This is a genomic window from Kaistella treverensis (genome assembly GCF_900114045.1).
Classification (GTDB): domain Bacteria; phylum Bacteroidota; class Bacteroidia; order Flavobacteriales; family Weeksellaceae; genus Kaistella; species Kaistella treverensis.
In genome coordinates this window covers 173014-228708 of the sequence record NZ_FORQ01000004.1, presented here as the reverse complement: position 1 = coordinate 228708, position 55695 = coordinate 173014, and the positions used below count along the sequence as shown (strand labels likewise).

50 protein-coding genes, 1 tRNA gene and 1 pseudogene (1 of these 52 only partly in view) are annotated in these 55695 nt (G+C 36.9%); 17 read left to right on the top strand and 35 right to left on the bottom strand.

Translation table 11 applies throughout. The features are described 5' to 3' along the window. Window positions 1–250 precede the first annotated feature (250 nt). The 16 genes from BMZ55_RS10740 to BMZ55_RS10660 form a co-directional block, all read right to left on the bottom strand. A complete protein-coding gene (locus tag BMZ55_RS10740; RefSeq protein ID WP_089820340.1) occupies window positions 251–721 on the bottom strand; it encodes a hypothetical protein in 471 nt (156 codons plus the stop codon). Between the two features lie 123 nt (window positions 722–844). Next, window positions 845–3385, bottom strand: coding sequence for a cation-translocating P-type ATPase (locus BMZ55_RS10735; RefSeq protein WP_089820339.1), 2541 nt, complete (start codon window positions 3383–3385; stop codon window positions 845–847). A 46-nt stretch (window positions 3386–3431) separates the two neighbouring features. Further along, window positions 3432–3923, bottom strand: a complete 492-nt coding sequence (locus tag BMZ55_RS10730; protein WP_089820338.1) for a hypothetical protein — start codon at window positions 3921–3923, stop codon at window positions 3432–3434. Between the two features lie 240 nt (window positions 3924–4163). Then, entirely contained in the window at window positions 4164–4700 is a 537-nt protein-coding gene (locus tag BMZ55_RS10725) for a hypothetical protein (protein ID WP_089820337.1), read from the bottom strand. Between the two features lie 276 nt (window positions 4701–4976). Then, entirely contained in the window at window positions 4977–5198 is a 222-nt protein-coding gene (locus BMZ55_RS10720; protein WP_089820336.1) for a helix-turn-helix domain-containing protein, read from the bottom strand. Window positions 5199–5201: 3 nt separating this feature from the next. Next, on the bottom strand, window positions 5202–5738 hold the full coding sequence (locus BMZ55_RS10715) for a DUF2975 domain-containing protein (protein WP_089820335.1): 537 nt from the start codon (window positions 5736–5738) through the stop codon (window positions 5202–5204). 307 nt (window positions 5739–6045) lie between these two features. Beyond that, complete coding sequence (locus BMZ55_RS10710; RefSeq protein ID WP_143068776.1) at window positions 6046–6606, bottom strand: SRPBCC family protein; 561 nt, start codon at window positions 6604–6606, stop codon at window positions 6046–6048. Between the two features lie 213 nt (window positions 6607–6819). Further along, window positions 6820–7362 (bottom strand): hypothetical protein, encoded by a 543-nt coding sequence (locus BMZ55_RS10705; RefSeq protein ID WP_089820333.1) that lies wholly within the window; start codon window positions 7360–7362, stop codon window positions 6820–6822. A 167-nt stretch (window positions 7363–7529) separates the two neighbouring features. Beyond that, on the bottom strand, window positions 7530–8195 hold the full coding sequence (locus tag BMZ55_RS10700) for a hypothetical protein (protein ID WP_089820332.1): 666 nt from the start codon (window positions 8193–8195) through the stop codon (window positions 7530–7532). A 1-nt stretch (window position 8196) separates the two neighbouring features. Beyond that, on the bottom strand, window positions 8197–8709 hold the full coding sequence (locus BMZ55_RS10695) for an RNA polymerase sigma factor (protein WP_233701942.1): 513 nt from the start codon (window positions 8707–8709) through the stop codon (window positions 8197–8199). Continuing rightward, on the bottom strand, window positions 8693–8884 hold the full coding sequence (locus tag BMZ55_RS11285; RefSeq protein WP_143068775.1) for a hypothetical protein: 192 nt from the start codon (window positions 8882–8884) through the stop codon (window positions 8693–8695). Before BMZ55_RS11285 ends, BMZ55_RS10695 begins: the two co-directional genes overlap by 17 nt. Before the next feature lie 315 nt (window positions 8885–9199). Beyond that, complete coding sequence (locus tag BMZ55_RS10690; protein ID WP_041252616.1) at window positions 9200–9745, bottom strand: hypothetical protein; 546 nt, start codon at window positions 9743–9745, stop codon at window positions 9200–9202. 688 nt (window positions 9746–10433) lie between these two features. Next, a complete protein-coding gene (locus BMZ55_RS10680) occupies window positions 10434–11189 on the bottom strand; it encodes an abortive infection family protein (protein ID WP_089820330.1) in 756 nt (251 codons plus the stop codon). Between the two features lie 725 nt (window positions 11190–11914). Next, on the bottom strand, window positions 11915–12409 hold the full coding sequence (locus BMZ55_RS10670; protein WP_089820328.1) for a hypothetical protein: 495 nt from the start codon (window positions 12407–12409) through the stop codon (window positions 11915–11917). Between the two features lie 162 nt (window positions 12410–12571). Then, window positions 12572–13132, bottom strand: coding sequence for an STM3941 family protein (locus tag BMZ55_RS10665; protein WP_143068774.1), 561 nt, complete (start codon window positions 13130–13132; stop codon window positions 12572–12574). Window positions 13133–13400: 268 nt separating this feature from the next. Next, the gene (locus BMZ55_RS10660; protein WP_089820326.1) at window positions 13401–13673 is read right to left on the bottom strand and encodes a hypothetical protein; all 273 of its coding nucleotides are present in this window, start codon (window positions 13671–13673) and stop codon (window positions 13401–13403) included. A 1116-nt stretch (window positions 13674–14789) separates the two neighbouring features. On the opposite strand from BMZ55_RS10660, the gene BMZ55_RS10655 reads away from it, so the two are divergent. After that, on the top strand, window positions 14790–15416 hold the full coding sequence (locus BMZ55_RS10655; protein ID WP_089820325.1) for a recombinase family protein: 627 nt from the start codon (window positions 14790–14792) through the stop codon (window positions 15414–15416). Between the two features lie 263 nt (window positions 15417–15679). Here the strand turns inward: BMZ55_RS10655 and BMZ55_RS10650 are convergent, their stop codons facing one another. The 4 genes from BMZ55_RS10650 to BMZ55_RS10630 form a co-directional block, all read right to left on the bottom strand. Continuing rightward, complete coding sequence (locus tag BMZ55_RS10650) at window positions 15680–18097, bottom strand: hypothetical protein (protein WP_089820324.1); 2418 nt, start codon at window positions 18095–18097, stop codon at window positions 15680–15682. 190 nt (window positions 18098–18287) lie between these two features. After that, window positions 18288–19385 carry a tyrosine-type recombinase/integrase gene (locus tag BMZ55_RS10645; RefSeq protein WP_177179810.1) on the bottom strand — a complete coding sequence of 366 codons (1098 nt, stop codon included), beginning with the start codon at window positions 19383–19385 and terminating at the stop codon, window positions 18288–18290. A 477-nt stretch (window positions 19386–19862) separates the two neighbouring features. Further along, window positions 19863–20294: a hypothetical protein gene (locus BMZ55_RS10635; RefSeq protein WP_143068773.1), complete on the bottom strand. Its 432-nt coding sequence runs from the start codon at window positions 20292–20294 to the stop codon at window positions 19863–19865. Between the two features lie 96 nt (window positions 20295–20390). Further along, entirely contained in the window at window positions 20391–21071 is a 681-nt protein-coding gene (locus BMZ55_RS10630; protein ID WP_143068772.1) for a hypothetical protein, read from the bottom strand. A gap of 271 nt (window positions 21072–21342) precedes the next feature. On the opposite strand from BMZ55_RS10630, the gene BMZ55_RS10625 reads away from it, so the two are divergent. Then, on the top strand, window positions 21343–21738 hold the full coding sequence (locus BMZ55_RS10625; protein WP_177179809.1) for a hypothetical protein: 396 nt from the start codon (window positions 21343–21345) through the stop codon (window positions 21736–21738). Window positions 21739–21978: 240 nt separating this feature from the next. Here the strand turns inward: BMZ55_RS10625 and BMZ55_RS10620 are convergent. The 3 genes from BMZ55_RS10620 to BMZ55_RS10610 all read right to left on the bottom strand — a co-directional run bounded on the left by BMZ55_RS10620 (window position 21979) and on the right by BMZ55_RS10610 (window position 25220). Further along, window positions 21979–22051, bottom strand: a tRNA-Phe gene (locus BMZ55_RS10620). Between the two features lie 85 nt (window positions 22052–22136). Further along, window positions 22137–23975, bottom strand: coding sequence for a lysophospholipid acyltransferase family protein (locus BMZ55_RS10615; protein WP_089820319.1), 1839 nt, complete (start codon window positions 23973–23975; stop codon window positions 22137–22139). A 6-nt stretch (window positions 23976–23981) separates the two neighbouring features. After that, window positions 23982–25220: an aspartate kinase gene (locus BMZ55_RS10610; RefSeq protein WP_089820318.1), complete on the bottom strand. Its 1239-nt coding sequence runs from the start codon at window positions 25218–25220 to the stop codon at window positions 23982–23984. 229 nt (window positions 25221–25449) lie between these two features. On the opposite strand from BMZ55_RS10610, the gene fbp reads away from it, so the two are divergent. Then, window positions 25450–26466 (top strand): class 1 fructose-bisphosphatase, encoded by a 1017-nt coding sequence (gene fbp / locus BMZ55_RS10605; protein WP_089820317.1) that lies wholly within the window; start codon window positions 25450–25452, stop codon window positions 26464–26466. Between the two features lie 48 nt (window positions 26467–26514). Further along, the gene (gene menC / locus BMZ55_RS10600) at window positions 26515–27519 is read left to right on the top strand and encodes an o-succinylbenzoate synthase (RefSeq protein WP_089820316.1); all 1005 of its coding nucleotides are present in this window, start codon (window positions 26515–26517) and stop codon (window positions 27517–27519) included. Between the two features lie 3 nt (window positions 27520–27522). Here menC and BMZ55_RS10595 read toward each other — a convergent pair whose 3' ends face one another. Together BMZ55_RS10595 and BMZ55_RS10590 are read right to left on the bottom strand one after the other, a co-directional pair. Beyond that, window positions 27523–28488 (bottom strand): YpdA family putative bacillithiol disulfide reductase, encoded by a 966-nt coding sequence (locus BMZ55_RS10595; RefSeq protein ID WP_089820315.1) that lies wholly within the window; start codon window positions 28486–28488, stop codon window positions 27523–27525. 67 nt (window positions 28489–28555) lie between these two features. Further along, the gene (locus tag BMZ55_RS10590) at window positions 28556–32797 is read right to left on the bottom strand and encodes a T9SS type B sorting domain-containing protein (RefSeq protein ID WP_089820314.1); all 4242 of its coding nucleotides are present in this window, start codon (window positions 32795–32797) and stop codon (window positions 28556–28558) included. Window positions 32798–33141: 344 nt separating this feature from the next. Between BMZ55_RS10590 and BMZ55_RS10585 the strand changes: the two genes are divergently transcribed. The 11 genes and pseudogenes from BMZ55_RS10585 to BMZ55_RS10535 all read left to right on the top strand — a co-directional run bounded on the left by BMZ55_RS10585 (window position 33142) and on the right by BMZ55_RS10535 (window position 42752). Then, window positions 33142–34815, top strand: coding sequence for a glutamine--tRNA ligase/YqeY domain fusion protein (locus BMZ55_RS10585; protein WP_089820313.1), 1674 nt, complete (start codon window positions 33142–33144; stop codon window positions 34813–34815). Between the two features lie 256 nt (window positions 34816–35071). Further along, window positions 35072–36244, top strand: a complete 1173-nt coding sequence (locus tag BMZ55_RS10580; RefSeq protein ID WP_089820312.1) for a thioredoxin family protein — start codon at window positions 35072–35074, stop codon at window positions 36242–36244. A gap of 7 nt (window positions 36245–36251) precedes the next feature. Then, complete coding sequence (locus BMZ55_RS10575; RefSeq protein WP_233701941.1) at window positions 36252–36884, top strand: DUF3575 domain-containing protein; 633 nt, start codon at window positions 36252–36254, stop codon at window positions 36882–36884. Continuing rightward, window positions 36881–37084, top strand: a complete 204-nt coding sequence (locus BMZ55_RS10570) for a hypothetical protein (protein ID WP_039343342.1) — start codon at window positions 36881–36883, stop codon at window positions 37082–37084. The genes BMZ55_RS10575 and BMZ55_RS10570 overlap by 4 nt, the downstream gene beginning before the upstream one ends. A gap of 92 nt (window positions 37085–37176) precedes the next feature. After that, complete coding sequence (gene dusB, locus BMZ55_RS10565; protein ID WP_089820311.1) at window positions 37177–38172, top strand: tRNA dihydrouridine synthase DusB; 996 nt, start codon at window positions 37177–37179, stop codon at window positions 38170–38172. 230 nt (window positions 38173–38402) lie between these two features. Further along, a complete protein-coding gene (locus BMZ55_RS10560) occupies window positions 38403–38729 on the top strand; it encodes an ArsR/SmtB family transcription factor (protein ID WP_039343335.1) in 327 nt (108 codons plus the stop codon). A 58-nt stretch (window positions 38730–38787) separates the two neighbouring features. Beyond that, window positions 38788–38871: pseudogene (locus BMZ55_RS11550) on the top strand (DUF6428 family protein); the annotation flags it as partial. A gap of 78 nt (window positions 38872–38949) precedes the next feature. Next, on the top strand, window positions 38950–39984 hold the full coding sequence (gene arsB / locus BMZ55_RS10550) for an ACR3 family arsenite efflux transporter (protein WP_089820310.1): 1035 nt from the start codon (window positions 38950–38952) through the stop codon (window positions 39982–39984). Then, window positions 39981–40397 carry an arsenate reductase ArsC gene (locus BMZ55_RS10545; protein WP_089820309.1) on the top strand — a complete coding sequence of 139 codons (417 nt, stop codon included), beginning with the start codon at window positions 39981–39983 and terminating at the stop codon, window positions 40395–40397. The genes arsB and BMZ55_RS10545 overlap by 4 nt, the downstream gene beginning before the upstream one ends. Window positions 40398–40484: 87 nt before the next feature. After that, window positions 40485–41414 carry an ABC transporter ATP-binding protein gene (locus BMZ55_RS10540; RefSeq protein ID WP_089820308.1) on the top strand — a complete coding sequence of 310 codons (930 nt, stop codon included), beginning with the start codon at window positions 40485–40487 and terminating at the stop codon, window positions 41412–41414. Between the two features lie 21 nt (window positions 41415–41435). After that, entirely contained in the window at window positions 41436–42752 is a 1317-nt protein-coding gene (locus BMZ55_RS10535; protein ID WP_089820307.1) for an ABC transporter permease, read from the top strand. Window positions 42753–43198: 446 nt separating this feature from the next. Here BMZ55_RS10535 and BMZ55_RS10530 read toward each other — a convergent pair whose 3' ends face one another. The 8 genes from BMZ55_RS10530 to BMZ55_RS10495 all read right to left on the bottom strand — a co-directional run bounded on the left by BMZ55_RS10530 (window position 43199) and on the right by BMZ55_RS10495 (window position 51096). After that, a complete protein-coding gene (locus BMZ55_RS10530) occupies window positions 43199–43873 on the bottom strand; it encodes a porin family protein (protein ID WP_089820306.1) in 675 nt (224 codons plus the stop codon). Window positions 43874–43894: 21 nt separating this feature from the next. Further along, window positions 43895–44767, bottom strand: a complete 873-nt coding sequence (sucD, locus tag BMZ55_RS10525; protein ID WP_089820305.1) for a succinate--CoA ligase subunit alpha — start codon at window positions 44765–44767, stop codon at window positions 43895–43897. Window positions 44768–44848: 81 nt separating this feature from the next. After that, on the bottom strand, window positions 44849–45751 hold the full coding sequence (locus BMZ55_RS10520) for a UDP-3-O-(3-hydroxymyristoyl)glucosamine N-acyltransferase (protein ID WP_089820304.1): 903 nt from the start codon (window positions 45749–45751) through the stop codon (window positions 44849–44851). A gap of 126 nt (window positions 45752–45877) precedes the next feature. Beyond that, the gene (gene efp / locus BMZ55_RS10515) at window positions 45878–46441 is read right to left on the bottom strand and encodes an elongation factor P (RefSeq protein WP_039343313.1); all 564 of its coding nucleotides are present in this window, start codon (window positions 46439–46441) and stop codon (window positions 45878–45880) included. 63 nt (window positions 46442–46504) lie between these two features. Continuing rightward, on the bottom strand, window positions 46505–47293 hold the full coding sequence (lpxA, locus tag BMZ55_RS10510; protein ID WP_039343311.1) for an acyl-ACP--UDP-N-acetylglucosamine O-acyltransferase: 789 nt from the start codon (window positions 47291–47293) through the stop codon (window positions 46505–46507). Continuing rightward, window positions 47294–48691 carry a bifunctional UDP-3-O-[3-hydroxymyristoyl] N-acetylglucosamine deacetylase/3-hydroxyacyl-ACP dehydratase gene (locus tag BMZ55_RS10505; protein ID WP_039343306.1) on the bottom strand — a complete coding sequence of 466 codons (1398 nt, stop codon included), beginning with the start codon at window positions 48689–48691 and terminating at the stop codon, window positions 47294–47296. Further along, complete coding sequence (gene lpxD, locus BMZ55_RS10500) at window positions 48684–49715, bottom strand: UDP-3-O-(3-hydroxymyristoyl)glucosamine N-acyltransferase (protein ID WP_089820303.1); 1032 nt, start codon at window positions 49713–49715, stop codon at window positions 48684–48686. The genes BMZ55_RS10505 and lpxD overlap by 8 nt, the downstream gene beginning before the upstream one ends. A 169-nt stretch (window positions 49716–49884) precedes the next feature. After that, entirely contained in the window at window positions 49885–51096 is a 1212-nt protein-coding gene (locus BMZ55_RS10495; RefSeq protein ID WP_089820354.1) for an HD domain-containing protein, read from the bottom strand. A gap of 288 nt (window positions 51097–51384) precedes the next feature. Here BMZ55_RS10495 and porX point away from each other — a divergent pair, with 288 nt between their 5' ends. Next, window positions 51385–52926, top strand: a complete 1542-nt coding sequence (porX, locus tag BMZ55_RS10490; RefSeq protein WP_089820302.1) for a T9SS response regulator signal transducer PorX — start codon at window positions 51385–51387, stop codon at window positions 52924–52926. Window positions 52927–53057: 131 nt separating this feature from the next. Beyond that, window positions 53058–53819 carry an exodeoxyribonuclease III gene (locus BMZ55_RS10485; RefSeq protein ID WP_089820301.1) on the top strand — a complete coding sequence of 254 codons (762 nt, stop codon included), beginning with the start codon at window positions 53058–53060 and terminating at the stop codon, window positions 53817–53819. 248 nt (window positions 53820–54067) lie between these two features. Here the strand turns inward: BMZ55_RS10485 and BMZ55_RS10480 are convergent, their stop codons facing one another. Continuing rightward, a complete protein-coding gene (locus BMZ55_RS10480; protein ID WP_039343294.1) occupies window positions 54068–54448 on the bottom strand; it encodes a septal ring lytic transglycosylase RlpA family protein in 381 nt (126 codons plus the stop codon). A 344-nt stretch (window positions 54449–54792) separates the two neighbouring features. Then, window positions 54793–55695, bottom strand: partial view of a 30S ribosomal protein S12 methylthiotransferase RimO gene (gene rimO, locus BMZ55_RS10475; RefSeq protein WP_089820300.1) — the 3' portion only. 399 nt of this gene lie beyond the right edge of the window; 903 of the gene's 1302 nt are visible here — the last part of the coding sequence; its start codon lies beyond the right edge, outside the window; the stop codon is at window positions 54793–54795.

The following is a 55695-nucleotide window of genomic DNA, read 5'->3' as shown; positions in this document are numbered from 1 at the left end:
ACTTGCAACAGCATATGCCATTAGGAAATTAATTTTACGTTCAATTGTCATTTTGTTAAATTTATTTTATGTTAATGATTGATATTCGGTCTGGTAGAAATATGACGCACAACGTTTCGGGGCTTGGCGATGGCGGGCATTTCGAAGCCGAAACTTTCAACTAAAATACAATTTTCTATCGAAGCAAAAATCTACAATTGAAAACTTCCCGCCCGCTATTGCCAAACCTTTGTTAGCAGAAGTACTTTTTTCAGTAAATTTTATAATTGCCATATTTTTGTTTGTAATCTTTATTGAGATTCAGATAAATTAAAGAATCTTTCTTAATGATAAATTTCTCATTACTAAATTCAGTGAACATTCTAACATTTGGTTCAGGAAAGCAATTATTTATTGTTGTTACCATTGACTCAAAAGTTTCTTCATTATTTAAAGAAAAGTCGTCAACATATAAACACTTATTTGGTCGAAAGGAATTTACCACTAAAGTATCGCCTTTTTTATTCCAAATTCCTTCCGAGTATAATTCACTGATGTGACCAGTTTCCTCATACTTAAATTCGTTATTTTTAAGTAATGTTAGTGTCGCATTTGAGTAAGGATATCTTACAACTTTCCAATCTCTAATAAAACTTTCTGTTTTTTCAGAATTATTGTTCTCAACTTTTGAACATGCGAATGCTAGAAACATAAAAATTACTGATATAATAATGCTGCGCATAATTGGGAAGTATTTCTGCTAACGTTTTGCGTGTATGAGAAGTAGCGGATTAAAAGGTATTCACTTTCAATTTTGCACTAAGTTTCAAAGAAGGCACTGACCTTCGGTTTAGCACTTCACCCGCTATTTTTCATACACGCTGTTATAAGCTGGCCTTTCTATTATACTTACTTTTGCTCGCTTTATTATTTTTATTATTTCATACCAAATAACGGAAATAAAACCGATTATTATACTGGTTAAAAGTTGATTCAAATTCAACCCTTCAAATTCAAAAAATACAGTCAAAGGATTTACATAAAGTATTAACCCCACTAGAGCGATTGTAATAAAGATAATAAATAAAACCATATTATTCTTATACTTCAAGGTCGTTAAAATAGAATAATAAAATGAACGGTTGATTAATGTAAGAAAAATATTGGCCGTTATTAAAACGGTGAAAACCATTGTTCGCGTAATCGCTTCATTGTAACCACTTGCCACCGCTAACTGATAAACAGACAATGTTCCAATTGTAATGACGAATCCCTGCATAATACTAATAGAAAGCTCTTTTAGATTGAAGAAGGTAGTGGATAGTGGTTTCGGTTTTTGCGACATTGTGTTCGGTTCCATCGGTTCATTTTCGTAGATTATGGAGCAAGTGGGTCCCATAATTAACTCTAAAAAAATGATGTGTATCGGAGAAAAAATATTCGGATAAATCCAGCCGAGGGCTAATGGAATGAATACCGTGAGAATGATTGGGATATGTATAGAAATGATGTATTGAATGGCTTTTTTTAGATTGGTATATATTTTTCTTCCCATTGCCACGGCTTCCACCATTTTGGATAAGTCATCTTCCAATAAAATTAAGGAAGCTGCCTGCTTGGCAATCTCAGTTCCTTTTTGTCCCATTGCAATGCCAATATGTGCCGCTTTTAAAGCAGGGCCATCATTTACGCCATCACCAGTCATTGCTACTATTTGATTGTTGGATTTTAAAGCATTGATTATTTTCAGCTTGGCTTCGGGAAACATTCGAGTGAAAATGGCCGTGTCCATCACCCGAGTCTTCAATTCATTCTCCGATAGTTCCATCAGCTCATCTCCCGAAATGGTTTTATCATAATCTTTAAAACCAATTTGCTTTGCAATGGAAGCTGTTGTAGCTGCATTATCACCCGTAATAATTTTCACTTGTATGCCTGCGGTATAAAAATCTTCCATTACTCGCTGAATATTCTTTTTTGGCGGGTCATAAAAGGCAACTATCCCCTTAAATTCAAAAGGTAAATCTTGTTGTTGTGAAGGATAATCTTCACCTTCAAAATTTGAAACACCTACACCTAAAACCCTGTATCCTTCAGTTGCTAAAACCTCGATAGCATAATGGATTTGTTGTATTTCCGTTTCGTTTAGATTAGATACATTGATTAATGCTTCGGGCGCGCCTTTGGCGGCAATAATTTTGCGACCATTACTATCCGAAAAAATGTGCGTCATCATTGGAGGTTTGCCGCCTAAAGGATATTCGTGAACGAGTGTGAAATTAGGTCGTTCATCAGTTTGTATCAGGTTTTTATATGCTTGATGCAATGCCACTTCCATAGGGTCGAACGGAATGGGTTCACTTGCCCACATAGATAATTCTATAAGCTCTTTATCGCTGTCGTTTAATTCTTCTTGAGGGCTTACAATTTTATTATTTTTCAAAACAAACAGTTTGGCCAAACTCATTTTGTTTTCAGTAATCGTTCCCGTTTTGTCTGTACAGATTACCGTAGCACTTCCAAGGGTTTCTACGGTTTTGGTTTGTTTTACTACAATTCCCAACTTCATTAATCGCCACGCCCCGAGTGCCATAAAGGTGGTAAAAGCCACAGGAATTTCTTCGGGTAAAATGCTCATTGCCAAAGTAAGCGATTGAAGTAAACTGTTTAAAATATGTTTTGATTGCCAATAATTGATGACCCAAACAAGCACAAAAACGATAGCCCCTACGATAGCCATCCATTTGACAAAATTGGATACCTGAATTTCTAAAGGTGTTTTTTCTTCGCTGATGCTCTCTAAACTCTTTCCAATTTTACCCAGTTTGGTTTCGTTGCCAATAGCTGTAATTTCAGCAATGGCCAATCCACTAGATACAATGGTTCCGCTATAAATATATCTGTCTTCTTTGTCTTTATCCTTAAAAACGGCAAGCGATTCGCCTGTAAGGATTGATTCATTGACAGAGAAATCGTTCGATTGTACTATGGTTCCGTCTGCGGTGATTGAGGTCCCTTCTTCTACCAAGAGAAAATCACCAACCACCAATTCTTCACTTTTTATTTCAATAAGGGCTCCGTTCCGAATGACTTTGCAATGGGGTTGGGACAGATCCTTTAATTTTTCAAGGGCGTTTTTACTTCGCGAATCCTGATATAATGAAATGGAAGCGATAAAAAGGATAGCAACGACCATAAAAATGCCATTACCTGTTTCACCACTAATAAAATAGATAGTAGAGGCCACCAACAATAAAATGGTCATAGGTTCTTTAACTATCCGAAGTAAAACATCTAAAAAGGTGTTTTCTTTTTTATAGTCAAGCTTATTGCGCCCAAATTTTTCTCTTGAAAAGTTAACTTGTTCGCTATCTAATCCTTTTATGTTAAATTGATTCACAGGCATTTTAAGCTAACTTTTATTGCATACAAAAAAGATTTTGTTAGCTCTATTAGTCATCATCATCTTCTTGGTTTTCAATATTTTTAAGTGGAATAGTTAGGTCTTTCACAATTTCTGAATGTCTTATTTGTCCACCTAAAAAGCCTGTTCTTGCAACAAGTCCGAAACTAACTAATGAAATAAGAAAAATTACAAATGCAAATGTTCTTGTGGCAGGCGATTTTCTCAAAGTCAAGTATACTCCTAAGATGGAAGCCAATCCTAAAATGATTAGGGAAACCAAAGCGTAGATTGCAAAATCTTCGTGTCTTTCGATTGTTACTTCAAAAATCCCTGGTAAATGTTCTACACTTTCTTCTGCAGGTTCGCCTGTTATGTATGCAATGCCTGCACCAATTGAAGAAAGAAAAAATAGACCATAAGCGGCAACTTTCGTCTCATTGCTTTTTGTCCAAAGACCATAAGCAAGAACAAGTCCACCCAAAATTGAACCGAATATCGGCAGATGGGTGATGACTAAGTGAATGTGTGTTTGATCCATTGTATTAATTTTTCTTAAAGGTCATCTTTATTTTTCAATAGAAATATGATGTATGTCACTTTTAAAAATGATTCTTAGATTGATGTGTTGTTTAGGCTTGCTTATAACGTTTCGGGGCTTGCCGAAGGCGGGGATTTTTAGTACAAAAGTTCAATAGAATTACTACTGTTGAGCCTTGCACAAATGCTCAATCGAAGAACTTCAGCCCCGCTTTTGGCAAACCCTTGTTATCTGCAGGCTTTATTCTTCAGTTAAGTTTTTGATATATTTTAATACACTTTCTTTAATTTCTATTGGTAAACATTCTGTACTTCCTCTAAATGGTTTAAATGGTTTGTAAGAAATTCTAGAATACTTTGTTTTTATTTTTGCTTCCATCTCCATAGCTTCTTCACCAATTTTAATTTTCTTAGCAAAAAGTAATTTATAGGAATATGGTAACTCACCTTTCAAAGTACGAGTTTCAATATCAGTAATTGTTACTCCAAATTTTAAAAATTTCTCTCCATTTCCATAGCATTCAATTAAATACAAATATTTGCTTTTATCATACCAGATACTTTTGTGAAACCCACTTTTTTGACTATTGTCACATTGCGGACACCCTCTGTTTTCCGCATAATGTGCTCTAGGTCTTAAGTCAAATTCACCGTGCTCTCTACATACTATTATAACCCTAGCTTCGGTAGTAGTATATCTTACCTTTGAATAGTCATATTTGTCACCGTGAGTTTCTTTAGATCTTCTTAAAAAATCTTCTAATGTTGTTCTTGCCATATTTTTGATAAGCTTGCAGATAACTCTCAAATATACGCAATACCTACGTAATAAAATAGTGTTTAATTATGCGGCAATTGATTGAAAAACAATAATATAGGCATATGTAAACATTTGTAAGCGTTTGACATAACTTTTAAAAAAAATATGGTGTTCAGTTCAGGAAGTTTTGCTATCAAAGTCATTTCGTCTTGATTTTTGATATTGTCCTTCTTACTAATTTGTAGTTACTGTGAATGTCAAAATGTGTCACTGTGTTTTACTTTTTGTTTAAAGTTACGTGCTTTTCTTCTGTTCACTTACATATTCCAAAATATCAGCAGGCTGGCAGTGTAAAGCCTTACAAATAGCTTCTAAAGTGCTAAAACGTATTGCTTTTGCTTTTCCCGTTTTTAATATAGAAAGATTTGAAAGAGTCAACTCAACATTTTCTGACAGCTCATTAAGCGACATCTTTCGCTTTGCCATCATTACATCTAAATTTACAATGATTGGCATAGTTTATACAGTTAAATCGTTTTCGTTTTGAATATGTACTCCTTTTTTGAAAATAGTTGCAATAATATATACAACTGCTCCCATTAGAATAAATGCTTGACTGTCTTCCCAAAACGGGTTTAATATGTTGCTAGCTAAACCGTGATGCATCAAATTTTTAGTAACCTCTTTGGCTATGTAACTTAACAACCCAATTGAAAGGGTGTAATAACTAATGAGTAAAATTTGTCTCGCAACAAAAGTGTTGAAGGGTTTTGTCAAATCCATTTTGTGCATGAGTCTAATAACTATGTAAAACATAACGGCTTTTAAAACTGAAATGGTTAGGATAAAGCTATAAACACCGAAAAATGCCATTCTGCTTTCTCTATACAATTCAGTTAAGTCGAGCTTTTGATAAAGATTTGGGAGAAACTCTGGCTTAAACAGACTAAAAATGAAATTTACTATTAAGCCGCCCGCTTCAATAGATAAACCTACAAAAATGAGCCAAGCTACCGTATATAAGCCCCAAAAAACGAATTTGTTTGTTTTTGACATTGTGATATAAATTTGTAATGAGGTAGCAAAAGTAATAAATATTTATTGATAAACAATAAATATTTTTTGAAAAAGAAAAAAAATGATTGTCTTACTTGAAAAGTCAGGTAGACGACAATATCGTGTGTATCGGTTTACGTGAAGTGTAGTCTTTAAGCTGCCGCATAACGGTTGGCGGCTTGGCTTAATGACCGATTTGGAGCACTATACTAATCAACCACGCACAAATGTTTATGAGAATTACTACACTTCAATTTACCACTGAACTCGCAATTAAGCCAAAACGCTGTTAACGTTTGTTCTTCTGTCATTGCTGTGAATTTTTATTGTAATTATTTAGTAGTTCTTGGTATGTCCATTCGTTGCCTTTCACAAAAAAATCATAGGTTTTGTCCCAGTCAGTTCCTGTTCCCCAACCTATCATAGATGAAACTATTTTTGTGTGCTTGTCGTCAACCTTTCTAAATTGAATAATTTCTTGAAGATTTCCATCACTCTCTCTTACGCTTTTTACAAAATTATCATTGAGGATAACTTTCAATACAAGTATTTCGTTGTCAATAAAGCTTGTAATCGGTAATTTAATTGAACTGCTGTCTGACAGACTTTTTGATTTGTCATAGTTTGTGATAATAAAGCCACCCGCTTTCAATTCTATATGGGCTAATGGTGCTATCCATTTTTTTAATTTTTCGTCAGTTGTGAAAAGTTCCCACGCATCATTTAAGCTAACTGGCAGAACACATTCAAGACGTAAGACCTTTTCACCTGATTGATTTTTGTATGAAGTATTTTTTAATGTCTGACTATGAACTGTCAAAGTCGCAAAAAAAAAGAGGAAAATATAAGTACATTTATGTGTATTCATAATAATGTTAATTTATTTAAAGGTCCTATTTATTTGTCTGTATATTTATGGTGTTTGAATTACTGCTGACGTTTTGGCGCTTGGCGAAGAAGCGGATTTCGAAGCACTAAACTGTCAGCCAGCACTGAATTTGATACGAAGCACAAAGCTTCATTAAGCACTGAACCCGCTTTTTTGCCAAACGCCTGTTATAGGTAGCCTTTCTTTCCATTGTCAATTGAAATGTCGTCTAAATTCCTTTGCGATTACATAATTGTCGCCAATGAATATTAGTTTAAAGTTGTCTTGCTTTAATTCATTTCCAAATGTTTTAGTCGCAACATTATGTTTGTCACAAACCTTAATTGCTTTTTGTGCAATTGAAAAAGGAGCTTCCATTAGTTTTCCTGTTCCGCTTTTTACATTGCTTAAAAAAGTGTCTACCGTAAAGTTTATATTTCTGTCCGAAACATAATTTGTCCAGTTACGCCAACCTTCGGTTATTTCGTTTATTGCATTTTCAAAGTCAGCCACAAAATTGTCAAAATTGTCTGGCTTTGAGTTTATGTAGGTCGTTACAATATTTTCATTATAGTCAATAAGTAATGGATGTGTTTCATAAGTACTAAACTGTCCAAGTGTTCCCTTTTTTAAGTGGAATTCCTTTTTGTCAATAAGGTCAAAACGAAATAACTGGTCGTCAATTTTAAGCGTCAAAAATGTCGCTTGGTAATTGTCAACCTGAACAGTCTTATTTTGAATGTCTAAAATGTTCACAATTGTCGTCTTTTAAGGTTACCTATAACGGTTAGTATATGAAAAGTAGCGGATTTTAAGAACTAACTTTTCGGAAAACAAGATACTTAATTAAAGATAAAAACGGTTCAGGTTAGCACCTAAACCGCTATTTTTTATATACTTTGTTATGTGTTGGCTTTTTTTATTCAACCATTTTCCTTTTCAAATTCTTCTATTTCTCTGTAGAATTCAATGGCTTTTTCAACGGATTTTCCTCCTGAACCTGCTATTAAATTTCTAAACCATTTTTTATTTAGATTTTCGGGTTTGTGATTTTTATACAACCAAAAGGAAAAGTAAATAAAACTACCTGTTAGGATTATTTGAAAGATAATATAAGGTAATCCTACGTTTTGTGGAAACCAATTGTCACTCAAATAAAATGTTGTAAAAAAGGGAAATTGTAAACACATAATTTTAGCGTGGTCAATTATGGAAAGTTGAAGTTTTGATAATTGTTTCTGAATTTCAATTATGCTACCATCGTAATTTATATTTTTTGTCCAAGCAAGATGTTTAATATAGTCTGCAAACCCTTTTATATTTATCAAAGCGATTGCTGAAACTGAAACAATAAAATAATTACTTGCCGAAGAATAATTTGAAATAGCATAAAACAAGGCGTAGCCTAAGATGAGAAGATAAAATACAAAAGCTACTATTCCTGCCGTTTTTAATTTAACCAAGCCGTTTAAAGTAGATTCTGCCTTTCTGCCAATAGTCTCTTTTAAAAGTAATTTATTAATTGTCAATGTTTTTTCTATTTTGACATTTTGCTCTTTCCAAATATTTATGAGTTCTATATTTTCCATTTTATTGAATTTTAAGTTGATTGAATTCCTTTTTTAGTATGCTTTTAATTCTGCCAATTTTTGTTGCAACATTGGTTTCTGTAATTCCGATGATTTCTGAAATTTCCTTGTAACTTTTTTCTTCGAGGTATAGCAAAATTAGGGCTTTGTTCAAATCATTTAATTCTGAAATTAGATGATTCAATATTCCCAAGTCGGTTTCTTTTTCATCAGATATTTCTTTGTCGGAAAAATCAAAAATATCTGTCGTAATCGGGTTTGAAATCCGTTTTCTACTGTTCTCTTTCCTGTAGAACGAAATAGCTACATTCAAGGAAATTCGGTATATCCAAGTTGAATATTTAAATTTTTCGTTGTAGTTGTCAAATGATTTCCACAATTGCAAAATAATTTCTTGAACGAGGTCTTTTTTGTCTTCAATATTCCGACAATATGAGTTTGCGACTTTAAATAGAATACCTTTATTGTTCTCAACAATAACAAGAAAATTGGCTGTTCTATTTTTGTCCATCATTCGGTTTGTGCGTTTGAGAACCTAACTGTAAAACATAGGTTGTGCTGTCTGTTTTTATTGGTGTTTTTGGTTTTTCACTATAATAATTTCTAGTTATCGAAATGCTACAACCTGTTGTGAGTATTGTAAATGCTGTAACAACAACAATAATTAATCTGATGTTTTTGTATTCCATTTTAGTTCGATTTTATTAAGAAGTATTCGTCTTTTCTTAATTATTCGCACAATGGTTGCAAAAATCACACTTTTTTGAAGAAAATTTTTTCAGTCAAGAATTCAGCTCAAACTTTTAGTGAAGTTCGGAGAAGAAGTTTGATGTTATTCCTGAAGTTTTTCTTCCGCTTGCACATAACGGTTGGGTATTTCTGTTGGCGGGGATTATTATAATTGGTTTTTGTAAATATAACAAAATGAACAACTAGCGAAAATCTTTATGATGTAAACTTCAACCCCGCTAATAGAAATACTTTGTTATGTGCAGCCGTGGCTCTCAATAACTTAATATGTTCGTATTTAAACCCCTTTCTTTATTAATATTTGCTTTGAGATATTTTAAGGTAGTTTCTTTATTATTTAAATCAACTAAAACGCTTCCACACCAAAAGTTTGTAACTTTTTTCTCATTGAATTCAAAAATCAGAATTATGGTTGATTTTCCTATTCCTCCCTTAAAATAATTCATTAACGCTATATTTTTTCCACTGCCAAAATACTGTAATTTTCTTCTTGGCAGTTTTTTGTCGAGAATAACGTCAGTAGGATTCCAATTTTCGTGTGGATTTGCTATAGGTTTATCTTCTAATATTGCATTTAGGAAGTTTAATATAACCTTTGGAATTTTGTTAATATCGGTTTCTTCCGTCAATTCTGTGTTTTCAAGTTTAGTAATTAAGCCAGCAAGATTTTTGTTTTCAAGAATTTCTTTTGCATTAATTAGGATTTTTTCATCGTCTTCTTTAATGGTTTTACTTTCCTTGGAACAACCTAACAGAATTGTGATAAATGCAAATAAAATTGTTATCGGAATTGTTTTCATACGGTTGCACATAACGGTTGGGTATTTCTGTTGGCGGGGATTATTATAACTGCTTTTGTAAATAATAAGGTACGAACAATTAGCGAAAATCTTTATAATGTACAATTCAACCCCGCTAATAGAAATACTTTGTTACCTGCAGGTTATTTATGTGTCTTTTTTAATTTTCGATAAATTATAAACGATACGATTAAACGACAAATTTCTAAGATTGTAGCAAAAATGAAAAATTGAGGAGCGATATCCTTTGCGCCCTTGAATAAGCTTGATATAAACCAAAAAGAATATATAGCAAAATACACTCGAAACGGAAATTGAATAAAATTAAGTAATATTCCGAATTTTGTTTTCCAGAGTAATAAAATTGCAGACGCAATAAGTGAAATGAATAATAAAAGAAATAAAATATGAAGGAAATCAAACACAAACATTTCAAGAAGAAAATCCATATAAAAACACGTTGCTAAATCTAAAATTGCAAGAAAGTAAATCAGATATTTCATATTTAGTCAATTTCTTTTAAGCGCGGTTCTCTTAACTTGCAGGTAACGTTTTGCAGCTTGGCGAAGTGGCGGATTTAGAAGCACTTACTTTCATTTTAGTACTAATGTTTATTTGAAAACCAAATGTTCAATTTAGCACTGAACCCGCCATTTTGCCAAACTGCTGTTACCTGCTGGCGTATTTGTTATTGTTTAAATTTTCTGTTTAAATAGTTTAAAACTGTTTGTGCCGAATTTACAACAAACATCGCTTCATCTTCCCCCAATAACTCTTCATTTGGATGTGATAAACTTGCTTTATTTCTAATTGGATTTAGTTTGTCAAGAGTATTACTAAATGAACTTATTATTTGGTCAATTTCACCTTGTCTATGTCCACCTTGTTGCAGTTTTGGATGATTTGCTTTTAGTTTCTTAAATACTTGTGTTAAATTTTCATCATCTGTTAATGCAATTCCTGCTTGTTTACAAACTTCTTTAAGATAACCGTGTAATGCTGTATGAATTCTGTCCACACCACTTGTTGCACCATTTTTTTCTATTAATATTTTGGCGTCTTGAATTGCCCTTTCAACAGTCTCGTTAGTTATTGTCAATTGTTCAGATGCAACTGCTTGTCCGCTTTCAAGTCGTCTTATTAGTTCGCCAATTTCATTTGCCATTCTTTGTTTAGCTTCTCTTACTTCCTCTGGGAAAAAGTCAACTGGATATTTTTTAATTACTCCTTTTAGTATTTTGGCTTGTGTTGGTGTGTCTGAATTTTCAAGAATTGTTAAAAATTTTTGTCTTGTTGTGCCATCATAAGCTGCTGGTGAAATATTTAGGTCGCAGAAATAAGGATAAAATTCTTCGTGTGTTCTGTATGAAAAATCTCCAAGATAACCTCCACTTACTCCGATATAGGAATTTGTTATCATAAAAATTTCAGGTCTTGTCAGCATAAATTTGTCTATTTGTTATGTTCGGAACGCTTGCAGGTAACGAAAAGTATTTGCGAAGAACGGGCTACTGCAAACCAAACTGATAAGTGAAACCGCCTTGAGCAAAATGCTTTTTCAGATTTCTAAATTAGTGAAAATTGAAATATGAAAAGCATTTTTGCGAATATAAAGACTAAATTTTCAAAGGTAAAATTCAACCCCGCTTTTTGCAAATACACTGTTACCAGCAGCAATATTTGAACTTCTCATTTCAAGAGTTCGCAGAGAGCTTTCGAAACTCATTTTTACCTTTTCGTCATTTTCCAAAAATTGCACGTTTTAGCTCGATATTTTTTGGCTGCTTTAACGTCAAAACTTTATATTTTACAATTCAGAAATTCCGTGATAATTTTTTGTTCCAGCTTGAAAATATTCGCTTGCTTTTGCCCAGTTTTTTTCATTTTAAATTCCGCGAAAAATGCTGGAAGTCCGCATTACTCTTTCCAAAAATCCGTGCTTTTAGCGGCATATTTTCTAAATACAAATTGTAAATTTTGGCCGTTTAATTTCCAATTTTTTCTTATGCGCAAACTTGATTTTGTTGCAGGTAACGTTTCGGGGCTTGGCGATGGCGGGCAAACCGAAGCCGAAACTTTCAACTAAAATACAAATTTCAATCGAAGGACAAAACGTGAACTTTTGACTTTCCGCCCGCTATTGCCAAACCCTTGTTGTACGCAGGTTTTTTAGTTTATTTTTATTCCAAGTCGTTTCTGAATCAGAATTATTAAAAAAATCAAAATTATTCCACCAATTAGTATTAAAGGAATTTTAGTTTTATCCTCTTTAATTTGTTTATTTACACAATTTAGATTTATATATTCTTTTGAATTTACTCGAATTGAAACGACACTTTTAATATTGTTAAAAAGAAATTTTGCATTTTTATCAATTTTTATTTCGATATTTTGGTTAGGTTTTACGTCTGAAATAAACTGTTCATAATTAAAACATTTAGTGTACTCAGGAATTATTTTTAGAATTTTTGGGTTGTTTTCAATTTCCAAATTATAAGAAACACTTCCTTTTCTTTTAGGTTTGTTTCTATGAATCGATTTGTAAGTACCTGTTATTATTTCAGTTTTATCTAATTTTATATTACTTTTTGTTAATGAGTTGTAAAGAACAAAACTCAAAGCTAAAAATACTAAAATATAAAAAAAGGTGTTGAATATTTTCACTAAAATTCTTTTTAGAACGGTTTTTTTTCAAAATTGCGGACAACGTTTTGCGGCTTTGCGATGGTGCGGTCTAAAATGATAAATCTTTCTATTATAAATTAAACTTCGAAATATCTAAAATCTTTAAACTTGCGAAAAACCCGCACTATTGCAAAACCGCTGTTAGCGGTAGTTTTTTAATTTTAAGATTTTATTTTTAATAATTTCAGGACTTTCGCCATAAAATGACATGTTTATTAATAATGGTGTTCCAAATCTTCTATAATTTGATTTTAGAATGTATTTCTGAATTGATTTATTTTTTGAATTTATATATTTTTCAGGGTTAGTTAGATAAATTCTAATATATTTTTCATTTGCATTGTAATCCAAAACATTTATATCTTTCACTTCATCAAAAGAAATTATTAATTTTTTGTCAATATAAAGTTGATTTTTCAAATTCCTTAGCACTACTTTTCTCTTTTGTAACTTTTTGATTGTTATGATTAACCCATAGGAAAATAATAGAAAAACCATTGAATTAAAAAATTTTAAGAGCATAGGTTTTTCATAGAATAAATATCCTACCCATCTATAAATAAAAATCCCGTTCGGTTTTTTTTGGGTTAAGGTATCTACGTTGGCAAAAGTCCATAAAATTAAAAGCAAACAAAATAATGAAACTGCTAATAAGAAAAATAGCCTTGTTTTATTATAATAAACTTCAAATTCTTCGTTCACTTTCTATAAATATTGTTTGTTTTAAAATTACCGCTAACTCTCAAATATACGCAATACCTACATAATATAATAGTATTTTAATTATGCGGCAACTGATTGAAAAACAATGATATAGGCATGTATAAACATTTGTAAGCGTTTGCCGTAACTTTAAAAAAATATAGGTGTATTAATTCTTTAATATTTTTAGTAAGGAATTAAAGAAACAATAAAACCGAACTCCGTAAAAATTGTCGGAATAGTATAAAACATTCTAACATCCAGACAGTTATTTATATTCTTTTCTCATCATATCCGATACTTCAATAGCCATTTCAGTATAAAGCTGCGTATCATAGGTTTTAGCCCCTTGAAGGTCTTTCATCACCACGCTTCTAAATTTAACATCTAACAACAGTTCATCATATTTTCTAATTTTTTTTAGATATGGTGAAGAGATGAATATTTGAAATTCCTGATGGCTTTTGTCTGACTTAAATTTCACGATGACGAAATCGTTCGTAGGCTGGACTATTTCCTGGACTATTGCTATAAGTTTCATAGGGCAAAGATGTGAAATTCCATAACAAATTTAGATGTGTTTCTTGTCATAAATGGTGACAATAATCTATCAAGTTAATTCGGTGTTTTTTTATTCACAGTTTTTTAGTTTTATTTTTTTACGTATTTGATTTAAGCTTATAATTTCCAAGCCTTAAAAGTGCTACCAATAGCAATAACATTGTTCCAGAACAATAGTTTCTTGTTGTGAAAACTGTGAGCAATATTATTTTTTAATTCATTCCGTCAGATAAGTATAAAAACTTAAAATAAGCAATATCGTCTGTTGGGATTAGTGCTTTTAATTTTTCATTGTCTAAAAGTTTGTCAAATGAAATTTGCTCTTCTGGGCCATGAGTGTGGTTATATGCATTTCTCGAATGAAAATTACACAATTTAGTTTACTGCAATAAGTGAACAACAGAATTACATCCGCTACTACGTTAAACAAATTATTCCGTGAAATTATAACGTTTTAATAATCTCGATTAACCATTAACAAATTCTCCAGCCGTAAATGAATCATTAATTATAGTGTTATAAAATAATTGAGGGTTGTTTACACCTCGGTTAACCCTTAAAAAATTGGCCAAAATTTTTTTCTCTCAAATCCCTCTAATACCAAATTTTTAGAATTTTACGGGGGAAATTTTTTTATTTCATTCACGGAAGCATCCCCCTGTTAAAGGTTTTTTGGGGAGGGGCTCTATCGCAGGGCGGATACGAGGAAGGTAGTACAGTGGGGGAGGTATAGGCAGTAGTTTCACTGTAATTTTTGAAAAATTGTAGATGACATTGAATATTATAACAGTTACGAAATTTTTTCACCATAAATGTTCTTTATTAGCGACCCGAGGAATTGGTGGGTACTGAAGTAAATTATTTGTTTGGCTCGTAAATGATGTTGAACGTTAAACCTGATAAAAATTTAGTAAGCACATCATTATTAAAAAATTCTCCAGCGTAAATAACGTCTGCATCTCTTGAATATATTGTTTGGCTAATGCGCTGTTTTTGTTTTAGTTAACACATAAATAGTAGCCAAATTTCCCAGCGAAAGCTTAGGCCAATAGTGCTGGAAGCTGTAAATTTAATGTTAGATTAAAAACGAAACATTATGGAGAAATTGAGAGTAAAGTATAACCGCGTAAGCACAATACAACAGACAGGAAATCGATTTGATGCAGATAGGGAGAAATACGATCGAGTATTTTTCGATAAGATCTCTGGTTCGGTAAAATTTAAGGACAGACCCAAAGCACAAGAGATGATGAAACTTATTGAAGAGGGAAAAATATCAGAGATCGTACTTGAGAGTCTTGATCGCTGCGGCAGGTCCACAAGTGACGTCATAAGTACGTTGGAATGGTTTGAGGTAAAAAAAATTAATGTTCATGTAAGAAATATTGGTTTACAATCCAGACCTAACGGAAACCCAAACCAAATTTGGAAACTCATCACCTCCATTCTTTCCTCGATAAGCGAGCTCGAATTGAGTGCTATCAGGGAGAGAACGCGTGTCGGCCGCGAAGTTTATATTCAGAACGGAGGTTACATTGGAAGACCTGCAAATTCTAAAGAATCAGAATCCAAATTTCTAAATAAACCTAAAACTCAGAAGTGTTTGGAATTACTGAAAAAAGGGAGAACCATCCGTGAGATCTGTAAAATTTTATCGATGTCTTCTTCAACGGTACAGAAAGTGAAAAATGTTGCCGTAAAAAGAGGATTAATTTTACACTAAGGAAGCAAAACTTCCATTTTTTGCAAAAAGCCAAACAACATAAATTACGGTCCCAGGAAAACAGCCAAAAAACCTTCTTATTACACGTTCAGATCGATGTTCTTTCGGCCAAACAAATTTCCCATCTCATAATGTTCCTTTCATAACCCTTATTATTAAACATTTGTTTAATTTTCAATGGAGTGTGATGGTATGATTTTCGGAATCGACCTTTACGACAAAAAAGACACCCGAATGGTGTCTTAAATTTAAGCGTAATGTGGTTAAATAGGCTTTTTTATGTGGAATTCTGTTGTAACATCCAAGGGGAAATTCGAATACAATTCCACTATACAATTTTCACGTAAACTTCGTGCTCTTCCAACAGCCTGGATTAGATCTGATTCAATTAATGAAAGTTGAATCTTTTGAAGATCTTTATTTTCAAAAGAGTTGAACATAAACTCGTAGTCATTGTATCTGACTTTCTGGAAACTCATAGGAGAATTCATTATATCAAAATCCACATTCATCAATTTTGCAAGAAGAAAGTACACAATATTTGATCGGTGTGGTGTACCAACAACAACAACGTTCTTACCTCTGAGATGATTATAACCTGAGCAATTACCAAAATATGCTTGTTCATCCGCGTTTATAAATTTGTCTTTATATCCTTTAAATGTAATAGTTATTTTGTCACCGATCTCCTTACTGATTTCATCCCCATATTTCTCCAGACCACTTCTTGAACATGATCTACCCGTATACTGTATTACCTTTCCTACCTGCTCCACGTTACTGATATTAAAAATTTCAAAGTTTAATTCAGGGTATAACTTCTCATAAATGTATGGTGAAAGAGTTGCAGATAATATAATATTTTTCTTTCCCGTGGGAAGTCCTCTTTTTACAATATAATGGATCTGCTCATTTTCCAATATGAAAAAGCTACACCTAAAAAAATCTATTACATTGGATTGTATACCAGTCATGGAATCACCATTATCCGCTAAATCATCAATGTCTATTATATAAGAAGATCGACAATAAATACCGTTACCAACCTGTTTGAGATGCTCAACTACGCTTTTAATGGGATCATGCAGCTGGATTAACGATGAAAGATCTCTAATTGAAGTCTTCTGAATCTCCACCAAATTTGTTAACGGGTCTTCATCAAATATTACTGTTGAATGATTAAAATCGGAATTTACTATACGCTTATGGGTAGTAAGTAGCGAAACATTAATATTATTACTCTTATCTAATTGATATAAATATACAGCCGCAGATATTTTATCACCAGCATCTGCTTGATGCTTCCCCTCTGCCACAAGATGTATCAACTTCATAGCTTTAGTAGCCAAACCCTTTTTGTAGTAGTCCTTCAATTTCTTCTGCAAATTTTGTCCTTCAAATTCCATTGAATCAGGACTGAATGTAAAATCTGTTTTAATTCTTTCCTTAAGTTCATTTTTCAAATCATGCGTTGGGAGTGCAATAACTGACTTTTCAACGTTAGTAATATATTCCGTCTTTCCCATAGCAGTTGGAACTAATATCAAATGTGTTTTATTAATCTCCTCCTCCATTATTACGTCATCAAACTTTTCTTTAAATTTTTCTGAAGCATCTTGTAATGTTATTTTATTCTTTTGTTTAAGTACTGTTATATGTCCCCTTTTGTTGGTAAGAGCCGATATAAAGTCGTAATGGTCTGCATCTTCTGGATATGGGGAAAATTTATGTATAGGAACGGGATAATATCTTCGCTTCTTGACGTACGGTAGTATTGCAAAATTATTTTCTGTATAACTTGTTTTTCCGATACTATTAAAATGTTCCATTGTATTTTTCATCATCTTAAAACCTCCTTCTATATATTGTAAGTTAGTTGCTAAGGGAAAAAGTTGATCATGATACAACCATTCACCATTGAGAAACTCATCCCAAATCTTAACTTTATCTCTTCCTGCTTCCAAATCGATTTTTGTCCTCCCCACTAATGAAGTAGAAGAGGATGGATTACCTTCAACATCAATTTGTGCTAAAAAAGGGTAGTCCTTATTATAATAGAATAGGGACTGTGGTAAATTAGCAGTATTTGGACTATATCCAATAATAGAACGAGTATTGTTATTGTCTCGGGCCGTAATATTAATATTTAAAAAATCTATAAATTGTTGGAGAGGGATAGGTTTGGGATTTGTTATAGTAACACCATCCCCACCATAGAAGACCCGAGCAGGATCCTTACAATTCGTATCAATTTTTAAAATTTTTTCAGTTGAATTCATAATCTTGCCATAAATTTTAATATCATTAATCATTTCATCAAAGAATAAAACTATTCTGAACTTTCTAAGACCAGGAGTATCACTAAAAGTAAAGTAATACAAAGTAGGTGTAATACCGAACTCCTTGAATATTTCATATATCTCCTCAATAGTTTGCTCTCCAGTATCGAAATCCAAGCCGATCATGTTTGAACCTAACCAATTTTCATTGCTTGGCCAATTATCCTTGAATACTCCTCCACTCCATACATGAGGATTTGGTCTCTCAATTAATTTGCTAAACTCCTTTATTGAAGATTCGGTGTTAGATATCGCTTTCTTAATCCTTCCGAATCGTTTTTTTTCCAATTTTTCATTAAATGGTAATGTGGTAATTGAATACCTGTATTTTCTTTCTTCCATAATTTTACGGTTTGTTTAGATTTTTTGCATAACGAATGCGTTCACATGTTTTTGTGAATTAAAATTTTCGTTAAATTGTCTGTTAGTATTGCACCTGAAACGGTGACTTTTTTAGCATTTACAAAATGCAGTTTATCCACTGCCTTAGAGACTCATCCCAAGCAATATATTGGGAATATTACGTCCTATGTCAAATTAAATTTTTATTAACGTCAAATACAGTTTCCATGTCAATGGAAGCCAAATAATGTTTTGTTACGGTGGTACTTGAGTGGGCCAACATTTCTGAGATCACATCAGTTGAAACTCCACTCCTTTTTAGCACAGTAGCATAACAATCCCTTGCAGATGCTGTATTCATTACAATTGGTAAGTTTAGTCGGTTTGAAATTAATTTCAAGTTTTTATTAATTTTTCCCCGATATTTATGGAGTTTGTTTTCATACTGCTGTTCCGTATAACCTTCCTTTAACTTACCCAACACATACGGACTCTTTGGATCACTAACTTTATCCAATAATTTCTGCAACCGATCCGTAATAGGAACCACGATTTCCTGTTTGTGATTTTTCCTTGTATTTTCAGTCTTCTTTCGAAAAAAAACAAAGCAATTACCTTTTTTCTGATCCCAACGCAGACGGAACAGATCCGCGAAATTAATTCCGTTGCACAAGTAAAGCAGTACCCAAATATTATGCGCATACTCCTCATTTAAATTTTGAAGATAAGGATCATTAATAAAACGTTTAATATCATCTGAACCGAGAACCTCCTTCTTAGGAAAATGGTCGCAAATCTTATAGCCATCATGTGCAAATGGGTATTTATATGAGCTTGGAATCAATTTAACAGTTTTAGTATAGTAATTTATGCTCGATCTGAGATCTCGAAATATTCCATTTATATAAGAAATTTTTCTTCCCTCTCTCAATTTTTCGCGTTCAAAGGATTCCAAGAAAGCTTTGTCAACTTCATCTACCATTATTTCCTTATTCTCCCGAATTAGCGCATTCTTCGACTGCCTCATTTTAGCAATTGTTCTAATAGATAATTGCGGTTTAGCTTTGATATATCCTTCGAACATATCTTCAATCTTCAAAGATTTATTTGTTTCGGCAATCTTTTCTTTATAAAATAACTCGCGGAGCTTCGGACGGTCGAAAACCACCATGTCTTTCATAATTTGTTCCGCTCGGTACACGTAGTCCTGACATTTTTTCCTGAATTCGATAAATTCCAATTTAGATGACTTCTTAGTAAAAATAATATGGTATTTATCTAAGGTCATTTTACTCAGGTTCAGAAAACATTTGTGTTTTCCTGAGTTCACTACAACAGAGAGATAATATTTTCCGTTTTTATCTATCGACCGTTTGTCGAGTACAAGTCTGCATGTTGCCATATTAAAAATTTAAAAATTTGGGGACATTATCTAATTGTTGCTTGCTATTACCGTTTTTAACCCACTCATCAATCTGCAACCGATCAAATACTAATTTTTTTGTCCCCAGTTTACTGTAGGGGATCATATCTCTCCGTACCATACTGTATATGGCAGATTTGGTTAGCGGAATGTATTCCGATAGGGATGTAATATCCATGTATCTGTTTTCTTTCATATTACTTTTTTTAATTAGAAATTATTGAAAACAAAGCTGCATAGCTATTTTACAGCTTTGTTTATGTTTGGCCAAAGGATCCAACTTATTTTTTGAATTGAGACAAAGTTTATCCTATCACGGAAAAACCTTAATCCAAATTTGTGTTAGCGAGTACATGGGTCAATATTGTGAAAGCGGTGATCGTAATACCGAAACGCTCGTGGCTCATGCTTATACAAGTACCAAGTTCCTTCTATTAAAAAGTCAAATTCCGCAAGAAATTTGTCTTCATGAAAAACAATCGGAGCAAAGTCCAATTTTTCCTCTGCGACATCTGTTAGGAATTTGAGATAAACATCCCAAGTTTTCAGTACAAGATACTCTTCGCGCATATCACCTGTTGCAACTTCAACTGAATACTTCTCCCTCGTCACTGTTCTGAAATAGTTTAAAAGATCATCTTCTTTATAGACGCCTACTCTTTCGTCCGTAATCCCAATTATAAAGGCGTTAAATTTCGGGTCTAAGAGATTAGCACCTTTAAATTCGCTCCTCGATTTTTCGGAGAAATTCATTCTTAAAAATTTTTCTGACATAATATGATATTTAAATTGTTTTCAGTTAGGACTATTATTTTGGGTAACTGCATTCTTTGTTAAAAAAAATGGGGTAATCCCCAATAACTTATTGTTTTAGATTTTATATTCTTTCTTGTAAATCTCCCACAGATCAAAACGCACCATGTCTTTTATAAACTCCACTTTGGGCCGTCTTTTAACCTCAAAAACCCAATCCTCGTGATTTATTTCAACCGTCACATCAAATTTGTAAGTTTTGTTATCTATTACTATTTTATCTTCCTTTACATGTCGTAGCTTTTCATTCTCAATCAAGAATTTAATAACACTTGGTATAAAACTTTCCTCACCTGTGTGACCGTAAGATCGGGTAATATTTTTGTGCTTAACCCAATTATTATCTATCCAGACGATCTTAACCTTGTCATATTTTATTTTACTGTCCTTCTTTTCATATATGGAATGGTAGTAAGTTGGCTCAAAAATCATTTTTAATTTAGTCATTCGCAATGTGTAATCCTGAATCTTGGAAAACAATTCTTCCACCGACAGACCGATATTACATTTGCCAAAATAATACTCGTTAAACTCACCAAGTAAGGATTTTTGTTCATCCTTAAGTTGTTCTATCCAATCATTGGAGCTTTTAAATTCGTTAAATTCAAGATTTTGAAATTTCTTAATCAAAACCACATCTTTCATTAGCGTTTTCTTTCGTGCACCTGCAAAAAAGGGTATATTATCAATTTCCAAGTTCGCTAACTCTTCAGAGGTCTTCAATGGATCAAATTTCATTTCTTTCATTTAATGGTACAAAGCTATAAATATATTTTTATAATTACCCACTATTTTTGTCCTAATTTTAATTATTATTTATATGTTACTGATTATCAGTATTAAATAATTAAAAGATTGAATAACGATTCATAAACAATAAGCATCTATTAACTTTCTTGCACACCGCAAGCGAATTTCTTACTTTTAGATTTCTAAATTAAAACATGTTCCAAAAAACCATAATTAAGAAATATGTAAAAACGCCCGACTCTAAAGTATTAGAAGAAAAATGGGTTCACTTCCAAAACCACTTTCACAATCCACTGATGCAGGAAAACATCAGGAATTCAAAAGAAGAGCAGTATCAGGAAGGTTTTTTGAGAGATTTATTCGTCAGTATTTTGGATATACTTTGAATCCAACAGTAGGTTTCAATCTTACTACCGAATTACGGAACATTAAAGACACCAAAAAAGCGGATGGTGGGATCATCATCGATGAAAATGTAGTTGGAGTGATTGAACTTAAAGGAACCAACACCACCGATCTTGGAAAAGTAGAAAAACAATCATTTAATTACAAAAACAACCAAACAGGTTGTATCTACGTTATCACCTCGAATTTCGAGAAACTTAGAATGTCCAACAATAAATTTCAAGAGGTAGAAAACTTCTGTAAAGTCTGATTCCTATCCGTTGTAAACAATGGTGCGATACGAGAGTCGGAAATTTTAGTGGAAGAAATATTTTTGAAGCTACAATAGATACAGGCTTACGCCTGAAAATCTGCAAATTAATAAACCTTTACTTAGAAATGTTCTGCCTAAAAATCACTAAAATGAGTGAAAATTTTTCAATAACGTGCAAGGAACGTGCAAAGACATAAAAAAAATCACCTACATAATTGTAAGTGACTGATTTATAAGTGGTCTCTCCAGGAATCGAACCAGGGACACATGGATTTTCAATCCATTGCTCTACCAACTGAGCTAAGAGACCTTCCGTTAATTGAGTGGTGCAAAAATAGCATCTTTATACATACTACACAAATGATTTTTGCATATTTTTCTCGGAAACACCAAGTTTATTGATTATCAGGATCTTTATTTTCCTCGCGGCGGATATGTTCACTCATTTCTTCCAAAACCGGCTTGATTGTACTTTCCGGCAATTCACTGATGCGGATGTACATCAGGCCGTCAATAGCGTCGTTAAAGCTCGGGTCAACATTAAACGAAATAACTTTTGCATTTTGCTTGATATATTTCTTAATAAGCACCGGCAAACGCATTTCCGGCTCCAAATCATCGATAATACGGTCGAGCTTATTCAAATCTGACTCAACTTCATCGAAAAAAAGATGCTTATCTCGCTCCTTTAAATGAACTTTAAATTCGTGTTTCGGGTGAATATATTGCGCTACGGCAGAATCGTAATAATTCGAGCGCATAAATTCAATCATCAATGATTTTGAAAATTCTGAAAATTTATCAGAAATACTTACACCGCCCATCAGAAACTTATGATCCGGATTCCGCAAACAAACGTGCACAATACCGCGCCACAAAAGGAAAAGAGGCAAAGGTTTCTGTTGATATTCCGCGGAAATATACGCTCTTCCCATTTCGATAACTTTCCGGAAAAACGGCTGCAATTCGGGATCGAATTCGAAAAGTGAACTGGTATAAAAACCATCTAAACCGAATTTTTTCATCACCTCAGCACCCAGTGCCATCCGATAAGCGCCGACTAATTTTTCTGCCGCGCTGTCCCAAAGGAAAAGATGGTGATAATGTTCATCATATTCATCCAAATCGAAAGGCAAATTGCTGCCCTCGCCTATTTGTCGGAAAGTAAGTTCTCGCTGGCGGCCGATTTCCCGCATAATCGACGGAATTTCACCATACTGCGCGAAAAACACCTCATAATTTCCGTTACGGAAAAGCATTTTTTCTGCCTTTTGAAGGGCTTTTATTTCCTCTAAAATATTTTCCGGCGGTGTTTCATCAATGATATTCTGCACTATATTCCCTTCTTTATGAATAGGAAAATTGAGTTTTAAATTGGGAATATTCAAACGTTCGGCAAGTGATTTCCGTTTTTCGTAATAGGATTTCAGCATATAAATTTTCTTCTGCAGAAATTCGCCCATTTCTTCCACGGAATCGTGGTCCATTAAAAGTTTTACCGAAACCAGTTTTCCGAAGCGAATGCGGATGGGTTTTTCGCGCTTATTCATCATTTCAGCCGGAAGCAAAAGTGTCTGCAAATCCGGATGAAGTTTCGCCAATCGGTAAAAAAGGCGGCTATTTTTGGCATGGAAATACATCGGAACTACGGGAACTTTCGCTATTTTAATCAGCTTTAACGCGGGCAATTCCCACTTTTTATCCCGGATTTCGTTGAATTTGTTGTTTTTGTTGGAAACCTCGCCGGCCGGAAAAATTCCGATACAGCCACCGTTTTCCAGATGTTTCAGCGTTTCGCGCATTCCGGTGGAACTGTTGCGAAGCTCTTTGCGATTTTCGAACGGATTTACCGGAATAACGTACGGTTTCATCGGTTCGATTTTTTCCAGAAGGAAGTTGCCCATGATTTTAAAATCCGGCCGGATTTCGCTTAAAATTTTAGTCATCAAAATTCCATCAATGCCGCCAAGCGGATGGTTTGAAACTAAAATAAACGGTCCGGTTTTCGGGATTTTTGCCAGATCTTCTTCAAAAACGATGTATTTCAGTTCCCGATAGCGTACGAAAGAATCAAAAAAATCTTTTCCTTTTTTGTCTTTCAAAAAGTCGTACATGCGGTTAACTTCGTCGATTTTGGCTACTCGCATCACGGCAGACGCGATGGGACTGCTTAAAATTCCGAGCTTTGTAAGGCCGGAAGCTTTGATTAAATCTGTTATCGAAATAAGACTCATAAAAGGTTAGTTAATGACGACCTGCAAAATTTTCTGCGAAACCTGCTCCAACAAGATATTTTTGTTCGGGTAAAGTTTCGGCGCTTCTTCTATTTTAGCATTTCGAATGGTGTATAATGAAACGTTGCGCACCAGTTCAGTTTGAAAACCTTCGGTCAGGTCGTTCACCAAAAGATCGATCATGTGATAGGTATCTTCAAGGCAAAGATCCAGAGAAATTGCCGAATTCTGCATGAGAGAAATCTTGATTTTATGCTTCGCAAGCAGGGAAAAAATCAGACTTAAATGTTCTTCAGCAATAAATGAAAAATCACGGGTCGCGATGCGCAGCAAATGCTGATTTTCCTTTAGAATAAAGGATTCCTGATTGTTTTTTTCCAGATTTGCGCCGACTTTTGTACCTTTTTTTGTGGGCTCTAAAAAAGATTTGACATAAAACGGAATATTTTTCTGTTTCAGCGGCTGCAAAGTTTTCGGGTGAATTACCGATGCGCCGTAATATGCCATTTCAATCGCTTCTTCGTAGGAAATATTTTCAAGCAACGAAACATTCTGAAATTTCCGCGGATCACCTGTCATCACTCCCGGAACGTCTTTCCAAATCGTTAAAGCTTCTGCGTTCAAACAATAAGCGAAAATTGCCGCCGAATAATCCGAGCCTTCTCGGCCAAGAGTTACTGTAAAACTGTTTTCATCGGAACCGATAAAACCTTGAGTCACATAACATTCTTCGGTGCTTAAAGTTTTAATCCGTTTTTCGGTTTCCTCCCAGTTTATCGTTCCTTCACGGTAATTACTGTCGGTTTTTAAATATTCGCGCGCATCACACCAGAAATTCGGGAAACCTATTTCCTGCAAATATTCGCTTAAAATAACCGATGAAACCATTTCGCCACAGCTCACCACCTGATCGTATACAAAGTTGTAATGAGGAGATTTGTTTCGCTGTAGGAAAGAAGTTGCTTCGTCGAAAAATTCATTAATTCTGTTAAAAACCTGATGATTTGGGGCAAAAAGAGCTGTTGCGATCTGAAGATGGTTTTGCTTTATTTCTTCCAGCTTATTTTGGTAATCCTGTTTCGCGAAATAATCTTCTACCACTTTTTCAAGCGCGTTTGTGGTTTTGCCCATCGCCGAAACGACAACCAGACATTTTTGAAAACCCTGAGTTCCCAAGACCACCGCCACATTTTTTACTCCTTCAGCATCTTTTACCGAAGCGCCACCAAACTTAAATATTTTCATCCAGAACCTTAAATTTCAATTAGTTAGTATAATTTTTAACCTGCTGAAAAGCGCAGATTTCAGCTGTCAAAATTATCAATTTAGAACGAATAAAAAAAACGGCGATTTTCACCAATTTTATTTAATTTAAAACAGAATTTTTGCTGCTTTTAGCCGGTAATTTCGCAAAAGTTTTAGGCGAAAATCCAAAGAATTTTCCGAGATTTGTAAAAACCCAAAAAGTAAAAAAATGTCAGAACAGTCGTTCCAAACCCTTGGTGAGTTTATCATCGACAAGCAAGAAGATTTCATGTATTCTACGGGCGAACTTTCCCGCCTGCTCAGTGCGATCCGGTTGGCATCGAAAGTGGTGAACCGCGAAGTGAACAAAGCCGGTATCGCCAATATTATTGGAAAAGTTGGCAGTGAAAATATTCAGGGTGAAGAACAGCAAAAATTAGACGTATTAGCTAATGAAATTTTCATCGAAGCTCTATCGCAGCGGGAAGTGGTTTGTGGAATTGCCTCGGAGGAGAACGACGATTATATTGAAGTAAAATGCGGTTCCAACGCGCATTTGAGCAAATATGTGGTTTTAATCGATCCGCTGGATGGCTCTTCAAATATTGATGTGAATGTTTCCGTAGGAACTATTTTTTCAATTTACCGCCGCGTTACCGAACCCGGAACACCAGTCGGCATCGAGGATTTTTTACAGAAAGGGGTAAACCAGGCGGCCGCAGGTTATGTGGTTTACGGTTCGTCTACAATGATCGTTTATACCACCGGAAACGGCGTAAACGGGTTTACTTTAGACCCAAGCTTGGGAACTTACTACCTTTCTCATGCAAACATGGAATTTCCGAAGACCGGAAAAATTTACTCCATTAATGAAGGAAATTATATCAAATTCCCGCAAGGGGTAAAAAATTATATTAAATATTGCCAGCGTGAGGAAGATGACCGGCCGTACACTTCGAGATATATCGGAAGCCTGGTTTCGGATTTTCACCGCAATATGATAAAAGGTGGAATTTATATTTATCCGTCAACTTCACAGTCGCCAAACGGAAAACTGCGTCTGTTGTACGAATGCAATCCGATGGCTTTTCTGGCGGAACAGGCAGGCGGAAAATGCACCAACGGTTTCGAAAGAATTATGGAAATTGAGCCGACCGAACTGCATCAGCGTGTACCTTTTTTCTGTGGCAATCGCGAAATGGTAGAAAAAGCCGAAGAATTTATGGCTGCAGCTGCGGAGAATTAAATATCAAAATTAACTAAAACCCGGTCAGAGCGTGCTCTGACTTTTTTTATGAAAACAGCGACCTACAAACCTTATACGTTAGATCTTAAACAGGCGAGCGGAACTTCGCGCGGAATTTTAACGGCTAAAGAGACCTTTTTTTTCGAAATTTCTGAAGATGGCAAAACCGGAATCGGTGAATGCGCCATCTTCCGTGGTTTGAGCTACGAAGATATTCCGGAATATGAGGAAATGCTGCAATGGCTGTGTGAAAACATTAATGAAAATAAAAAAATCCTTCGCAAAGAACTTTTACATTTTCCATCAATTTGGTTTGGTTATGAACAGGCGATGCTGAATTTAAAAAACGGTGAAGACATTTATTTTCCGAGCGATTTTTCCGAAGGTTATGATTCCATAAAAATCAACGGTTTGATTTGGATGGGCGACACCGATTTCATGAAAAAGCAAATCGAAGAAAAACTTGAAGATGGGTTTACTTGCCTTAAACTGAAAATCGGAACTGACTGGAATGAAGAAAAGAAAATTTTAAAAGAATTACGGCAAAAATTTTCGATCGACGACTTGGAATTACGCGTTGATGCGAACGGAGGTTTTACTTTTGATGAAGCCAAAACTGTGCTTCGTGAACTTCGTGATTTGGATATTCATTCCATAGAACAACCTATAAAAGCAGGGCAAATTGATAATATGGCCGAACTCTGCCGAAATACGCCGACGCCAATTGCGCTGGATGAAGAACTCATCGGTGTTCTGGATTTTGAGAAAAAAAGGGAGCTTTTGCAGCAAATAAAACCGCAATATATCATTTTGAAACCTTCGCTAGTGGGCGGATTTTCCGGAACGGATGAATGGATTTCATTCGCGGAAAATTTGAGAATCGGCTGGTGGATAACTTCGGCGCTCGAAAGTAATATTGGTTTGAATGCTATTGCGCAGTACACTTTTACTAAAAAACCGAAGATTCCGCAAGGTCTGGGAACCGGTGGCCTATTCACCAATAATCTGGAAACCCGTTTGGTTCTTCACGGTGATGAACTGATGATGCGTTAAGATTTAAGAATTTTTTGCCAGAATATCTTTCACGATTATTTCGGCGTGAATGCGCGAATTTTCGATGAACCACAAATGTGTGTCTTTTCCGCCGCACACCACGCCGGCGAGATATAAACCGGGAACATTTGATTCCATGGTGGTTTCATCGTAAAGCGGTTTCAGGCATTCGTCCTGAAGCTCAATTCCGGAATCTTTCAGAAATTCAAAATTTGGTAAATAGCCGGTCATTGCCAAAACAAAATCATTTTCAATCTCATGAATTTGCTGGTTTTCGTCTTTAAAAATGATGGTTTGCGGCGTAATTTCCAGCACTTCAGCATTAAAAAATACTTTGATGCTTCCTTCGGTAATGCGGTTAATTATGTCTGGTTTCACCCAGTATTTAACGCTTTTTGAAATTTCTGCATGCCGGATAATCATGGTAACCTCAGCACCTTTTCTATAGGTTTCCAGCGCGGCATCAACAGCGGAATTGCTGGAACCGATAACCGCCACTTTCTGGTTTGCGTAGGGATAAGGTTCAGAGTAATAATGCCGCACTTTGGGCAAATTTTCGCCTTTTACCTCCATTAAATTGGGAATGTCATAAAAGCCGGTGGCAATAATAACGTTTTTAGCCAAATAGGAATTTTTGGTCGTTTTAACGGCAAATTTTTCTGTTTTTCTGATTTCTAAAACTTCTTCGTAGAGGTTGATATTGATTTTCCGTTGGCGCGCAATTCCCTGATAATATTCCAGTGCTTCTCTTCTGCCGGGCTTTGGCGCAGTAGAAATAAAGGGAATATCCGCAATTTCCAGTTTATCTACCGTCGAAAAAAAAGTCATGTACAGCGGATAATTATAAAGCGAATTGACGATAGTTCCTTTTTCAAGAATGAGATAAGAAAGTTCTGCCTTTTCAGCCTCGAGAGCGCAGTTTAAACCAATTGGTCCACCACCAATAATTACAATATCATAAGTTATCATGCTGCAAAGATATTGAAACTCAAATTTTGGGTGCTAAATGGGCAATTTTTTTAAAATTAACAGGTAATTAATCTCTGTTTTTCAGCAAGACCCACCCGGTGTAAACTGTTCCATCAGGTAAAGTGAGCACATACCAATAAGAATCTGTCGCTAAGACGCGTGATAAATTTCTACCGTCCCATTCCAGACGCGTGGAGCTTTCTTGCTCGTAAATTTTCTCCTGATATCTGTTATACACTTTGAGGTTTAAATTTTCACCGTTGAAAAGATTAAGTTCATCGATGATCCAGGTGTCATTAATTCCGTCTGAATTTGGTGTGAAAGCATTTTGAAGTTTCAAACCATTTTTCGGCTCGCCAAGACACGCAGAATTTTCAAATTTCACATAAAAAGTGTTTACGCCAAAAGGTAAATTATCAGCATTGAAAACATTGCTTGTTTGAAACTTAATGCCGTCTGTTGAATATAGAATCGGTTTGTCCCCTGACGCATTGACGGTAAAAATTTTACCATTCAGAATAACACTGTTGATCACCGGCACAACATAAGATTTTACATTAAATTCCGTAGAATAAGTACAACCATTGATCGAAGTGACATTAATTTTGTACAGGCCGCCGGTTTTTACATTTAAAAGTCTGTCACCAGTTCCGACAACTTTTCCAGAAGGATCGAACCACTCAAATTTTGTGATATTTAAACCAGAAAAATTAGGTTGGATATTTGCCGGTTCCTGGAGGCAGAAATATTGATCTGGAATTGTAAACATGGGCGTTTTTTTCAGATTAACTGTAATTTCTGTTTTCTCTGCACAATAACCTGAAGCGTTCACCTTTACGAAGATTTTTTTAGCATTACCACTTAATGAATAAGCTGCTGGTGTGGAAATTTTGTTTCCAGCATATAAATCTGCCAAGCTTTCGAAATATTCGAAAGTTGCTGTCTGTCCGTAAATAGCATTTTGCAGCTGAGTTAAATCGACAACTTCATTGTTGTCGTTATTAGCGTCACAAACATTAATGGCCGATTGCCCGGACTTCAACGGAACTTTCTTACCGTATTTTAGCTCTACTGGTACCACGTCAAAACAACCCGGCGCATTTTCTACACGAACCCAAAGTCGGGTAAGTGTGGAAGGAAAAGAGTAAGAAGCGGGATTTGCAATGGGCGCACTCGCTAAATTATTAGCCTCGTTTTCAGTTTTAAAAAATTTGAAAGTGTATTGCTGCAAATTCACGCTGTTACCCAAAATCATTTGACTTGTGTACTGTGTTAAATCCGCTTCAAATAAACCATCTAGATTATTATCACATAAACCTGTAATTTCAATGCTTTGTGCCTTTGGAGGATAAGCAATCAACAAATTAATCGGTGCGACCGAATAGCAAGATTGTGAGTTGGAGGTGAATCTTGCCCATAGCGTTATTGTTCCATTCGCACTGGTATTATAGGTGGACGGAATTGGATTTATCCCGGCTTCTGCATTAGCTTTGGTTTTATAGTATCTTACAGTAAGATCATTGAGGGAATATGTATTTTTTGCCGCTTCAAATAACTGTGGTATGGCATCTTTTAGCTCGAAGGTTTCATTTGCATCGTTTTGAAAGTCGCATTTTTGTAGTGGAGCAATTTTTTGATTTAAAACAATTACTGGTTTGAAGGCAATATTAAGATTTAAGGTGCTCACTGAAAAACATTCGCCGGCATTTATGACTTTGGCGTACACTATCGTACTGCCTTTTACAGGAAAAGCTTTTGGATCGGCAATATATCCTGAAAGGGTGTTCGTTGCGGAGTTATAAGCCGTATAATACTGAAATTTTACCGTTTCCGTACCGGTAAAGATTGAACGTTCAAATTGGGTGATATCAAAGGGTTCTTTTCCGTCATTATTATTGTCGCAAATATCAGCAATTGTCGGCGCTACGCTGGAAACAACTACGGGCGTTTCACCCAAAGTAATATTTATTGCCTGAATTTGGGTAGCACACGCAGACTCCACCCTTAACCATATTTTTTCACCACCACTGCTTACGAGCAGTGCTGTTTGCGGGTTAGTTTTATTTTGTGCATCTGTTTCATTAAGATAGTATGTGACTTCATTGACCTTTTGTGACCCGATAATTTGTGGCTCTAAATTGGTCAAAATCACGGTTTCCTGGCCGTCAAGTCCAACATCACACACCACCGCTTCGAGTTTCACCACTATTTTAATAAGATTCAGTTCTAATGTTTTCAAAGCATAACAACCGGTCTGGTCCGTGAAACGAACGTAAAAAATTTTAGTTTCAAAACTTCCGTTAATGGTTACATTTTGCAAAGCGGGAATTGCATTGATATTGTTTACAGCATCAGCGAACTTCACAAAATATGCAGTGGTGATACCTGGCTGATCTGGCGCCAGCATCTTTTTACTTTCTACATCTAAATCTACAGGAACAACCATTGAAGTTCCATTAAAACACACATCAATCGCAGCATTTTCCGCTAAGACTTTGTTAAAAGTTACATCCATATTCACCACTGCAATACTGAAACAAATGTCGCCTGCATTTTGTACCCGCACGTAAATGGGATATTGACCTTCATGAATGGTTTTCAAATTAGATGGCAAACCGGCGTAAGCATCGTTTTGGTTTTCATAAAAAGTTAAGGTTGCACCGGCAGTGGCTCCGCCGGCTCTTATTAATGGTCCCAAATTCGACAGAAAATTGAAAGGTTCGCCACCATCACTGAGCTCATCACAAATAGTAATTGGCGGATAACTCACCGGAGCCGGAATTGGCGGTGATTGTAAAAAATTTACCCTTATAGGCCCGAAAATATTTGAGCAAGTTGAACTTTCGTACTTTACAAAGAGTTGCGTGCTATTGTTTAAAGTAGTTTTGGTGACTTGGTTGGTATTATTTTCCGCGTCGGTTCTGGAGAGAAAATAGCGCAGTGTGCCGTCGATTGGCAAAGTGAAAAGCTGCTGATCTAAAATGCTAAGATCCACATTGTTTTCCACTCCGTCATTATTAATATCACATAACGAAACAGTTTCGGTAAGAATACTGGTGGCTATAAGTGATAGACTTAAAACAGCAGTCTGAAAACAACTTGCGTCATCTTTATTTTCAGCGCGCACATATACGGGAGAATTGCCCACCGTGTAGGTTTTCGCCAAAGAATTAGTGCCATTTTGTGCATCCAGCAGTGTCGGATGAAAACTAAATTTAAATTTAGTTGGATCTTGTGTGGTAAGATCTTTAGCATAATCATCTAAGTTCACAACCTGAGAAGCTGCGCCGCAAAAAACGTTGGTGTAATCTTTTAAAACCGGAAAATTTGCGGCAAAAGTTACAGGAAATTCATCCTGTAATATATTGGCAATGGTGCCGCAAACGGGATATTCAATTTTTACGGTATAAATCTCATTTTTATCCGGGCAAACCGATATTTTTTCGCCATTTCCAATTTTCTCGTTGGCGGAATTGTACCAGGAAAGTGTCGGCACCACCGGTGATCCAGCAGGAGTAAATTTCCATGCTTCCTTTTGTGCACTCCATATGCCCGTATTTCTATTCGCCGGAGAATAACCAAGAGACCCATCGGAATTAATGATTCCCAACAGTGAATTTTTAAATTTCGCCCCGTTACAAGGTGCAGGCTTATTTTCTACAAAAATTTCAACTGTATTTGTTCCTTCAGAAAGTACAATTTGAGTAGTTGAAGTGTAACCTTCGCAGCCCCAAATTGTTCCGCGATAAAAACTTACTATAAATTTCCTGGCTGGTGCTGAACCTATAGTTTGGTAATAAATTTCGGAATCTTCATTTTTAGAAAAGATAAGATCCTGATAAATGCCAAAAATACTATTCTGAGGTAACGTTTTACTTGGGTTACTATTAACAACATTCGGATAATTTTGGCTGCCAACTGGTACTGCATCGAAACTTACTACCCCATTGTTACCAACCACCACCTGATTATAACTGTTTCCGAAATAACAGAAACCAAAAGGTAAAGAAATTTGATCGGTAAACCTATCATCAGCCACCTGACCAGCATTTAGTTTTGTGCCGGAATTATACGGGGCGGGCGGTGAATATGGAATCGTGGAAACAGTATAGGATGTAGTCTCGGATAACACCGGAACATCTTTCACCTGAAGCTCAAGGCAATTGCCCGTCAGCGGATAATTACAATCGATTTTCGCCTCTTGATTTCCGCGGGAATCGGTAATCTTGGGTGCGGTATTAGTTTGTTGTGCCGAAACCTGAAAGGTGAAAAGCAATATGGTATATAAAAAAAATACTTTCTTCGCCATCTTGTACAGTAATTTTTCTGTTCGTTAACCTCCTCTTCATCTGTGTTTTTTTTACCGTAGGATTTTACTCCTACCTTTATTTTTTTTCGGGGGCAAATTACGTTTTTTATTTTTTTTTTAGCTTTTTTAAAGCATTTTTTTTTCAAGAAAAAAAACAAAATGCTTAATTCGTATCCATTAGGAAATTAACATTTCTCTAAGGAAAAATAACCATATATAGCATATGCATGCACTTTCGGTAAAAATAAAAAATTATCAATGATTGCTACCTGCATGTATTTGGCAGACCTCAAACCTTTTTTCTATTCCGCTCTTTTAACTAAATTTGCGTCATGAACAATCCTATGGACGACGAAAAAAAATCCCTCAATTTTATTGAACAAATTATAGAAGATGACTTAGCCGCAGGTTTACCACAGGATAAGCTGCGCTTCCGTTTTCCGCCGGAACCTAATGGTTACCTTCACGTTGGTCACACCAAAGCGATTTGCATCAACTTTGGTCTGGGCGAAAAATACGGCGCACCCGTCAATCTTCGTTTTGATGACACCAACCCTGAAAAAGAAGAACAGGAATTTGTAGATTCTATTAAAGCGGATATTGAATGGTTAGGTTTTAAATATGACCAGGAATTGTATGCTTCAGATTATTTCGACCAGCTATACGATTGGGCTGTTCAAATGATTAAAGACGGAAAAGCGTATGTGGATGAACAACCTTCGGAAGTGATTACTGAACAGCGGAAAAATCCATTCGAAGACGGAATAGAATCTCCATTCCGAAACCGTCCTGTTGAAGAAAGTTTAGCACTTTTCGAAAAGATGAAAAATGGTGAGTTCGAAGAAGGCGCCATGTCACTTCGTGCCAAAATCGACATGACCTCACCCAACATGAATATGCGTGATCCGGTGATGTACCGAATTTTGAAGCGACCACATCACCGCACCGGCGACAAATGGAAAATTTATCCAATGTACGACTGGGCGCATGGCGAATCTGATTATATTGAGCAAATTTCACATTCATTGTGCTCGCTGGAATTTGAAAATCACCGTCCTTTATACAACTGGTACCTCGACCAGGTTTACGAAGAAAATACCACGCGAAATAAGCAACGCGAATTCGCGCGGATGAATGTTTCATACATGATTACTTCAAAAAGAAAATTACAGCGTTTGGTGGCAGAAAAAGCCGTTACCGGCTGGGACGATCCGCGAATGCCGACCATTTCCGGAATGCGCAGAATAGGTTTTACGCCCACTTCCATTAAAAATTTTATTGAAAGAGTTGGCGTTGCAAAACGCGAAAATCTGATAGACATTCAGCTTTTGGAATTCTTCGTACGCGAAGATTTAAATAAAGTTGCAACGCGCGTCATGGCAGTTGTAGATCCTGTGAAATTGGTGATTACCAACTATCCGGAAAATGAAGAAGAATGGTTACAAACCGAAAACAATCCGGAAGATGAAAATGCGGGAAGCAGAAAAGTCCCGTTTTCACGGGAAATTTTTATCGAAAGAGAAGATTTTAAAGAAGAAGGCAATAAAAAATTCTTCCGTTTGAAACTGGGTGGCGAAGTGCGCCTGAAATCAGCTTATATCATCAAAGCTGAAAGTGTGGACAAAGATGAAAATGGTGAAATCCAAACAATATACGCAACTTACGATCCGAAAAGTAAATCAGGCTCGGGCACCGAAGAAAGTTTAAGAAAAGTAAAAGGTACTCTTCACTGGGTTTCTGCGGCGCATGCGTTGCCGATCGAAGTCAGAATTTATGACCGCTTATTTACCACGCCACAACCGGACGCGGAAAAAGAAAGCGACTTTATGGAGTTTATTAATTCCGACAGCTTAAAAATAGTGCAAGGTTTCGCGGAACCAAGCTTAGCAGATGCTGAAATCGGTCATCCGTATCAGTTCCAGAGAATTGGATATTTCACTAAAGACCGCGATTCCACGCCGGAAAAGCCGGTTTTCAATCGCACGGTAACTTTAAAAGACGGCTACAAACCGGAATAAATTTAAAATCCTTTTCTGCACTCCGGAAAAGGATTTTTTCTGAGGTAAAACGGCATTTTTTTGCGATTTAACTCAACACCAAAATTCCGGTCAATTTCTACTTTGCCGAAGGTTTTTTTTGGGGTAAAAACGGCATTTTTTCTCGTTTTAACAAAAAGCAAAAAATCAGGTCAAAAAGCACCGAATTTTTCGGTTTAAATTTTTACCGGAAAAACCACCTTTTTATTTTAATTATCTTTGCACCGAATTTTAGGTTATGAAAAAAATATTTTCGACGCTCTTTTTACTGTCCTTTTTATTTACGTTTTCGCAGCAGTCAATCGCTTTTGAAAGCGGTTCTTTCAAAGAAATTTTAGCAAAAGCTAAAAAAGAAAAAAAACTGGTTTTTTTAGATGCGTACGCTTCATGGTGCGGGCCGTGTAAATTAATGGAGAAAAATATTTTCACGCTTCCGGCGGTGAAAACTTATTACGACGCGAATTTCATCAACGCGCGTATTGACATGGAAAAAGGTGAAGGTCGCGACATCGCCGCAAAATATTCCGTGCGCTCCTACCCGTCTTTTCTGTTTTTAAATGGTGATGGTGAATTGGTGATGCAGAATTTCGGTTATATGGGCGAAGAAGATTTTTTAACCATCGCGAAAGAAGCTAACAATCCGAAACTCACCGATTCTTCGATGAAAGAGCTTTTTATAAAAGGTGAAAAAGACCCGGATTTTTTGTTGAATTTTATGAAACGCTACGCGGAAAGCGATTATGAACTCGCGAAAAAAGGTTCTGAAAGATATTTTGCAAATAAAAAATCTGAGGAATTTACGCGCGACGAAGTTGGTTTGCTTCTGTACTTTTTAAAATCTCCAGCAGATCCGAATTACCAGATTTTTAGGGCTAAAAAAGACCAAATTTCCAAAATTCTATCGGAAGAAATTTATAAGCAGTTCGATGCGAATATTAAGATTTCAAAAGTCATGGAAAATTCATTGAACCAAAAAACAGGTCTCATCGACGATGCTTATTTTTACAAAAACGCCGTGCCGCTCATTGGACAAAAAGATGCGGAAACTGCTTTGGCCAGAATGAAAGTCATTTATTACGAAAACGTCGGAAATTTCCCGGAATACGAAAAAGCGGCTCTCACTTATTATAAAAATTCTGAAGATTTTGATCCGCAGGAATTGTTACAGCCTGCGTGGAATTTCGCCCAGCACGTGGAAAATAAAGATTCGCTGAAAAAAGCTCAGGAATGGGCAGAAAAATCGGTGATGAAAGGTGAAACGCCGGAAAACACTTATATTCTCGCAAGAATTTACGCAAAAAACGGCAAAAAAACGGAAGCAAAAACTTACGCCGAACTTTCAAAGAATCTTTCTGAAAGCCAGGGTAAAGACGCACGCATGGCAACTGAACTTTTACAAAGCTTAAAATAATCCTGCTTTGAAAATTTTCACTTTCGTCTTCGCTGTGTTCATTTCTTTCGTTTCTAAAGCTCAAATTTCAGATTCCACGCGCTTACCGCAAATTTATTTTAAAGCAAATGCGCTTTTTCTGCCAGTCGGAATTATTAATGCCGGCGCGGAATATCAGTTAAACAATAAAATCACCGTTCAGGCGGATATTTTTATTTCACCCTGGAAATCTTTCAACGGAAGACCCATGCAGATTTATATTGCGGGATTAGATGCGCGATACTATTTTAAAGAAGCTTTTAAAAACTGGTATCTCGGCGCCAATATTGCCGCTTCGCGCTATATCATGCAAAAATGGAATTACTGGAGCGACGGCCCTTATCAGTACACACCCGAATCGCCGGTTTATATTGCTTCCGATCTTTACCAAGTTGGTTTTTCCACGATGTTCGGCGCGACGGCGGGCTACCAGTTTCAGCTGAGTGACCGCTGGAATATGGATTTGTTTTTGGGCGGCGGAAATGTGCAGAGTTTCTACAAAGGTATGCACAAAAAACTGGGAATCCGGTACGATACAGATCCGACGAGAGATTACAACCGTAGCGGCGAATGGCTGATCTACCGCGGCGGTGTAATGATCGCCTATAAATTAAAATCATGAATATAAAATCTAAAAAATTTGCTGTCATTGCGGCAATCACTTTCATTATCTTATTTCTATTTAATTACATCGGAAACGATCAGCCAGACAAACTGGAGCGCGCCCTGATGACAGCGGTTGCCGGCGTTATCGGACTGACCATCGGAATGTGGTTTGTCTACAAAAATTCAAAAGACGACACGCACCACGATTTTGATTAAAAGCTAAATCGAAAAAATTACCTGCTTTAACGGCAAATTTTTTGGGCCAATTTCTGCTTTTTCATTTTTACTTTTTCCAGTACCTTTGCACCATGATAAAAATCGGCAATATAGAACTGCCTGAATTTCCGTTGTTGCTTGCGCCAATGGAAGACGTTTCGGATCCGCCTTTCCGTAAACTGTGCAAAATGCACGGCGCAGATATGATGTATTCGGAATTTATTTCTTCGGAAGGTTTAATTCGCGACGCGATGAAAAGCCGTAAAAAACTCGAAATTTTTGATTACGAAAGACCAGTCGGAATTCAGATTTTCGGTGGTGATGAAGAAGCCATGGCACTTTCGGCAAAAATTGTGGAAACGGTAAACCCGGATATTGTGGACATTAATTTCGGTTGTCCGGTGAAAAAAGTCGTGTGCAAAGGTGCTGGCGCCGGAGTTTTGAAAGATATTGATTTAATGATTCGCCTCACGAAAGCTGTTGTAAATTCAACACATTTGCCTGTTACCGTAAAAACACGTTTGGGTTGGGATACGGAAAGCATCAATATTATGGAAGTTGCGGAACGGTTGCAGGAAGTCGGCGTAAAAGCTTTAACAATTCACGCAAGAACTCGCGCGCAAATGTACAAAGGCGAAGCAGACTGGAACTATATTCACAAAGTAAAAAACAATCCCAATATTGAAATCCCGATTTTTGGAAATGGCGATATCGATTCCCCACAAAAAGCTTTAGAATACAAAAACAAATACGATTGCGACGGCATTATGATTGGTCGCGGCGCCATCGGTTATCCGTGGATTTTCAATGAAGTGAAACATTTTTTCGCGACGGGTGAAATTTTACCGGAACCTACGATTACGCAAAGGCTTGAAGCTGTTCGTCAGCACGCAGAATGGAGCAAAGACTGGAAAGGTGAAAGATTAGGTTTAATCGAAATGCGACAGCATTACAGCAATTATTTCCGTGGTATCCCGCATTTTAAGGATTTCCGGCGCCAGTTTTTGGAGGTTTTTACTTTGGAAGAAATGGACGAGGTCATTGAAAAAGCAGATCACTTTTATTCCCAATACAGCTTCGACGCATAAAAATTTTTTCAAATTTTCGAAAAATCACTTGCTAAAAGGCCGTTTTTTTTATTTTTAAAAATCCAGCAATTCTTTCTGTTTCTTCTAACATTAGACTTAAGATTAAAGCTACCAGCAATTTTTACCAAATTTTTTTCCAGCTAAATGAGGTAATTTTTGGTTTTTAACAGAAAGAATATGATACAAAAGCATAATTATCGTAATATTGCAATATTAAACACTATAAGATTATGGGAGCTACTAAAACAGAACATTTTACGGAACAGCAAAACCAAATGGCTACCATCGCAAAAGCGTTGGGACATCCTGCAAGAATCGCCATTATTGAATACTTAATGAAAGTAAACGAATGCATTTGTGGCGACATTGTGAATGAACTTCCATTAGCTCAACCCACCGTTTCGCAACATTTAAAAGAACTGAAAAATGCAGGAATCATCAAAGGGAACATTGATGGAAATTCAGTTTGTTACTGCATCGATGAAAAAACGATTGAAATCTTAAATACTTATTTCTCGAAAATTATACAAACTGTTTCCCAGGCCAAATGCTGTTAAACTTTTGTTTCCTATATCGCAATATTACCTATTAAATTTTAACCAAAAATATCACGAGATGAAATTAGCAGATGTAAAACAGATTTTACCAACGTTAGAAAATGTTGAATTTCAGTTAGAAAACGGAACTTTTGTTCCGGAACAAAAGAAAAATTTGGTAGAATTAAAGGCTAATCAAAATTCTTGTGCACCAAACTCCGGTTGTTGCTAAACTTTAACTATGCAATCAAAATTAAAATTTCTCGATCGTTATCTCACGCTGTGGATATTTCTTGCAATGGCAATCGGTGTAGGTTTAGGATATTTTCTTCCGGATATTCCTCATTACATCAATGCAATTTCTCTCGGGACGACCAATATTCCTTTAGCAATCGGATTGATTTTAATGATGTATCCACCTTTAGCAAAAGTGGATTATTCTTTATTGCCAATGGCCTTGAAAGACAAAAAAGTATTATCAATTTCGTTACTGTTAAACTGGATTATTGGCCCTGTTTTGATGTTTGTTCTGGCTTTTATTTTCTTGCGCGATGAACCCGATTATATGATTGGTTTAATTTTAATCGGATTGGCAAGATGCATCGCAATGGTTATTGTGTGGAATGATTTGGCTAAAGGAAACCGCGAATATGCAGCACTTTTGGTAGCGTTGAACAGTATTTTTCAGATCTTTTCCTACAGTTTTTTTGTGTGGTTGTTCATCAATGTATTGCCGCAAAAATTAGGATTAGGAAATTTCAATGTTTCTGTTCCAATGCGCGACGTTACGGAAAGTGTCTTGATTTACCTGGGAATTCCATTTTTAGCGGGCTTTTTAACTAGATATTTTTTAGTAAAATACAAAGGCAAGTATTGGTATAATCATCAATTTGTGCCTAAAATATCGCCTGTAACTTTATATGCTTTGTTATTTACTATTGTATTAATGTTCAGTCTGAAAGGCGATAAAATCGTAGAATTACCAATAGATGTAGTAAAAGTCGCAATTCCATTAATCATCTATTTTGTATTGATGTTTTTCGTGAGTTTTTTCATCAATAGATCCATGAATATCCCTTACGATAAAAACGCTTCGATCTCCTTTACCGCAAGCGGAAATAATTTTGAACTGGCGATAGCCGTGGCAATTTCTGTATTTGGCATTCATTCGCCGCAGGCATTTGTAGGCGTTATCGGTCCGTTGGTAGAAGTTCCGGTATTGATACTCCTGGTAAAAATAAGTTTATATCTCAAACCAAAATTGTATTCAAAATGAAAAAAAACATTTTACTACTTTGCACCGGAAACAGTTGCAGAAGTCAGATTGCGGAAGGATATTTAAAATTTTTTGCCGGCGAAAAAGCCGAAATTTATAGCGCCGGAATCGAAACGCACGGCGTAAATCCAAAAGCCATCGCCACGATGAAAGAGGACGGAATTGACATTTCAAATCACACTTCAAACAACATTGATGAATACCGGAACATCGATTTTGATTTTGTAATTACCGTTTGCGACCACGCCAAAGAACGTTGCCCTTTCTTCCCCACAAAAGCTGTGAAATTTCATTACAATTTTTCGGATCCCGCAAAAGCAACAGGCACGAAGGAAGAAATTAAAGAAGAGTTTAGAAAAGTAAGGCAAGAAATCAAAAATTATTGTGAAACTTTTGTAGCGAAAAATTTGTAAAATTATTGCCAAAAATTAAAACTAAATTAATTCGCAATTCCGTAACTTTTATCCTATTTAAAGGACTAATTCAGTTAAATTGAATCGATGCTGAAAGCTGAAAATGTAACCAAAACCTACAACGCCGGAAAAAAACTTGCCCTTTCCCATTTTTCCATCAATGTTCCCGAGGCGAGCATCTATGGACTTCTCGGTCCGAACGGAGCCGGAAAAACCACTTTCATCAGAATCATCAACCAGATTACGCAGGCCGATTTCGGCGAAGTTTTTATCAATAATCAAAAGCTGAATCCGGAGCACATTCGCCAGATCGGTTATATGCCGGAAGAACGCGGTCTGTACAAAAATATGAGTGTTGGCGACCAAATTTTATATTTTGGTGAGCTGAAAGGAATGTCTAAAAATGATGCGCTGCAGCAGGCAAAATTTTGGTTTGAACAGCTGGAAATCGACCAGTGGTGGAAGAAAAAGCTGAGTGAACTCTCCAAAGGAATGGCGCAGAAAATACAGTTTGTAGTGACGGTTTTGCACCGACCGAAACTGCTGATTCTGGACGAACCGTTTTCGGGTTTCGATCCTGTAAACGCCAATCTCATCAAAGACCAAATATTAAATTTAAAGAAAAACGGCACCACCATTATCCTTTCTACGCACCGCATGGAAAGTGTGGAGGAAATGTGCGACTACGTGGCGCTCATCAACCAGGCTAAAAAAGTGCTGGACGGAAAAGTATTCGACGTACGCGAACAGTTCAAGAAAAATATCTTTAATGTAACGCTGGCAGATGTAAGTTTAGAACATTTCGAGTTGTTTAAAAACCAGTTTGATATTCAGCATTTTTCTACAGAAAATGACCTGATTTCTTTTGATTTGAAAAACGGCCGTGACCAGCATTTGCTTTTAAATGAGTTAATGAAAGTCGGAAAAATACGGTCTTTTGACGAGAAAATTCCGAGTATGAATGAAGTCTTCATCAATGCCGTAAGCGGAAACCAAAACGCGGAAATTTTACTTTAAGCCATCCAACAAAAAAAATTCATGAGAAATATATTTCTGATTACGAAAAGAGAATATCTAACGCAGGTTAAGAAAAAATCTTTTGTTATTCTTACGCTTTTGGGCCCGGTTTTAATGATTGGTTTCGGTCTTTTGATCGCTTTTATGTTTAAAGCCAATGAAAGTTCAAGCACTTTCAATGTCGTAGATAAAAGCGGACTTTTTGTAAATAAACTGAAAGGAAATTCGCAGATAAAATATGTTTTCGTGCCTGCGCAAAACGAAAAATCGCTCGAAGCCACGCTGAAAGACATGGACGGAATTGAAGGTTTACTGGTGATTCCGGCGCTGCAAAACAATAATTATGAGCAGTTACAAAAAGATACAAAGCTGCTGATCAACAAAAAAATCGGCTTCGACACCAAAACGACGGTAGCCTCGGATTTGGCAAAAATCATCAGAACAGAAAAAATAAAAACGCTCGGCATTTCGGAAAGTCAAATGACGGATCTGGAAAAGAATTTTGAGCTGAACACCAAAAATGTCGTCGATAATAAAAGCACGGACAGCGACCTGTCTTTCGGAGTAAAATCAGGGCTCGCGCTGGTGCTGATGTACGCGGTTTTCATGTTCATCATCATTTACGGCGTGCGCGTCATGCGCAGCGTTTTGGAAGAAAAAAACAACCGTGTGGTGGAAATCATTATTTCCTCGGTAAAACCTTTTGAGTTGATGATGGGAAAAATTTTAGGTGTGACTTTGGTGGCTTTAACGCAGTTCAGCATTTGGATTACGATGGCGGTTTTAGGAGCGGTATTTTTGAACACCGGATTGAGCGCGGTGAAAAACCAAATTCCGGGCGGTGAACAGTCAGCAGAGATGATTGACAAATTTGATTTTAAGCAAACGGCAGGCGAAATATCTCACATTTTACTCGACATGAATTTCCCGCTGATTATCGCGGTTTTCATCATTTTCTTTTTGTTGGGTTATATTTTTTACAGCTCCATGTACGCTGCAATTGGTTCGGCAGTAGACAATGAAACTGAAACGCAGCAGTTTACTTTATTTGCCATAATTCCGCTCATGTTAGGAATGTACGGCAGCTTCACAATTATGAATAATCCCGAAGGTCCGCTTGGTTTCTGGCTTTCCATGATCCCTTTTACCTCGCCGGTGGCGATGATTGCGCGGATTCCGTTTGGTGTTCCGGTGTGGCAGATTTTGGTTTCTGTACTTTTGCTCTTGCTTTCGACGTTGTTAATGGTCTTTATCGCGGCGAAAGTTTACCGCGTTGGGATTTTGATGTATGGAAATAAAGCCAGCGCCAAGGAGCTTTGGAAATGGATCAGAAGCTAAAAAATTTGCTGTTTTAAGGGCATATTTTTTTAAAATAACAATTCCACCAAAATTGATTGGTGGAATTTTTTATTGATGGATTTTTCGGCGCGAGCGAAGCGAGCGCTAATGTTTTCAAAGCGAATAAAAATGCTGTTTTAACGGCTAATTTTTGAACAGCTGTAAACCGCGCGAGCGAAGCGAGCGCAATGTTTTCAAAGTGAAAAAATCTTCCCTTTTAATGGCAAATCTTTATTTGCTGAAATAATTCGGTTTAGCTAAAACTCTAGCCCTGATTGCAGCGGCATCCTTTTGCGGAGCGTAGCGGAGCAAAAGATATAGCGAAAACCTAACGAAGTGGTTCGGCGTAGCCAAAGCAGGTTCCCGGCTCCTAAAAAATCCGACCTTTTAACGGCAAATTTTTGCAAAAAAAATTCCATCAAAATGATTTGATGGAATTTTTAATTTTAATTAAATATATAACTCAATCCGGCACTTACAACCTGCTCAGTTTTTTTCTTCGCAATGCTTGGATCCGTTCCCGGCTCGTTCATCAGACCTTTGTAGGTATTGGAAAGTCCCAGATCATAGCGCGCTGTGATCTCGAGTTTTCGGAGGTAGGAAAAACCAAGTCCAAAGCCCAGTGCCATATTAAAACTGCTGGCTTTACCGTTAACTCCCGGATATTGCGGCAGTTCTTCAATGCCATAATATGGCCGTGAAGCCGGCAAATCTGTAACCTTCTGGCTTACCAAAAAATTAAATTTCGGGCCTGCAAGGGCAAAAAATTCTGATTCGGCTTCGGAGAAAAATCCTTTGAAATACAACGGAACGCTGATGTAATTATTCGCATAAATAGCATCGTAACCGCTTGCACCTTTAAAATCTTTGTTTTTACCGGATTCACCAGCGCCTAAATATTCCACGCCTGGTTGCAGGTAAAACTGGTCGCGGCTGTCAATCGGAATCAGTGCCAAAACGCCACCGTAACCGGAAAATAAAGCTCCGGACGGATTGTGTGCATTGGTAATTCGCGAATACGTTCCACCGCCCGTAATACCGAAACGTGTACTGCTAAAATCGATTTGCGCCGATAAAGCAACGGAAGCGACCAAGGCTGAAGTTAAAAGAATTTTTTTCATACCACTTGTGTTTTTTGTGTCTTATCCTAAAACTTTCGCTACAGTAGAACCGATTTCAGCCGGAGAATCTACTACGTTGATTCCGTTTTCTCTCATGATGGCCATTTTCGCCTGTGCGGTATCATCATCACCACCAACGATTGCTCCCGCGTGACCCATTGTGCGGCCTTTTGGTGCAGTTTGACCAGCGATGAAACCAACAACCGGTTTTGTAGAACCTGACTCTTTATACCAACGTGCAGCTTCAGCTTCCAGGTTTCCACCGATTTCACCAATCATAACAACCGCTTCAGTTTCCGGATCGTTGATGAATAATTCCAAAGCTTCCTTGGTAGTCGTTCCGATGATTGGGTCACCACCAATACCAATTGCAGTAGAAACTCCGTAACCGGCTTTCACCACCTGGTCAGCAGCTTCGTAAGTTAAAGTTCCGGATTTGGAAACGATACCAACTTTTCCTTTCTTGAAAACGAAACCTGGCATAATACCGATTTTTGCTTCATCAGAAGTGATGATTCCGGGGCAGTTCGGTCCGATTAATCGGGAGCTTGTGCCGGCTAAATATTCTTTAACTTTTACCATATCAGCAACAGGAATTCCTTCGGTAATACATACGATTACTTTGATTCCAGCTTCAGCAGCTTCCATGATGGCGTCTGCAGCAAACGCAGGCGGAACGAAAATAATACTTACGTTGGCTCCCGCTTTTTCTACAGCATCAGCTACCGTGTTGAAAACAGGTTTTCCCAAATGTTCAGAACCACCTTTTCCCGGAGTTACACCGCCTACAACGTTGGTTCCGTATTCAATCATCTGACCTGCGTGGAAAGTTCCTTCGTTTCCGGTAAATCCTTGTACGATTACTTTAGAATCTTTGTTTACTAATACTGACATTTTTTATTTTTTAAATTTATTTATTTTTTAATGCTTACAAAATTACTCAATAATTATTGAATTAAAGAGGAACAGCAGGCGTTATTTTAAATTTTTGAGTTTGATTTCCTTGCGCAAATACTGCTTGAATTCTTCTGCAATCGGTCCGAAATAAGTTCCTTTTTTTAAATCGCGGTTTACGCCGCATTTTGCTAAAAGTACCGTTCCGGATTCCACACGAACGCCGGACGCCATACCAACCTGTCCCCAAATCGTCACCTCATCTTCAATGATGCAGCAGCCGGCAATGCCGGTTTGGGACGCAATCAGGCATTTTTTTCCAATGACGGTATCGTGGCCGATCTGTATTTGATTATCTAAAACCGAACCTTCGCCAATTACTGTAGAATCAGTAACGCCACGGTCGATAGTGCAGTTGTTTCCAATTTCAACGTTATCAGCAATGACCACATTTCCAACAGAAATCAAACGGTCAAAATTTCCGTCTTTTTTCCGGTAATAAAAAGCGTCACCGCCTAAAACCGTATTTGACTGAATGATGACATTGTCACCTATTTCGGTACGGTCGCCAATGACTACGTTAGGAAATATGACGCAGTTTTGACCAATTTTTACATTATTTCCAATGACAACCGAAGGATGGATTTGCGTGTTTTCGCCAACTTCAAGCTCGTGCAAAGTTTCGCCGAAGTTGGTAATTTTAGTGAAATGATGATTGATTTTATTGAAATCTCCAAACGGATCATCGGAAACCAAAAGTGCTTTTCCTTCGGGACAGTCAACAATTTGGTCGATCAAAATGATTGTTGCGGCAGATTTTAAGGCTTTTTCGTAATATTTCGGGTGATTTACAAATACAATATCTCCACTTTTTACCCGGTGAATTTCATTGGTACCAAGCACCGGAAAATCCGGGTCACCCACCATTTGAGCGCCGATTAATTCAGCAATTGATTGCAGCGTTTGAGGTTGTGCAAATGTCATTTTATAAATATTTATTGCGGACTTTGCAGCCCGACTTGAGCGGAAATCCTTTTGCGAGGAACGAGCAAAAGATTGGGAGCGGAAGGCGGAAAAACCTGCCCAAAAAAATTCGCCGCTAAAACGGCCTTATTTTACTCTTTCCAAGTATGAACCGTCTTCGGTGTTTACTTTAATTTTATCTCCAGCTTCGATGAACAATGGTACCATTACGCGTGCGCCGGTTTCTACAATGGCATTTTTCAGCGCGTTGGTCGCCGTATTTCCTTTTACGCCCGGATCAGCTTCGATAACGTCCAAATAAACTGTTGGTGGAATTTCCGCTGACAACGGAGACTCATCAGCTTCTTTTAAAATGATAGTAACTTCCTCACCAGCTTTCATAAACTGTGCGTTTTCAATCATTTCCTTGTCTAAGTAAATCTGAGAAAAATCCTCATTATTCATAAAGTGGAAGCCGTTGTCATCTTCGTATAAATACTGGAATTTTCGCGTAGTTACTTTTACTTCATCAATTTTATGTCCCGCAGAAAAAGTATTGTCCAAAACTTTTCCGTTGGTTACCGATTTCATTTTCGTTCTAACGAAAGCGGGTCCTTTGCCGGGTTTTACGTGTAAAAATTCAATAATTTTGAAGATATCGTTGCTATATTCGATACACATTCCTTTTTTAATATCGTTGCTTGTTGCCATTTAAATCTTTGGATAAAAAGTTAAGATTATTGCTTAACGGTTGTTGTTTATTTTTTTATTGTTTTAATCTTTTCCGGTTCCGTAACCTTTAACGATTCCGCGTGGGGAATTGCGGATAAATTCCAGAATTTCGTCGCGTTCCACGGTTGGTAACATTTCTTTTTCAATGTAACTTGCCGCTTGAGAAACGTTCATTTTCATCTGAAAAATAGCGCGGTAAATCTTCTGAATTTCGAAAATTTTCTCATTGTTAAAACCACGTCTGCGAAGTCCGATAGAATTAATCCCCGCGTAAGTCATAGGTTCGCGCGCTACTTTTACGTAAGGTGGAATATCTTTACGGACCAAAGTTCCACCGGAAATCATGACATGTTTCCCAATTTTACCAAATTGATGCACAGCTGAAAGGCCGCCCATAACCGTATAATCACCAATCTCCACGTGTCCCGCAATGCCGCAGCCGTTCACAATAATTACATTATTTCCAAGGATGCAATCGTGTGCAATATGAGAAGTTGCCATAATAAGGCAGTCCTTACCGAGAATGGTTTGACCTGACGCTTTTGTACCGCGGTTTACTGTCACGCATTCGCGCAAGGTTGTACCGTCACCAATAATCACCTGAGTGTCTTCACCATCGAATTTTAAGTCTTGCGGGATGGCAGAAATAACGGTGCCCGGAAAAATGCGGCAGTTTTTGCCAATTCTTGCACCATCCATAATGGTCACGTTCGGACCTATCCATGTGCCCTCGCCTATTTCCACATCGCCCGCGATGGTGGTGAAAGGCTCGATAGTCACGTTTTTATGAACAATTGCACGTTTGTCTACGGCAGCTAATTGGTGAATCATCTAGTCCGGTTTATTTTTAGCTACCTGAGCCATCAGTTCTGCTTCTACGACAACGCTGTCCCCAACATAACCGAAGCCCTGCATATGTACAATACCTCTTCTGATAGGTGAAATTAATTCAATTTTAAAAACCATGGTATCACCAGGAACCACTTTTTTCTTGAATTTTACTTTATCAATTTTAATGAAATAAGTTGAATAATTTTCAGGATCAGGAACGCTGGCGAGAACCAAAATTCCGCCCGTTTGCGCCAAAGCTTCTACCTGAAGAACACCTGGCATAACCGGTTCTTTCGGAAAGTGACCTACGAAATAAGGTTCATTCATCGTCACATTTTTTAGACCGACAACGTGGGAATCAGAAAGTTCTAAAATTTTATCAATCAATAAAAATGGTGGACGGTGCGGCATCAAACGCATAATTCCGTTAATGTCGTAAACCGGTTCTTTATTGATGTCAATATCCGGAACATTTTTCTTTTTCTGTAATTTCCACTGTCTGTTCAGTTTTTTTGCAAACTGTGTATTTACAAAATGACCGGGTTTATTGGCAATTACTTTACCTTTTATTTTCACACCTACTAAAGCCAAATCGCCGATTACATCCAACAGTTTATGACGTGCTGCTTCGTTTGGATAATTTAAGGTGAGGTTATCTAAAATTCCGTTCGGGCGAATGGATACTTCGTCCTTTCCGAATGCTTTTTTTAATTTCTCAGAAGTTTCCTGAGTTAATTCTTTATCAACATAAACGATAGCGTTTGAAATATCACCACCTTTAATCAATCCGGCATCCAGAAGCATTTCTAGTTCGTGCAGAAAACTGAAAGTACGAGCCGCAGAAATTTCATCTTTAAACTCCGAAATATCTTTAAGTGTTGCGTTTTGAGTTCCTAAAACTTTAGTTCCAAAATCCACCATAGTCGTCACTTCGTAAGAATCTGAAGGTATAATTGTAATTTCTGAACCTGTTGCAGGATCGCTGTAGCTGAGCACTTCTTTAACAATTAAATATTCTCGCGCGCAAGATTGCTCTACAATTCCGGCTTTTTCGATGGCTTCTACAAAAAACTTTGAAGATCCGTCTAAAATTGGGGGCTCCGCACTGTTCATTTCCAAAATGGCGTTATCAATGTCACAGCCAACTAAAGCTGCTAAAAGATGCTCACATGTATGAATGCGAACGCCCAGTTTTTCTAAGGTTGTTCCTCGCTCAGTGGTCGTCACATAATTCACATCTGCTTCAATATGCGGCCGGCCTTCAAGATCTGTCCTAATAAAAACGAAACCTGTATTTTCTTTTGCAGGTTTCATGGTCAGGGTCACTTCGCGACCGGTATGAAGTCCGATCCCGGAAAGGGAAACTTCTTCATTTAAAGTTTTTTGCTTATCACTCATTAGTATTATCTTTTGAGTTTTTCTCAAGATTATTTATACGTTTTACAATATCGGTAAAATTGCGGAAATGCACGTAATTTCGTCGGTATTCGCCCGCATTGATTGCTGGGGAACCGTACAAAATTTCACCATCCTTCGCGGAAGAATTTACGCCGCTTTGCCCTTGTATTTTTACCTGGTTTCCGATGTTGATGTGACCCACAATTCCGGCCTGACCACCAATTTGGTTCCAGTCGCCAATCACCGTAGAACCGGCAATACCAGCTTGCGCCGCTATAACATTATGTTTTCCGATTTTTACGTTGTGTGCAATCTGGATGAGATTATCGATTTTGGTTCCCTGTCCGATAATTGTAGAACCGAGCGTTCCGCGGTCAATGCTGCAGTTGCTGCCAATTTCCACGTTATCTTCTAAAATTACATTCCCCAATTGCGGAATTTTCTGGTAACCGTCTTTTGTAGGCTGAAATCCGAAACCATCCGAACCGATCACGGTGTTTGAATGTACGATACAGTTGTCGCCAATCACGCAATAATCGTAAACGCGAACGCCACTGTAAAGAACACAGTTTTTACCGATCTTCACATTTTTACCGATGTAAACCTGCGGATATATCTGGCTTCCGGCACCAATTTTTACCTTTTCGCTCACGCAGGTAAAAGCACCGATGTAGACATTTTCGCCAATCGTTGCACTTTCATGAAAAACAGCACCATCTTCAATACCGGATTTGCGGCCCTGCATTTCCTGGTACAGATTCATTAAAATCTGAAAGGAAAGATAAGCATCTTCTACCGCGATAATCGTGGGTTTGTACGGGATATCGGTTAATAATTTTTCGGAAACTATAATTACCGCGCATTTCGCATCGCGCAGGTAATCTACAAATCGCGCCTGTGCGACAAAGGAAAGATGTCCTTCTTCCGCACTTTCTATGGGCGCCACTCCCGTGATGATGGTTTGGTCATCTCCGATAATCCGACCATTAATAAAACTTGCAATCTGCGACGCGGTAAACTCCATATCCGGCAAAGATAGGAAATTATGAAATATTTTATATCTTTTTATGATTTTTATGGATTTCCAGCGGAGGCGATTATAGTCAAATAAATTACGTGAAAAATCTATGACACCAAATGGTTAGCGCTAAAAAGTGAAAAAATTTGCCCTTAAAGCACCGAATTTTTCTAAATTAAATTTCGCGCGGAAAAGCCAAAATATATTTCGTGTTTTGCTGGCTGATAAACGAAGACAAAATCTGATTTTCTGAGTGGTCCAGACGGATTTTTTCACCGTTTTTCTGCAATAGAAATATCGGTTGCTCTTCCTGATTATAAGGTAAAAGGTGCCGCGCAAGCTGATTCACCAACTCAGCGCCGGCGCCAGAACCATATTTCTCGTCCGTGAGATTAATTTTTTCCTGTATGAATTCCGCAGAAAAAGGCTGCGAAGAAATAATGGTTCGCGGAAAATTTCGCTGAATGACACATTTGCACAGATAAGAAAGAATAATATCCTCATTCTTCGACCAAAATTTCATGGCCTGAATCACGTCGTTATCATCGAGTTCCGTGAAGCGCTGTAAATCTTCGGCGGTCGCGCATTCAAATTTATTTCTATGGAGGAAATAACTCAGATTTTCGGAAGCCGGCAGATTTTTCCCCTGTGAAACCAAAACTTTTGCGCGCGCTAAAATTTTCACCAAGAGAAATTCAGCTATTGCAGCGGTTTTGTGGTAATATACCTGCCAATACATAAACATCCGCGCGGTGAGGAAATTTTCGATGGAATAAATTCCTTTCGCATCAATCACCAGTTCGTCCTGCGCTACGTTCATCATCGAAATGATGCGCTGCGTATTCACACTACCTTCGGAAACACCGGTGTAGAAGCTGTCGCGCTTCAAATAATCCAAACGGTCAACATCCAGTTGCGAGGAAATCAGCTGGTTGAAAAATTTGCGGTGATATTTTCCCTGAAACATTTCGATCGCAGTAGAAAGCTGGCCGGCGAACTCCTCATTCATTTTCCGCATTAATAATAAGGACAGTTTTTCGTGATGCCAATCATCCATCAACATATTTTCCAGCGCGTGCGAAAACGGTCCGTGACCCACATCGTGCATCAAAATCGCTAACATTGCGCCTTTTTCTTCCTCTTTGGAAATCGCAACGCCTTTTAGTTTTAAAGTTTCCAGCGCGGTAAACATCAGGTGCATTGCGCCTAAAGCGTGGTGAAACCGCGTGTGCGTGGCACCGGGAAAAATCAGGTTTAAAAGTCCCGTTTGGGAAATCCTGCGCAAACGCTGGAAATACGGATGCTCGATGACATCGAAAATAATTTCGTGCGGAATATTGATAAATCCGTGAACCGGATCGTTGATGATTTTAAATTTATTGGTCATAAGCTGCATCTAAAAGCGAAAAATTTGCCGCTGGAACGGCACAAATTTACATATTTGTTTTTGAAGCTTTTAACTAATGGCTTTAATAAAAGATAAAGTCATCATTAATAAAAATCAAAAAAAAGCCGCTAAAAGGCCGGAATTTTTAAAAAAAATTAACGCAAGTTTAACGTGGTTTTAAAGAAAAGTTGGCATTTTATGGTTGTATTTTTGACGGCGAGACCAAAGCGAATTGCTTTAAATAAGTGACTTACGCGGTTTCCTTTAAATTAATAAACAAAAAAATGTATGTCAAAACTTATTTGGATTGATGATGAAGTAGATTTACTAAAACCTCATATTGTATTTTTAGAAAACAAAGGCTACCAAATTTCGCCTGTAAATAACGTAAACGAAGCGCTGGAAATGATTGAAAAAGAAAATTTTCAGCTCGCGCTTTTGGATGAAAATATGCCCGGAATTTCCGGTTTGGAAGCCATTCCGATGATTAAAAATATCGATTCTGCCATAAAAATTGTAATGGTAACCAAAAATGAAGAGGAACTGATTATGGAACAGGCGATTGGTTCCCAAATCGCGGATTATATTCTGAAACCCGTCAATCCCAATCAGGTTTTATTGTCCTTGAAAAAAAATCTGCAGGAAGAAACTTTGGTGGAACAGAAAACGATTCTGGAATATCAGCAGGAATTCCGCAATCTTTCCATGGAGCTTTCTTACCTGAAAACCTACCAGGAATGGGCGGAATATTATAAGAAAATCCTGAACTGGGAAATAAAATTTGATAAAGTTTTCGACAGTGAATTTTCAGACCTTTTGCAATCTCAAAAAGAAGAAGCCAATATTCAGTTTTCCAAATTCATTGAAAATAATTACGAAGACTGGTTGCATTCTTCGGACAAACCGATGATGAGCCACACTTTATTTAAAGACAAGGTGAAACCGGAAATGGAAAAAGAAAAAGTGCTTTTGTTGATGGTGGACAATCTGCGTTACGACCAGTGGAAAGTTATTGAACCACTTTTCACCAAATTTTACCAGAAAACTTCGGAAGATTATTACTACAGCATTTTGCCAACGGCAACGCAGTATGCGAGAAATTCTTTTTTCGCCGGCTTAATGCCATCGGAAATCGAAAAAAGATTTCCGGAATTTTGGTTTAATGATAACGAAGAAGGAAATAAAAATGAGCACGAGCGCGACTTTCTGGAAGATCAGATGAAAAGATTGGGCTTATCCGGAAAAAGCATGAAATACCTGAAAATCCTAAATTCTGATTTTGAAAAGAAAATTCTGGAGGATTTCAATCAGCATAAAAACAACGATTTGCTCGTGATTGTGTACAATTTCATCGATATTTTATCGCACGCAAAAACCGATAATGTTATTGTAAACCAATTAATTCGCGACGATAAAACGTTCCGTTCGCTGACGTACAATTGGTTTGAAAATTCTTCTTTGCTGAAAATCATTAAAACAGCGGCAGAAAACGGTTTCAAACTGATTTTAACCACCGATCACGGAACGATTTACGTGAAAAAACCGAGTAAAGTAGTTGGCGACCGCGAAACCTCTACCAACATCCGTTATAAAACAGGCCGAAGTTTGACGTACGAGAAAAACGATGTCTGGGCGATTTCCAATCCGGAAAAACTGTTTTTACCAAAGGGGAATCTGAGTTCGAAATATATTTTCGCCAAGAACAACACCTTTTTAGCTTACCCGAAAAATTACAATCATTTTGTAAATTATTATAAAGAAACTTACCAGCACGGCGGCATTTCTTTGGAAGAATGCATTATACCGATTTGTGTTATGGAGCCCAAATAGTTTTTTCATAGTTTATTTTAGTTTGGGTTCCGGGGCGGGAAAAATCAAAGATTTTTCCCGCTTTTTTCTGCCAAAAAATCCGCTTCGCAAAGCCATAAACATATTGTATTTTTACACAAATTAAAAAGTTAATGAGAATCATTTCTTATAATGTGAACGGAATTCGCGCGGCTTTTACCAAAGATTTTTTGGGCTGGCTGCAAATGGCAGATCCGGACGTAATCTGCATTCAGGAAAGTAAAGCCGGAAACGACCTGATTGACATTGAAAGCCTGGAAAAGGTGGGTTATTATAGCTACTGGCACAGTGCGCAGCGCAAAGGTTATTCCGGTGTCGGAATTGCGTCGAAGGTGAAACCTAAACATGTGGAATACGGCTGCGGAATTGAGCATTATGATTCTGAAGGTAGAATTATTAGGGCTGATTTCGAGGGATTTTCTGTGATTTCTGTTTACGTACCGTCGGCGTCAAATATCGAGCGGCTGGATTTTAAAATGCAGTTCTGTTTTGATTTTCTGAAGTACATCAAAAACTTAAAAAAAACATTGCCGAATCTCATTATTTGCGGAGATTTCAATATCTGTCATCAGGAAATTGATATTCACAATCCGGTTGGTTTAAAAAACGTGTCGGGGTTTTTGCCCATGGAAAGAGAATGGCTCACACAGTTTATTGATGAATGTGAACTGATCGACAGTTTCCGGCATTATAATGACGAGCCGGACCATTATTCGTGGTGGAGTTACCGCCAGAATTCGCGCGCGCGGAATAAAGGTTGGCGTTTGGATTATAATTTTGTTTCCGCCACATTAACCGATAAACTTTCGCGCGCTGTAATTTTGAAAGAAGCGGTACATTCCGATCACTGTCCGGTGATGGTGGAATTTTCTTAAAAAATTAGCTGCTTTAACGGCATATTTTTCTGATTTGATCTCGTCTTGCTTGAACTAGCTAAAAGCAAAAAATTAGCTGTTTTAACGGCAAATTTTTGCTAAATGGCGTACACCGCGACCCGACCTGAGTGGAGCTCTCCGCCGTGGCGGAAGCGGGAACGGAGGGCGGAAAAGTCGCCCGAAAAATAAAGCGTAAAAAAAAGCCGCCCGGTACAATACCAGGCGGCTTTCTATTTCTACAATTTCGATTATAAATCGTAACTGATAATTTCATATTCTACAGGCATTGTACCGCGGGCGGTATTTCCTATGGAATCAAACGCTGCTTTTGAAAGATCTAACGAGCGGGATGAATGGAAAGGTCCACGGTCGTTAATTCTAACTTCGACACTTTTGCCGGTTCTCAGGTTGGTAACTTCTACCAAAGTCCCGAAAGGAAGCGTGCGGTGCGCTGCAGTAAGTTTTCGGTTATTGAAAATTTCTCCGCTGGCTGTTTTTCTACCGTTAAACTTATCATGGTAGAACGATGCAAAACTTGTTTTGGCATCATTGGCATTAAACTTGGTGAAAGAATAAATACCAAATGTTGAAATCATCATGATGATCAGGAGTATTCCTCTTTTTATCATTTTGAATTATTTTTATTGGTTTTGACTCTGCAAATTTATTCCGAAATAGAATTACGCAACTATTGAAGTGTTAAACTACGTTAAGGAATTGTTAATTATTTGTTAACGATACCCGCGACCGCCGTTATATCGCGATTTCCCACAGGTTCTTAAATTGTGTTAAAATTAGGGTATAAATGTTAATATTATTAACTAAACACTGCATAGCACCTACCGAAAAACACAGATTTAATGCTGACTTCCAGCATTTTAAGCATAAAAAACACCACAGGAATTTCCAATGGTGTTTTTATATAATTTGTCTTTGCTAAATCATTAAAAAATGCCGTTTTAACTGCTAATTTTTAAATGAGTTCGCCGTATAAATCGAATTCTTCGGCGGCTGTAATTTTCACATTCGCAAATTCTCCGAGTGATAAATAGGTATTTTCTGCGGAAACCAAAACGGTATTATCTACATCCGGCGAATCAAATTCGGTCCGGCCAACGAAATAATTTCCTTCTTTACGGTCGAAAATACAACGGAAAATCTTGCCTATTTTTTCCTGGTTTTTTTCCCAGGAAATCTGCGACTGTAGTTCCATAATTTCTTCCACACGCGCCTCTTTTTCTTCCTGAGGTACATTGTCTTCTAAAACAAAAGCCGTAGTATTTTCTTCATGCGAATAGGTGAAACAGCCCAAACGGTCGAATCTCTGCTCGCGCACCCATTCTTTCATTTCCTCAAATTTCTCGCGAGTTTCACCCGGAAAACCAACGATCAGCGTGGTCCGAATCGCCATATCCGGAACTTTCTCACGGAATTTTGCGAGCAAAGCATTGGTTTTTTCATGCGTTGTGCCGCGTTTCATATCCTTTAAAATTTCGGAATTGATGTGCTGTAAAGGAATATCGATGTAGTTACAAACCTTTGGTTCGTTTTTAATGATTTCCAGCACGTCCTCAGGAAAACCTGAAGGAAAAGCGTAATGCAGACGAATCCATTCGATTCCGTCTACTTTTACGAGACGTAGAAGCAAATCGCCAAGCGCACGTTTTTTATAAATATCCAAACCATAATATGTCAGATCCTGCGCGATTAAAATAAGTTCTTTAACGCCTTTTTTTGCCAGCTTTTCAGCTTCAATGACGAGATTTTCAATTGGTGTTGAAATATTTTTACCACGCATTAAAGGAATCGCACAAAAGCTGCACGGTCGGTCGCAACCTTCCGCAATCTTCAGATATGCGTAATGTTTTGGTGTAGT

Bases quoted from the DNA above. Each gene is read 5' to 3' on its own strand.
- BMZ55_RS10740 (WP_089820340.1), bottom strand. From the start codon at position 721: ATGCGCAGCATTATTATATCAGTAATTTTTATGTTTCTAGCATTCGCA.
- BMZ55_RS10735 (WP_089820339.1), bottom strand. From the start codon at position 3,385: ATGCCTGTGAATCAATTTAACATAAAAGGATTAGATAGCGAACAAGTT.
- BMZ55_RS10730 (WP_089820338.1), bottom strand. From the start codon at position 3,923: ATGGATCAAACACACATTCACTTAGTCATCACCCATCTGCCGATATTC.
- BMZ55_RS10725 (WP_089820337.1), bottom strand. From the start codon at position 4,700: ATGGCAAGAACAACATTAGAAGATTTTTTAAGAAGATCTAAAGAAACT.
- BMZ55_RS10720 (WP_089820336.1), bottom strand. From the start codon at position 5,198: ATGCCAATCATTGTAAATTTAGATGTAATGATGGCAAAGCGAAAGATG.
- BMZ55_RS10715 (WP_089820335.1), bottom strand. From the start codon at position 5,738: ATGTCAAAAACAAACAAATTCGTTTTTTGGGGCTTATATACGGTAGCT.
- BMZ55_RS10710 (WP_143068776.1), bottom strand. From the start codon at position 6,606: ATGAATACACATAAATGTACTTATATTTTCCTCTTTTTTTTTGCGACT.
- BMZ55_RS10700 (WP_089820332.1), bottom strand. From the start codon at position 8,195: ATGGAAAATATAGAACTCATAAATATTTGGAAAGAGCAAAATGTCAAA.
- BMZ55_RS10695 (WP_233701942.1), bottom strand. From the start codon at position 8,709: ATGATGGACAAAAATAGAACAGCCAATTTTCTTGTTATTGTTGAGAAC.
- BMZ55_RS11285 (WP_143068775.1), bottom strand. From the start codon at position 8,884: ATGGAATACAAAAACATCAGATTAATTATTGTTGTTGTTACAGCATTT.
- BMZ55_RS10690 (WP_041252616.1), bottom strand. From the start codon at position 9,745: ATGAAAACAATTCCGATAACAATTTTATTTGCATTTATCACAATTCTG.
- BMZ55_RS10680 (WP_089820330.1), bottom strand. From the start codon at position 11,189: ATGCTGACAAGACCTGAAATTTTTATGATAACAAATTCCTATATCGGA.
- BMZ55_RS10660 (WP_089820326.1), bottom strand. From the start codon at position 13,673: ATGAAACTTATAGCAATAGTCCAGGAAATAGTCCAGCCTACGAACGAT.
- BMZ55_RS10655 (WP_089820325.1), top strand. From the start codon at position 14,790: ATGGAGAAATTGAGAGTAAAGTATAACCGCGTAAGCACAATACAACAG.
- BMZ55_RS10650 (WP_089820324.1), bottom strand. From the start codon at position 18,097: ATGGAAGAAAGAAAATACAGGTATTCAATTACCACATTACCATTTAAT.
- BMZ55_RS10645 (WP_177179810.1), bottom strand. From the start codon at position 19,385: ATGACCTTAGATAAATACCATATTATTTTTACTAAGAAGTCATCTAAA.
- BMZ55_RS10635 (WP_143068773.1), bottom strand. From the start codon at position 20,294: ATGTCAGAAAAATTTTTAAGAATGAATTTCTCCGAAAAATCGAGGAGC.
- BMZ55_RS10630 (WP_143068772.1), bottom strand. From the start codon at position 21,071: ATGAAATTTGATCCATTGAAGACCTCTGAAGAGTTAGCGAACTTGGAA.
- BMZ55_RS10625 (WP_177179809.1), top strand. From the start codon at position 21,343: ATGGGTTCACTTCCAAAACCACTTTCACAATCCACTGATGCAGGAAAA.
- BMZ55_RS10615 (WP_089820319.1), bottom strand. From the start codon at position 23,975: ATGAGTCTTATTTCGATAACAGATTTAATCAAAGCTTCCGGCCTTACA.
- BMZ55_RS10610 (WP_089820318.1), bottom strand. From the start codon at position 25,220: ATGAAAATATTTAAGTTTGGTGGCGCTTCGGTAAAAGATGCTGAAGGA.
- fbp (WP_089820317.1), top strand. From the start codon at position 25,450: ATGTCAGAACAGTCGTTCCAAACCCTTGGTGAGTTTATCATCGACAAG.
- menC (WP_089820316.1), top strand. From the start codon at position 26,515: ATGAAAACAGCGACCTACAAACCTTATACGTTAGATCTTAAACAGGCG.
- BMZ55_RS10595 (WP_089820315.1), bottom strand. From the start codon at position 28,488: ATGATAACTTATGATATTGTAATTATTGGTGGTGGACCAATTGGTTTA.
- BMZ55_RS10590 (WP_089820314.1), bottom strand. From the start codon at position 32,797: ATGGCGAAGAAAGTATTTTTTTTATATACCATATTGCTTTTCACCTTT.
- BMZ55_RS10585 (WP_089820313.1), top strand. From the start codon at position 33,142: ATGGACGACGAAAAAAAATCCCTCAATTTTATTGAACAAATTATAGAA.
- BMZ55_RS10580 (WP_089820312.1), top strand. From the start codon at position 35,072: ATGAAAAAAATATTTTCGACGCTCTTTTTACTGTCCTTTTTATTTACG.
- BMZ55_RS10570 (WP_039343342.1), top strand. From the start codon at position 36,881: ATGAATATAAAATCTAAAAAATTTGCTGTCATTGCGGCAATCACTTTC.
- dusB (WP_089820311.1), top strand. From the start codon at position 37,177: ATGATAAAAATCGGCAATATAGAACTGCCTGAATTTCCGTTGTTGCTT.
- BMZ55_RS10560 (WP_039343335.1), top strand. From the start codon at position 38,403: ATGGGAGCTACTAAAACAGAACATTTTACGGAACAGCAAAACCAAATG.
- arsB (WP_089820310.1), top strand. From the start codon at position 38,950: ATGCAATCAAAATTAAAATTTCTCGATCGTTATCTCACGCTGTGGATA.
- BMZ55_RS10545 (WP_089820309.1), top strand. From the start codon at position 39,981: ATGAAAAAAAACATTTTACTACTTTGCACCGGAAACAGTTGCAGAAGT.
- BMZ55_RS10540 (WP_089820308.1), top strand. From the start codon at position 40,485: ATGCTGAAAGCTGAAAATGTAACCAAAACCTACAACGCCGGAAAAAAA.
- BMZ55_RS10535 (WP_089820307.1), top strand. From the start codon at position 41,436: ATGAGAAATATATTTCTGATTACGAAAAGAGAATATCTAACGCAGGTT.
- BMZ55_RS10530 (WP_089820306.1), bottom strand. From the start codon at position 43,873: ATGAAAAAAATTCTTTTAACTTCAGCCTTGGTCGCTTCCGTTGCTTTA.
- sucD (WP_089820305.1), bottom strand. From the start codon at position 44,767: ATGTCAGTATTAGTAAACAAAGATTCTAAAGTAATCGTACAAGGATTT.
- BMZ55_RS10520 (WP_089820304.1), bottom strand. From the start codon at position 45,751: ATGACATTTGCACAACCTCAAACGCTGCAATCAATTGCTGAATTAATC.
- efp (WP_039343313.1), bottom strand. From the start codon at position 46,441: ATGGCAACAAGCAACGATATTAAAAAAGGAATGTGTATCGAATATAGC.
- lpxA (WP_039343311.1), bottom strand. From the start codon at position 47,293: ATGATTCACCAATTAGCTGCCGTAGACAAACGTGCAATTGTTCATAAA.
- BMZ55_RS10505 (WP_039343306.1), bottom strand. From the start codon at position 48,691: ATGAGTGATAAGCAAAAAACTTTAAATGAAGAAGTTTCCCTTTCCGGG.
- lpxD (WP_089820303.1), bottom strand. From the start codon at position 49,715: ATGGAGTTTACCGCGTCGCAGATTGCAAGTTTTATTAATGGTCGGATT.
- BMZ55_RS10495 (WP_089820354.1), bottom strand. From the start codon at position 51,096: ATGACCAATAAATTTAAAATCATCAACGATCCGGTTCACGGATTTATC.
- porX (WP_089820302.1), top strand. From the start codon at position 51,385: ATGTCAAAACTTATTTGGATTGATGATGAAGTAGATTTACTAAAACCT.
- BMZ55_RS10485 (WP_089820301.1), top strand. From the start codon at position 53,058: ATGAGAATCATTTCTTATAATGTGAACGGAATTCGCGCGGCTTTTACC.
- BMZ55_RS10480 (WP_039343294.1), bottom strand. From the start codon at position 54,448: ATGATAAAAAGAGGAATACTCCTGATCATCATGATGATTTCAACATTT.